Raw genomic sequence first — 57,671 nt, 5'->3', positions numbered from 1 at the left:
AAATACCGCAGAACATAGCCGAAACCGCGCGGCCACTTTCTGCCAACAACCAACCCAATGACATGCTCGCGCAGCATCCATTATGGCAACTACTGAGCCTGCAGAAGCAGCAACAGCTGTTGATCATCCAGAGTCAGCAAGCAGGGAATAACGATCCTTGGGCAGTCTCACTCACGGCCAAAAATACCGCAGATAATCAAGTCGATGATCAACAGCTTGGCATCGCCGTTTCTGTACCGCTGACCTTAGGTTCTGCCCTATCACAAACCGAATTATCCCAATGGCAACAAGCCAATACCGAGCACACGCTCAACCTCGACCGTACCTATATCGAGCTGAAAACTCAGCTTAAAAAACTAGAGCAACAGCAACAAAATCTGCTCGACCAACAAACATTGCTGACTCAAGCCTTACACCTTAGCCGCACCATCACAGAGGAGCTGGCTAAGGTCAAAGACCAAAACCAAGTTAGCTACGAAGTCTGGCTGCGCCGCTATATGGATGCCCTCGATACCGAATCCCGCTTGGCACTGAACCAAGTCGCGCAGCAACAACTGCACTCCCAACAACTGCAATCCTTAGGAATTTCATTATGATGGCCAAGTACGGCGCATGCCTTTTCTGTTTATCCGCCAGTGTTGCCACCTTAGTGCAGGCTGAATCCTTAACGATAAGTTCCCTCGGTAATTTAGACCTGAGCTACGTGCAACCACAGAAAGTCGCCAGTTATGAGGGCAGCCCGTTGCCCGCGCAGGTTGAAATCCTCCCCGGTAATGATTACTGGATCAGCACGCCGGAGAATATCCAGCAGATCACCTTTCTCGTCGGCCAAGGCCAGCTCGTCACTAAAGGCCAAGCGATTGTCAAACTGACTGGGCCAGAAGTGTTCCACTACCTCGCCCAAGTCGAAGCCGCCAGCAGCTTGTATCAACTAGCCAAAAGCCGTTATGAGCGCAATAAACCCTTATTAAACAATGGCAGTATTAGCGCAGAAAAATGGCAAGAGATCAGCCAAGACTACTTCAGCACTCACCTCGAATACGAGCACATGCAGCATTTTATGGAGATAGTCAAAAGCACAGATGCCACCACAGACTCCCTAGTGGTAGGCACGCCAGTGGCGGGGATCGTTAAACTCAACCAAGTGAATGGACCTTATATGGCGGGTTCACAGCTATTCTCACTGGTGCCCAGCGACAGCATTCGCGTCAAGGTCAGTGTGCCAATGAGTCAGTCACATTCGCTCTCGGCGGTGAATATCAATCAGTGCCATATCGCCATTGAGTCCGTGTCGGCCATCGCCGAAGGTGCTTTTGTGACCGCTTGGTCATCACCCGTACCGCAGGAGTGTAACTTACTGTTAGGACAACAAATCACTGTGATACCCGAGTATCAAAAGGCAGTGTATTTATTGCCTAAAAATAGCGTATTCAGTTGGGAGCAAGACAGCCAAGTCTTCACTAAAACCGCAGACACGCTCACCTCGATTACAATCGATATTCTTGGCTCAACCCCTGAGCAATATATCGTTGAAAGCGATCAAGAACTCAGCCAAATCCAAGTGTTATCCCAGTCAGTTGCTGCAGTCAAAGGCATAATGCTTGGCTTAGGAGGCGAATAAGATGTTGACCTCAGTCATCCGCTTTTCGCTTACGCAGCGCTTATTTGTGCTGATTGTGGCGCTGATCATCATGTTAGCGGGAGCGCGAGCCTGGTTTTCCATTCCCTTGGATGCCTTTCCCGATATTTCGCCCACCCAAGTGAAGATCATCCTCAAGGCGCCCGGCATGACGCCGGAGGAAATCGAAGCGCAAATTACCGTGCCGATTGAAACCGAACTGTTAGGTATTCCCCATCAATCGATTCTTCGCTCGACCACTAAATACGCCATCAGCGATATCACCCTCGATTTCGACGAAGGTACAGATATCTATTGGGCGCGCCAGCAGGTGAGCGAGCGCATCGCCGCCGTGTGGGACAGTTTCCCTGAAGGTGTAACGGGCGGCGTAGCGCCAATGAGTACGCCGCTCAGCGAAATCTTTATGTTTTCACTCGAAAATCCCAATCTTTCGCTGATGGAAAGACGGCAGTTGCTCGAATGGGAAATCCGTCCGCTACTACGAACCGTTGCAGGTGTCGCCGATGTGAATATCCTCGGTGGCTATGCCAAAAGCTTTAGTGTGACCCCCAAACCTGCGGCTATGGCGGCCGCAGGCGTAAGTTTTGCGGCGCTGCAACAAGCGATAGTGGAGAATAATCACAACGAAGGTGCGGGCAAGCTCACGATTGGTACAGATACCATCATAGTGCGCGCCGAAGGTCGCATCGATGACATCGACGAGCTCAAACAATTAGTGATCAAAGCCGATGATGCCAGAGTCTATCGACTGCAGGATTTAGCCGATATTCAAATTGGCCACTTAGCCCGCTATGGCGCAGTCACTAAGGACGGTAACGAAACCGCCGAAGCCTTGATCATCGCCCTGAAAGACGCCAATACCGCACAAGTAGTCAAAAACATTAAAGAAAAACTCGATCAAATCAGCCTAACCTTACCAGAAGGGAGCCAGATCAACACCTTTTACGACCGCGCGAATCTGATCAATACCGCGATTGATACTATCTCCAATGCCTTGTTCGAAGCCGTAGTGCTGGTGATCATCTTGCTGGCGCTATTTTTAGGTAACGTGCGCGCCGCATTAGTCGTGTCACTCTCGCTACCACTCGCCGCGCTGATGACGTTTTTGATGATGGATTACTTTAATCTTTCTGCGAACTTAATGAGCCTAGGCGGGCTAGTTATCGCCATCGGCATGTTAGTGGATTCATCTGTGGTCGTAGTCGAAAACATGGTGAATCTCATCGCCACTAAGCAGAGATTACCGCGGCTGCATTTGATTTTTCGCGCGACCAAGGATGTTGCCATTCCCGTGGTGTCGGGCACTGTGATCGTCATGATAGTGTTCTCACCCTTGCTGACCTTGAGCGGGCTCGAAGGCAAACTCTTTACCCCAGTTGCGGTCACTATCGTGTTTGCCATGCTGTCGGCGCTGGTGTTGTCGTTAACTGTTATTCCGGTTATCGCTTCTTATCTCGTCAACGAAAAAGCCGCCAAGGAACCTAAGGCGATTGAAAAGCTTAAACAGCTTTATCTGGCCAGCCTCAAGAGCACGTTTAGCCATCAAAAACGCTTTATGGTGATCGCCTTTAGCTTGCTTATCGTCAGCCTAGGGCTGTTCGGGTTAGTGGGAAAAACCTTTATGCCGACCTTAGATGAAGGCGACATTATCCTGCAGCTGGAGAAATCCCCGTCGATTTCACTCGAAGCTTCGATTGCCATCGACAAGCAAATTCAGCAAACCTTGCTGGCTAAAGTTCCTGAAATCAAACAAATGGTGGCGCGTACTGGCGCGGATGAAATCGGCTTAGATCCCATGGGGCTCAATGAAACCGATGTATTCTTAGAACTTCTGCCCCGCAGCGAATGGCGCTTTGCAAATAAAGAAGCGCTTATCGATGCGATCCGCACTGTGTTATTGGACTATCCCGGCGTTAATTTTAACTTCACTCAACCGATACAAATGCGCGTGTCCGAAATGCTCACCGGTAGCATTGGCGACGTGGCGATTAAGGTCTTTGGTAATGATATCGACACCTTAGGTCTGCTCACGAGCCAAATCCAACAGCTGGTTAATGCCACCAGCGGCAGCGTCGATGTGAAAATGGCGATGATCGAAGGCAGTCCTTTTATCAACCTCACCTTAGATAACGAGCTCGCCCGTGGCTTTGGCATGAGCACCATGGAGTTTGCTCGCTACCTGAAAAGTCAGCTCGAAGGCGTGATAGTGACCGAAGTGCTACAGGGTAAGAAACGAACGCCCGTGCTGATGGCTAATAATCAGAGCCACTTAAGCAGCATTAATGAGCTTAAAAATCAGTTACTGGTGATGCCAGATCACTCCTTAAAACGCCTGAGTGATGTCGCCACCTTAAGCTATAAGCAAGGCCCCATCCTTATCGAGCGTGAGCAAGGGAATCGCTTTTCAGTGATCACCACCAACGTGCAGGGTCGCGATATTGTGAGTTTTGTAGAAGAGCTCAACGCTAAAATAGCAAAGGAAATCAAACTCCCGAGCGGTTATAGCGTAAGTTTTGGTGGCGAGTTTGAAAACCAACAACGGGCCACCAGCAATTTACTACTAGTGATCCCCATTGCTATCGCACTGATCACTTTGATTTTATTCACCACATTTGGCTCACTGGCCAAAGCTGGCTTAATCCTCGCCAACGTTCCCTTCGCTATGATGGGCGGCATAGTTAGCCTGTATTTATCGGGGGAATATTTGTCCGTGCCCGCCTCAGTTGGCTTTATCGCCCTGCTCGGTGTCGCTGTACTCAATGGCGTGGTGATGGTCAGCTATTACGAACAAACCAAGCACATGTTCAGTAACCTGCGCGAACGGGTAGAACAAGGTGCGGCGCGGCGTTTACGCCCCATTTTGATGACGGCGACAACGGCCATGTTTGGTCTTATGCCGCTAGTGTTTGCCTCAGGTCCTGGGGCTGAAATTCAAAAACCTTTAGCGATTGTGGTGATTGGCGGTCTGCTCACTTCAACCATTACCACACTGTATTTACTGCCAATTCTGTATTTTTGGCTGGAGAAACGTAAATGAGCACAGAACAACTGTTAGTACTGATCGCCCAAAATGATATTAAGGACGACATAGTCGATACCTTGATAGAGCTGGAGTTTCTGTCGGGTTTTAGCCTAGGGAATATTTGTGGTTTTAGCCGTGAACACAGCCATTTTAATATCAAGGAACAAGTGGAAGGTTATCGGGAGTTTTGTAAATTCGAAATCATGCATCCCGCTGCACAACAAGCGGCGCTGCTCGCGGCACTGGCGTTAGTCTGCAAACATAATCCCTGTCGCTATTGGATTATGCCCATCTATCAAAATGGTACTCTGTCTTAATCTAGATTGATGTTGATCTCACTGAGCAAGGCATACTCACTTTGTCACTAAAGTCAGTATGCCTTTAAAATAGCTAAAGAATTGGCGTTGGGCGACGCACTAAAAAACCACTCAGGATCGATAAAATGCAGTAAGCGGTAAAGAAGTAAAAACCGTTTTCAAATTGCGCCTGTGTTTTTAGCATTTCCCCCATGCCACCTGAGGCGTTCCCCGCCATAAAGGTGATGATCAGCGCTACCACAAACACATCGGCCATCGACCACTTGGCGAGTGAGTTGACGACGGCATTAATCCTCAGTTTCAGGCCAATCGAACTCACACATTGCTGTGCCAGCATTAAGCTCAACTTCAAGGCAGGCACTATCACACTGAATAACATGACTAATCCCGCGACGAGTCCATTACCAGAGTGATAAAGCTCGGTCACTGTTCCCCAAATACTACGAGTCTTCTGCAGCACTTGGACTTCACCTTTAAGACTATTAAACCCAAGCAAGCCACTGACCATGCTTAACATACCGCGGGCACTTTCACGCCCAGAGTCCTCATCAAAGCTTTGGGCAACTTGCTCTATGCCTTGTTCCGCCAGCTTGGCCTTATCGATACTGCCGCTGATACTCAAAATTGGTTGAGTCACCCCAGGGATTAACAAAGCCAAGGATAAGATAATGATAAAAATAGGAAATAGAGATTTCATAGCACTGTTCATAGCATTGCTCGACCAGAGAAATACTTTCAGTTTACGGTTTTTAGCGCAGGCTCTGCAATCATTCACACCAGCCATCGACTCAGATGACCGGCATTTAAGGTAGGATTTGAAGATTAATAGAAAGGAGTCGGATCGATATCTAATGTACTCGGTGACACACCGCGTTCAATATAAAGTTCAGATTTTAATAAATCCACCATAGCGACATCAGTGTAACGTTTTACTTTTAAAGAATAAAAACACTTTACGATTGGATGTAGCGCATCCCTATCTTTCGAGGCCCAAACAATACCAACACGACCATCCGACAATTCAACTAAGGAACCCACAGGGTAAACACCAATACAACGAATAAACTCATAGACCAATTCTTGATCCAAATGGAATGGCGTTAGACTGAGTAAAATTTTAAAGGCCGCGGCAGGGCTCATCGCCTCTTTATAACATCGCGTTGCTGTTAAAGCATCGAAGATATCGACTATACAACTCATACGGCCATGGCGGGGGATTTCATCACCCTTCAAACCCCTTGGATAACCTCTGCCATCTAATTTTTCATGGTGCATTAAGCAGATATCTTTACTGATCTGCGACAGACCAGTAGTTTCGTTCATAATTTCAAGCGCATACACTTGATGCAGCTTCATATGTTCAAATTCTTCCGGCGTCAGTTTGCCCGGCTTGTGCAGCACTTTATTGTCGACTTTAATCTTGCCAATATCGTGCAAAATCCCGCCGACCGCCATTTCCCGTAGCATGACGCGATCTAGCTTTAAGTATTTACCAAAGGTAACCAGTAGAAAGGCGACATTCACTGAATGTTCAAGTAGATAGGCATCTTTTGAACGGAGTGCAGACATACATTTAAGCGCATCAGCATCCAACATCACTGACTCTATCATGGTATCGGCTAACGCTTCGAAGGGGGCAACTTCGATGGCTTTACCTTCGAAGGTCTCAGATAAGACTTTACGAATGAGGTCTTTCGCCTCGGTAAGCATGACTTTAGCTTGAGCTTGTTGCTTATCGCGGCTAATGAGCGCTTTTTTATTGTCAGTTTGATTATCGTTAGTGATTTTTTTCTTTAACCCACAATGTTCAGCCGAACGCTCGGCGTCTACCCAAACAAATTTAATACCGCTTTTGGCCAGTTTTAAAATCGCATCCTTGTGCTTAATTTGTCCAGCATTTGCAATAGCAAGTTGACCTTTATCATTTTTGTCTATGGCACTGACAAACATACCCAATGTCAGCTGTGACACTGGTAATTTGATAAGTTCAACTGATTCTGCCGACTCACTCATATCTACAACCCCAAGGATGATGTGCCTGAATAAAATATCAACTTAACCATACGACATTAAAGCGACTTACGCTCAAATGTTCTGTTGTTATTTTTGATTATTATAGAACAGACGTGAGGGGCATTCTAAGACGAGGATTAGAAAATCACCATAGACTTTCTTGGTAAATAAAGGGGCTTAAACAAGATACGATGAAATCAGAGCTTAAGGTGTCGATTAGACCCATTTCAATCTCTCATTATTTCAAAAAATGCCTAAGGGCTAGGCATTCAAAACCAGCGACCCTCACGCGCGAAAAGCTCACAACTACCCCACATAACGCTCAGCCATTTCAGTTGACTCTTCCACCAATAAACCATTACGTAAACTCAGTTGCCGTGACACTGCACTGTGTTCAATGCTTCTGTGAGTGCTGAGCAAAATAGCGCAACCTTGGGAGCTTAACCGCTTTAGCAAGTACCACACTTTGCCGTAGTAATGCTTATCCATCCCCGCCAATGGATCGTCCAAAAGCAGCACCTTAGGGCGTAGACAGGCGAGTGACGCTAAGGCAATCAAATGCTGTTGGCCGTAGGATAATTTGTGGGGCGACAGATGGGCTAAGCTAAATAAATCCAACTCGTCCAACATTTGCACCGCTCGCTCTTTGGGGAGTTCAAAGCGCCTAAGGCTAAACTGCATTTCGGCTAGCACGTTAGACTCGAATAATTGTCGACTCGGCCTTTGCATCAACAGTCCCAATTCAGCACCATAAATCCCCAATTTAGGCCTTCGCCCTAGCACTTTAAGAGGAAGACGCTGCCTTAAACTGTGCACGCCCGCTATAGTTTTCAATAGACTCGTTTTACCAGAGCCGTTATCGCCCACTAAGGTCACTATCTCCCCCGCTTGCAATTGGAATCCTTGTGGACACGCAAATAACGTGGGACAAGCATCGAACCCAAAATCAAAGGCTTCGGCACTGACCAAGACTTTGCCTAAATGCTCAAACTTAGCCTGATTTCGCCACGCAGGCGCTTCAATTTGCGGCGCATCGCTCACGGTATAGATGCCTTCGGACAACTTACCAGCCTCTAACTGCCAATAATGCTGAATAATCTCGGCGAATGCCGAGGCGTTATGCTCAACTAATACTAGCGCCATACCATCTTGGATAAGATTGCGAAGCACGACCAGCAGCTCACTCACACCGTGATCATCGAGTTGTGCCCAAGGTTCATCGAGCAGCAGTAAATGCGGCTCTGACACTAACTGAGCGGCGATCATTAAGCGATATTTTTGACCGAGGGAAAGCGTGCTGACTTGGGTATCGAGGCGCAGATACAAGCCCACGCGCCGTAGTGCTAATTGCACTTTAGGTAGCATTTGCTCGGCGGGAATACCGAGGTTTTCTAAGGCGAAAGCCACCTCGGCACCAACGGTTTGCCTTAGTAGCTGAGTTTGTGGGTCTTGCATTACCAGACCCGTAACCAATTGAGGATAACGCCAGATGTCACCTTCATGCGGGCGATTTAACACGCCCGCCAGTAGATTTAGCAGACTCGATTTTCCTGAGCCCGTAGGACCGCTCACGCAATGGCATTGGCCGGTACCAATCGCCAAGTTAACTTCCTGCAATACCGTCGGTAACTGGCTGCCATAGTTGAAGCTAACGCCTTCGAGATCTAAGAGTTTCATACTATATCTGCCTATAAAGATCTAACGAACAGCCTATGACAAGGCTGCACCCTAGTCGTCTTTTCATTCCCACGGCGAGTCATACGTTAATAGACATCTAACTTGTCACGTAGAAAATTTAAGATGTGCAAGCTATTGTGGACCGCGATTATTCTGTCTCAACCGAAAAACGTTTAAAAACCAACCTAGATCGACTAATTACGACAAAGGGAAAGTACATTTAACGACTAAGAGACAAAATGTCCACCGAGGGTGGCTTGCCCGACAAAAAGACCCACTCAAGTCACATTTTTTATCAGCGTAAAATGAGACTATGGCGAAAGTCACACGATAGGGCCTTACATCTTGACACACTCGACCGTGGCCTTTAATTTGAGCGAAAGATTCTTATTTACAGACTAAAATCACTACAGGTAAATGGCTTGTAAAAGAGGACATTAACCTGACTCGAATTTATTGACGCTGACAGAGTGACCTTCAGCTTTCGCCTTCATCCGTTATCTTTGGAGTTCTATTTGCCCGTTCATGCCCTGTCTGAAGACCTTAAGTCTCTCATCGACAAACTCATTCAATTAAAGCAAGTTCCACCGACGGAACCGATAGTGCAGTTGTCACTAAACACTGTCGCTATGCCTTTAATTTCATGGCTGGCATCCCAGACTCAATACCCAAGGATCTACTGGCATGGGCGCGACAGAATCGAAGAAGTCGCGGCGATAGGGGCGTGCAAAGACTTTAGATTTGAAACCGGAATCAATGATCAGCAACTGGCCATGGCCTACCAAGAGCAGCGAGCCTTATCGACGAATCAGAATATTCGCTACTATGGCGGTGTTGCCTTTGATCGCACTATAGAGTCTTGGCCTGAGTTCGGTAATAGCCGCTTTATCCTGCCGCGCATTGAATTTAGACGCAGTGGGAACAAATTTAGCCTATTAGTGAATCTTAATTTTGCTGATAATGATCACCATAGCGAGATAGATAAGGCCATCGGCGCTATCGAAGCCGTCATGCCTGCGAAGCCACTCTCGCCACCTAAAAAGATCGTTCCACTTGGGCGCAGTGACAAACCTGATTTTGAACGTTGGAAGACATTAGTCGAGCAAGTGGTGGATCCTAAGTTCAATCAAGATACCCCAAAAGTCGTGTTATCCCGCTTAACACAACTTGAAGTCAATGAACCTATCGATCCTTGGATGGTGCTGGCTTGCTGGCAGGGCCGTAATCCCAATAGTTTCCAGTTTGGCTTTCAATTTAGTCCAGATCGCACTTTTATCTCTTGCTCACCAGAGCGTTTATTCCGCCGCCGTCAGCAGGAGCTATTTACCGAGGCACTTGCTGGTACAACGGTACGCGGTCTCAATCAAGAAGAAGATGTTGCGCTGGCGAACGCTTTATTAGAAGACAACAAAAATAGCGTTGAAAACCAACTTGTTCGCAGTCACATAGTGAATATGCTCACGCCGCTGAGCAATTATGTTGGCGCCGATGAATTAGCGACTATTTTTAAGCTGAACCATATTCAACATTTACACCGTGCAATTCGAGCCGAATTGAAGCCGGGCGTGAATGATTTCCAACTTTTGCAAGCCCTGCATCCTACTCCTGCAGTTGGCGGCTTGCCGCGGTATTCAGCGCTAAACTTTATTCGTCAACGTGAAGGTTATATTCGCGGTTGGTACGCCGGTGCCTGCGGCTATTTCAATAAATATGAGAGTGAGTTTTCGGTAGCGATCCGCAGTGCGCTGATCGAACCAGGTCGGATTAATCTATTTGCGGGGGCGGGAATTATTGCAGGTTCTGAGCCTGAAGCTGAGTGGCAAGAGCTTGAAAATAAACTCGCAACCATAATGTCGATTTTATTCGAAATGTAATAAGCCTAGTAAACATTAAGACTATTCAGCGCCATCAGCCCTTCGTTTTTCAATCGTTTCAAGGTAAAGCCTGTCCTGTTCACCCGAATCGATTAAGCGCTTATGTGCAAGGTCAAAATGTTGTTTCAACATCTGGCCTTTCTCGGTGTTAGCGAAAACAAAATAGGTTTCGGCCTTGAGTACACCTTGAATAATCACAAAATTTTGTGGCGCCTTTAATTTAGGAACAAACGTAAGCAAATTAGGTTTGTAATCTAGCACGGCATCTATACGTCCAGCATTTAAGCTATTGAGCATAGTCAACATATCGCTACTTTCTTCGTAATACATAGGCACAGGTGTCAGCATATTGTATCTGTAGGCCAGCATGGCCTGAACCTTCTTGTGGGATAGGCTTTCAATACCGGTCCAGCCTGCTGCCACCTCGGGAGTAACAGCCACATCGATAGAGTCCACTTCAACCATATTCTCTGTTAATAGCCCCTTTTTAATATCACCCTTGTAAACGCTGAGCGTGATATCGGTACGATTGTGCTCAACAAGATATAAACTGCGGGCAAAAGGCATAAACTGCACATTGAGTTGCCATTCTGGCTCAGGGAAAATCCGCTGAAGTAACTCGAAGTAGTAACCCGTTTTATCACGATTGGCAAATCCCTCCCAAGTTGACGTTGCTACATCGACCACTATCGGCTGAGCGGCGGAAACAGACACAGGTAACACAGCTAAAAATAAGCAAAAAGTAGCAAAAAATCGTCTCATGGCTATCCTCCTTCGACGTATTCAAAGTGTAGAAGAGTTTTCATTCTATGTGCACATTTAAACAGCAGACTTGCATCTTAAAACTCGACCACTATAATGGCGACCCGATTTCAGCACGCTGTCACCGGCAATAAAGTCGTAAACATAATAAATTGAATATTAGCGGGTTCCCTCACCCCGCCCTACACAACTAAAAAGGCCACATATGTTAATGTTAACCACAGCGCAGCTTCGCCGCGCTTTATTCCTATTAGTAGGATTTCACATACTGATTATTTGCGTCAGCAACTACTTAGTACAATTGCCATTTCAACTGTTTGGCTACCACACAACTTGGGGAGCATTCAGCTTTCCGTTCGTGTACTTAGCCACAGATCTCACTGTCCGTATTTTTGGCCAACAAGCCGCACGCAGCATCATACTCAAAGCTATGATTCCCGCTTTGATGATTTCCTACGTGATGGGAGTGATGTTCCATCAAGGCAGCTTTCAAGGTGCTGATTCACTTGCACAGTGGAATACCTTTGTGTTCCGAATTGCCTTTGCCAGCTTCGCGGCTTATTTGATTGGTCAGTTGATGGATATTAAGGTTTTTGCCCGTATTCGAGCCAGTCGCTCTTGGTGGGTCGCCCCAGCCGCCTCAACCTTAGTCGGAAATCTGGTCGATACTTTAGTCTTTTTCAGTATCGCCTTTTACGCCTCTTCCGATAGCTTTATGGCAGCCAATTGGCCCGAAATCGCTACAGTCGATTACGGCTTTAAGCTAATCGTGAGCTTAGGCCTTTTCCTACCGGCATACGGTGTTTTGCTAAAAGTCTTACAGGACAAGATTTTGCGAGCCAATCCGCAAGAATCAATTTCCTAATTAACCCAACTGGCCAGACCTGTTATAATTTAACCAGTTAATAGCTCAGCCCTGCTCCTGTTAACGCGCGAGTGGGGCTGATTTTTTATGAGAGTAAACTATGTATTCTATTGAAATTAAAGCAGAGTCAAGTTTGACTCCCGAGTTAGCCGCTCAGCTTATCGAACTTAGCCAACAAATCCCTGAGCTCGATCACCCACTCACAAACGAAGTGTTGGACCAGCGCTTACAGGGCAAGACATGTTTGATCTTAGTCGCATATGTAGAAGGTGAATTGGCAGGGTTTAAACTGGGTTACGAGCAAGAAGAGGCTATATTTTATAGCTGGTTAGGTGGCGTTGCATCCGACTTTAGACGTTTAGGCTTAGCGCAGAGTCTACTCGAATATCAAGAAACTTGGGCACGCCGCCATGGCTATAATCATATTCAGGTGAAAACGATGAATCGTTTTCCTGCGATGCTTAATTTATTGATCAGTAATCAATATTTAATTACTGAACTAACAGCCGATCCTAAAAGCTTAGTCGATCATAAACTGTATCTGTGCAAGTCGATCTAAACCGTTAATGGATGAGGGCAAAACGATATTTGTAAAGATGTGCACTTTTTGCAATAAATAGCTTGCAAACACAATTGAGAATGATTATCGTTAACGTGCGTTCCAAAACTCATCTTTAACAACGATGACTGGTAATCGACGTTGTTATGGAGCTCCTGAGTTTGCAAGCACGACATTGCTCACACACACTCTTTGTGGCCGGACTCATCATCCGGCTTTTTTTTTGCCTAAAAATCAGTAATGCAAAGCCACATAATACAAAGCCAGCAATCGCTCGACATATTTTAATTCAAACTTAATCAGCCAAATACAACACACTGCCTATCTAACGGGATAAGACTAATCTGCAGACATATCGCTGTAGTTGCCCGCAAAGTGTAAGCCATCGTAGGGATTATTTTGCTGATCTTCCTTCGCTTCATGATACAAACCTATGGTAAATAAAGACCCTTTACCCAAAGTTGAACTCACTTCTATCGTGCCACCAATCCGCTTGATAATGCCGTAACTGAGCGAAAGACCTAAACCAGTGCCATCCTTACGTGTGGTATAAAAAGGGTCGAAAATCCGTCCAAGCTGCTCTGGCGCTATCCCTGAGCCTTCATCTTCCACTTCGATTTTGACGCCAATCGGCATATCCTGCTGCACCCAGTCATAGGTTCGCACCCAAATACGTCCTTTACCGTCCATCGCATGCGCCGCATTCACTACAAGATTAATCAAGACTTGCAACAACTGCGGACGATTAACCTGTACTGGACAACTGGCGTTTAACTCAGTGATCAACACGACTTCTTGTTTTTGAATCGAATGTCGCACCAACACCAACATTTCTTCGATAATAGGAGTCATCGGATGCATTTCTAGTGGTGCGTTGAATTCGCCTGGTCGGCTGTATTGCAACAGGCTACGGATGATAGTGCTGATCCGCCCAACCTGTTGAATGACTAGATCAATTTCTTCTTTCACTACTTCTGCATTATCGCCAAGCTCGTAGCGCAGTAATTCCATATTGCCGAGGATAACGGCCGTCGGATTATTGATTTCATGGGCGATACCTGCGGTCAATTCGCCAAGAGCTGTGAGCTTCTCGTTAGTGACGAGCTGTTGACGCGTTTCGTTTAGTAATGCCACGTTACGTTGCAGCTCTAAGGTTTTATCCTGCAGGCTACGAGTACGCTCTTCAACCTTCATTTCAAGCTGTTCTGCCGCCGCTTGAATTTGGGCATTTCGACGCTGTAGCAAGTCAAGCATACTGTCAAATTGCTCGGCTAAGTTCGATAACTCATTATCCCTATCTAATCCTAAGGCGCCGATACGAATATTGCGCCCCGACTGCACAGCTTGTACAACATGGTGAATACGTTCAATGGGCTGCAATAAACTATAAGCACCGCGATAAACCAGCAGGCCAGAGACCAACAGCACTAACATTAGAATCGTGCCTAGCTCTATGATATTGAGTAAATAATTATGGATAAATGGCGATTCAGAAAAGCCGGTATAGATCATACCGACACGTTGGCCGCGAACATCTTCCAAGGGGGCATAAGCGGAAATAAACCAATCGTTAAATACGAAAGCGCGATCGACCCACTGCTCGCCTTGAGTTAACACTTTGTCTTTCACTTCCTCCGACACTAAACTGCCAAGCGCGCGGCCCAGCGTCTCATTGCCTGTGGGATAAAAATGCAGCGGCACGTTGGTGGAAATACGGATGTTATCTAAGAAGATGGTCACAGTGCCGATGGAACGCTCGGGCAAGGTGCCTTTGTCGTATACCAGATCACGAATGTGGTCAACAATTCGAGTATCGCGATTAAACAAGATCCCACCATCGAGATACCAAGCCACTTTGCCTTCCATATCAGGGACGGGCAATAGGCTACGGCTCAATAAACCACGTTCTTCAACGGTTTTAACGGGGCTCTGCGCCCGCAAGGTTGCAACTATCGGAATGCTCGCAGTGATAGCCAATTCGGGATCGATACGTGCTAAACGCTCGGGCGGCAGCACCATCAAGCCGGAGTAAGGTAATAAACCGTCTAACTTAGGAAGGATTTGTCGTAAATCGGGGTCTGCGGCCGCTTCGGCAACACTAACTAAACGCAAATAATCGAGATTTAGCTGTTTTTTCTGTTCAAGAAGAAAAGCATCAATACTGGCTCGGTAGCTGACTTCGCCACTTAATTCTTTACCACTGAAAAGTGGCCTAAAGTCATTTTGAAAAGTCCAAGACGTCACCACACGTTCAAGTTGTTTTTCTTGGCGTACTTGCACTTGCTGCAAAGTGTTTTCGGCAACAGATAAGTCAGCTTTAACCTTCATAAACAGCTGCTTACCTGTATAACTGATGTTCCAGTAAATAGTGATAAACACTAAACTCACCAGTGTCAGTAGAATGGGCAGTAACGTCAGGATTAATATGCGATAGCGCACCTTGGCCTGCATTTGCTGCCAACTGACACCAAAAAAGTGAGTGAAGAATGACACTCTATGACTCCTGTTCGCCACTAAAATCAAACCACTCTTTATACTTGCGATCTAAGGTTTTGCGCGATACGCCTAAATCCCTCGCCGCGGCAGACTTATTGCCAGAATGTAAGTCCACAACACTGGTCACATGGTGTTTTTCCACGTCTTTCAATGGCCAATCCAATGGATAACCCGATGTGGATAAAGACTCACTCTTCAGCTGTTGCTTCCAATATTCCGCTGGCGGTTTGCCCAGCAAAATACAACGCTCAATCATGTTGCGCAGTTCACGAATGTTACCAGGCCACTCGTGTTGCTGTAGTTTCACCATATCTTCATGGCTCCATACGACTTCTCTTACCCCTAATTCAGCGGCAAGTTGGCGAGTGAAATGATGGGTTAACTCCACTACATCTTCGGGTCTATCACGTAATGGCGGGATTAAAATATCGAGCACATTCAGCCGATAATATAAGTCTCGACGGAAATTCCCTGCATCCACTTCATCAATCAGAGTACGGTTAGTGGCCGCGATCACTCGCACATCAATGTTAACTTCTTTCTCGCTGCCCACAGGACGAATCGCTTTTTGCTCTAATACTCGGAGTAAAGCCGTTTGCATTTTCAGTGGCATTTCGCCAATTTCATCGAGAAAAATCGTCCCGCCCGAGGCAAAACTGAATAAACCTTCACGATTGCCTTTCGCACCCGTAAAGGCACCGGCGGTATGGCCAAACAATTCACTTTCGAGCAGTTCAGGAGCGATAGAGCCACAGTTAACTGGGACAAAAGGTCCCTGACGTCCACTAAGCAAATGCAATTGCCGTGCGACTAATTCCTTACCCGTGCCCGACTCACCTTGGATCAAGACGACGGCATTGGTCGGCGCCACACGTTCGATGATATGTTTCACCGACTTCATGGCTTCACTGCTGCCAATAATGGTCGATGAATAACCGATTGAAACCTCACGACGCAGCATCAAGTTTTCACGTTTAAGCAAGCGACGTTCGATACAGCGATCGACCGCAGTCATCATTTGTTCGAGGTGGAAAGGTTTCATGATGAAGTCAGAAGCACCAGCGCGTAGCGCGGTAATCGCGACTTCCATGTCAGCATAGCCAGTCATAAAAATGATGTCCGAACGACGCCCCTGCTCATCCAACGCTTCATGCCATTCGATACCCGAACGACCAGGCAGACGAATGTCGACGATAAGCAAATCGAAATGGCAACGGCTACGCAGCTGCTCAGCATCTTCGATACTGCCCGCCGTTTCGACTAAGGCAAATTTCTTCGAGAGTGCCTTATTTAAAAAACTCCGCATTCCGGGTTCATCATCAACAATCAGTACCGATACAGCCGATGGAAGAGGCTTGAGGTTATTATCTATCTGGCTCATATTGTCTGCTTCTGGACATTTTGACTCATTTGCGACCAATTCTAGCACTGAAAATAGATGAATAGGTCACTATGAACCATCAGAAGTTTGTCCTGAGACAATTTGTCTGTAGAGTATTTGTTAAGCTTGCGATCAAGCTCACAAATTAGGTTAAGCTGTGAAGAAAATGACCGCATTCTCAGCTTGGCATCTAACTTGCTTTCAACCGAACGTATTACAATTTACGAGACCTTCCACTCAGTAGGCATTTGAGTTGGAATCCTATTTTCCGCCAAGGAGTACCCATGCTAAACATGAAATCTCATATGAAGTCATTACTGGGACTGGTTGTTGCAGCCAGTATGTTCACTGTTTTACCCGCTCACTCGACTGAAATTATCAAGTTAGCCACCACCACCAGCACAGAAAACTCAGGCCTATTGAAAGAACTGTTACCTAAGTTCGAAAGTGAATCAGGCTACAAGGTTCAAGTCATCGCCACAGGTACAGGTAAAGCCCTGAAACTAGGTGAGCAAGGTGATGTGGATTTAGTCATGACTCACGCGCCTAGCGCCGAAGCCAAATTCGTAGCCGATGGTTTTGGTGTTGAGCCCCGTGGCATTATGGAAAATGATTTCGTAGTACTTGGCCCTAAAAACGACCCAGCAAAAATCCGTGACAGCAAAACGGCCGAAGAAGCCTTCGTTAAAATGGCAAAATCAGGCGTACCTTTTATCTCTCGTGGTGACAACTCAGGCACTCACATCAAAGAGTTAGAAGTATGGAAAGCGGCAAATGTTACTCCTAACTTCAAAGGTTATACTTCAGTCGGTCAAGGCATGGGTAAAACCCTGCTGATGGCAAACGAAATGCAAGGTTACACTCTGTCTGACCGTGGTACTTTCGTGGCTTATAAAACTAAGCTCGATCTTGCCGTTGATTTCGATGGTGGTAAAACCTTAGCCAACCCATACCAAGTCATTCTCATCAACCCTACTAAATACCCAGATCTGAACCACAAAGGCGCTAAAGCATTCAGCGACTGGTTGATCAGCAAAGAAGGTCAAAGCATGATCAACAGCTTCAAAGTTGAAGGCGAGCAATTGTTCAAGGCAACTTATAGCGAATGAACGACGGCTGGCTAGCACTATTACAGCAGGCGTTAAGCCTGCTGTTTTCTTTAGACCCTGACGTTTGGTCCATCATTTCGATCTCGTTTTCGGTTTCTTTCGCGGCACTGCTGATCACGCTGGTTCCTTCCATGGTGCTCGGCTTTGTGTTGGCGTTTGCGCCATTTCGCGGCAAATGGATAGTCACTAACTTAGTTCAAACTCTGCAATCAATCCCGACAGTGGTTATCGGTCTACTCGTGTATTTACTGCTAACGCGCAACGGTCCTATGGGCGATCTAAAATGGTTATTTACCCAAGAAGGCATGATTCTCGGGCAAATGTTCATCTGTGCCCCCGTGCTAATTGCAATGAGCCAAGCCGCATTCACTAGCGTTGATCGCAGAGCTTGGGAAACCTCACGCACCTTAGGTGCCTCTTGGTGCCGTGCAGTGTGGACAGTATGCCGAGAACTGCGCATGCCCTTACTGCTTGCGATTGTCGCAGCGTTTAGTCGCATTCTGACCGAAGTCGGCTGCTCTATGATGGTCGGCGGCAATATTTTAAACGTGACCCGTAATATTCCTACCGCAATCGCACTTGAAACTAGCAAAGGTGACTTCGCCCAAGCTATCGCCCTCGGGCTAGTGCTGCTAATCTTGGCCTTGATCCTCAACTTTGCCTTAGGTAGTTTACGCGGCAAAGCCATGCCAAGGAGCCATTAAGCAATGACTAAGGTCAAACTGATCGCCCGTGACGTAGAAATGTCCTTTGGCGCGCGCCTGTTATTCAAAGCCGACGTATTATCGCTCTGCCAAGGAGATGTGATTTATCTGCAAGGCGACAATGGCACAGGCAAATCAACCTTGATGAAAATTCTGGCGGGCTTAATGCCACCAACCAAAGGCCATATTGAGGCTGTCGGTTTTGCCAAAAATGCTTGGTGGCGACGCAATCCATTGTTAGGTAAGGCTGTTTATCTGCACCAACATCCTTATTTGTTCGACGGCACAGTAGAATATAATCTCACCTATGGTCTGAATTTCAGCTCAGAAACAAAAGCCAAAGCGAAACAGCGGATTACTCAAGCGATTGAGATGGCGCAGCTAGGGTCGCTGCTGCACGAAAGGGCCAGTAATCTCTCTGGTGGCGAAAGACAGCGCCTCGCGATTGCGCGCGCTTGGATCCTACAACCTAAACTATTAATGCTCGATGAACCCACCTCCAATATGGACAAGGATTCCCAAGAGCTAGTATTAAAAATGATCCAACAACTCAAACACGAAGGCACAGGAATGTTACTGAGTAGCCATCAGAATTGCGCGCTAACCGCCATCTGCGAACAACAGTGGCACATAGAAGGTGAGCGCGTGATGACCTCTTATCAACAGCCTGAATCTTTGCCAGCACAGGAGCCTTTGTATGTCATCGCAAATTGATGCCGTTATTCTCGCCGGTGGTATGGCCCGTCGCATGGGTGGCGACGATAAAGGTCTCGTCGAATTAAACGGCGAAGCCATGATTAAGCACACAATAGATAGAATAAAACCTCAGGTTAAGGAGATCCTGATCAACGCAAATCGTAACCAAACACGTTATGCTGAGTTCGGTTTTAAGGTAATAAGTGACGAGCATAGTGGTTTCCTCGGACCTTTAGCGGGTATGATCACCGCTATGGGCCAAACAGATGCAGACTACTTATTAGTAGTGCCCTGCGACTGCCCACTCCTGCCACTCGACCTTGTTCCGCGTATGTTGGCAGCAATTGAAGCAGAAAAAGCCGAGATTGCTGTCGCCAGTGACGGTGAGTATGAACAACCCGTTGTTTTACTCTTAAAACCTAGCTTACGTGACTCGATGAAAGCGTTTCTTGAGGCGGGTGAGCGTAAAGTGGACTTTTGGTATATCAAACATCACTTCGTCGTAGCGTCATTCGCCGACCAGCCCAATGCTTTTGTGAATGTAAATACGCCAGAACAAAAACAACGACTAGCGATAGAAATCACCCAATAGCTAAAAAGGCTCCAATAACCCAAATTAGAGGTGCAAATGAGTAACCCCTTCGTCAATCCGCTCGCTATTCCCGTTCTCGGATTTTGTGCCTACAGTGGCACGGGGAAAACCACCTTACTCAAGCAATTGATCCCCGAATTAAATCAACGTGGCCTGCGCTTAGCCGTAATCAAACATGCCCACCATAATTTCGACGTAGATATTCCCGGCAAAGACAGTTACGAAATGCGTAAAGCGGGTGCGCGACAAATGCTGGTCGCCTCCCATGTACGCTGGGCGCTGATGACAGAAGATGCGCGCGATGGCGATCCTGAGTTAGTCCATTTACTCAAGCAAATCGAAGCCGACAAAGTCGATATCGTCCTCGTCGAAGGCTTTAAAAAGCTCGCATTACCTAAAATTGAATTGCACCGCGCCGCCCACGGCAAACCTTTTATCTACACCCAAGATGAGAATATCCTCGCCATCGCCTGTTGCGATGACACTCAGTTGCCAAACGACGCACTCCCGAATGAGCTGCGCCGTCTCGATCTCAACAATGTCAGCCAGATTGCCGATTTTGTGATGGAGTACGCCCAAAACTGGGAAGCGCCACTCCAATACCCCATTTCGGCCGTGGATACCTGCGCCATAGGCGACAACAAAAACCTTACCGTCAGCCAAGGTTTAGCGCAGATTTTATCCCATGTATCACCTGTGGCAGAGATTGAAGACATTGAGTTAGATGCCTTAGATAACCGCGTACTAGCCAGCGACAGCATTTCTCCCGTCAACGTGCCACAACAAACCAATTCGGCGATGGATGGCTACGCCTTTGTCTATCAAGACCCCATGCCTACCACCTTAAAATTGGTGGGAGAGGTTCTTGCCGGTCATCAATATTCGGCCACGCTTAAAGTCGGCGAAACCGTGCGTATCATGACGGGCGCAACAGTGCCTGCAGGTGCTGATACAGTGCAGCCCCGAGAGCTTGCCAAGGAAGTCGATGGCATTGTTAGCTTTGAAGGCCGCATTCTTTCTGGCCAACACGTTCGCCTCGCTGGAGAAGATATTGCTCAAGGCCAAGTCGCACTTACAAAAACCACTCGCCTAAGCGCCGCCGAACAAGGTTTACTGGCCTCACTCGGGCTCAATCACGTGAGTGTATATCGCCGCCCAACTGTTGCAGTATTCTCTACCGGCGATGAAGTGAGCCAGCCCGGCGAAGTGCTCAAAGCTAACTGCATTTATGACTCAAACCGCTTTACCATCAAAGCGATGGCAAAACGTCTCGGTTGTGACGTTATCGATTTAGGCATTATCGAAGATTCTGAAGCCGCCCTTGAAGCAACTCTCGCTAAAGCCGCCAACCTTGCCGATGTCGTCATTAGCTCGGGTGGTGTGTCTGTCGGCGATGCGGACTACATCAAAACCGTGCTTGCACGCCTCGGAAAAATTGATTTCTGGCGGATTAGCATGCGTCCGGGTCGGCCACTCGCCTTTGGTAAAGTGAATGACAGCTTATTCTTCGGGCTACCTGGCAACCCGGTCGCAGTCATGGTGTCTTTCCTGCAATTTGTGCAGCCCGCTTTACGAAAATTAGCAGGTGAAGTGAACTGGCAAGCGCAGCTATTCCCTGCAATAAGTGATGAAACTCTACGAAGCCGTCAAGGCCGCACCGAATTTATTCGCGGGATTTATCAGCTTGGTAAAGATGGACGCCTACACGTGAGTAGCACGGGCAACCAAGGTTCTGGGATGTTAAGTTCAATGGTTAAAGGGAATTGCCTCATCATCATAGGGGATGATGCAGAAGCCGTGAATGCAGGTGAAACTGTATTTATTCAACCCTTTGCGGATCTGCTTTAGGATCCAGTGAGTTTTTATGAGTCTAATTGTGGATTCCTTTGGCCGTAAGGTCGAATATTTACGGCTCTCGGTCACCGACCGCTGCGACTTTCGCTGTGTTTATTGCATGACGGAAGATCCCTGTTTTCTGCCAAAGGACCACGTACTCCACCTCGAAGAATTAGCTTGGATTGCCCAAGCCTTTACCGAGCTTGGTGTGACTAAAATTCGCCTGACCGGCGGTGAGCCCTTAGTTCGCACTGATTGCGACCAGCTAGTGGGTCTGCTTGGTAAACTGCCTGGGCTGACGGATTTATCCATGACAACTAATGGTTCAAGGCTGACAAAATTCGCTAAACCCATGTTTGATGCAGGATTAAAGCGCCTCAATATCAGCCTAGATACCTTAAACCCCACACTGTTTACTCAGCTAACGCGTAACGGCAAATTAGACAGAGTCATCGATGGTATTGATGCGGCTATTGCGGCGGGATTTGAACGTATCAAGATTAATGCGGTGATTTTAAAACAGCAGAACGATAATGAAGTTATTGATTTAGTTAATTTCTGCCGTGGCCGTAACTTAGACATCGCCTTTATCGAAGAAATGCCGCTTGGCGAAATGGATGAGCGGAAACGCGCCCGTCATTGCAGCAGCGATGAAGTAAAAGCCATCATCAATAGTCACTATCCGCTACAGCTTTCCAACAAACGTACCGGCGGCCCAGCACGTTATTACACTATGGCTGACAGCCCAATCCATATCGGCTTTATCTCGCCCCACAGCCACAACTTCTGCCACGAATGTAATCGCGTGCGCGTCACAGTCGAAGGCCAATTATTGCTGTGTTTAGGCAATGAACATGCCGTTGATCTCAAAAGCATAGTCCGGGAATTTCCGGCTGATATTGAAAGATTAAAAGTCGCTATTCTCGCGGGAATTAATCTCAAGCCTAAGCAACACGACTTTGGCAATAATGAGGTACAAATCCTACGCTTTATGAACGCCACTGGCGGTTAAGCATCACCACTCCATCGCTTAAGGGCTAGCATCTCAATTTGGCCGTGATAAACTCGAAGCATCACCCCATACTTAGCGTTACACATTTCTATGGCATTAACTCGTAAGCAATGGAATAACATCATCATAGTCGCCTGCGCCTTTATGGTCGCCGTGCTGACTTTTATGGATAACAAAACCAATAATGTTCCGAGTGATGCTCAGCGACTGTTTGACGATAATGCACCGCTTTCACAACTGCAACTCGACGGGTTATGGCTGCACAAGCAAGCATCACAATGGGAGTGCGACACTACAGTCCTCAACTGTGATGAGTGGGCAAAGGCGTGGCAAACCATACGGGTATCCCCCTTAACCGCCACGCCAGAAACCACAGATAATCCACAAGAATTAGTCATCCAGATTGCAGATATCCGCGATGCTCAACTGTGGACCTATTTTCCCAATGAAGGCGCCTTAAAGTCTCCCGCAGGTAATTGGTATTTAGTACCACCGAGTTTACGAGCTAAACTGCAACCGATCCTCGATGCGAAACCAGCAGCTTAATACCGCCCCATTTTACTTAAGATAAGAAAGAATCCATGCCGGAATTACCAGAAGTTGAAGTCACCCGTCAGGGTATTGCCCCCTACCTTGTCGAGCAAACCGTAGTTGATCTTGTGATCCGCAATGGCTCGTTGCGCTGGCCTGTGCCTGACATAGCCAAACAGATTATCGGCCAAGTTATACGCCAAGTGCGACGCCGTGCTAAGTATCTGTTAATCGACACTGACGCGGGCACCAGCATAGTGCATTTGGGTATGTCAGGGAGTTTACGGATTTTGCCCCACGACACGCCAGTGGAAAAGCATGACCATATCGACTTAGTGCTCGCCAACGGCCGCATTTTACGTTTTAACGATCCGAGACGATTCGGTGCTTGGCTATGGTGTGAACTCCCAGAAGAAGCGCATCCATTACTCGCCAAACTGGGGCCAGAGCCACTGACTAATGCTTTTAATGTCAAACAATTAGCAGCAGCTTTAACGGGCAAGAAAAAAGCGATCAAACTCTGCCTGATGGATAATCATATCGTAGTGGGTGTAGGCAATATTTACGCCAATGAAGCCTTGTTTGCGGCGGGCATTCATCCAGAGGCCGAAGCAGGTAAAATCGATATCGAGCGTTTGACCGTTTTAGTTGCAGAAGTGAAGCAAATCTTAGCCCACGCCATTAAACAGGGTGGCACCACGCTGAAAGACTTCACCAATGCCGATGGCAAGCCGGGCTACTTCGCCCAAAAACTGCATGTCTATGGTCGCGGCGGTGAAACCTGCACAAGCTGCGGTAACTTGCTGAGTGAAATCCGTTTAGGCCAGCGCACCACAGTATTTTGTGGCATTTGCCAAACACGCTAATATTGCGTTATTTATAAGCCAAAATGCCAAGCAAGTGCTTGGCATTTTTCGTTATTCAATCAATTATATCTGTCAAAAACGATACTCAAAACTGCTAAATAGCGTGGCATTGGTATCATTTTCTTGAACTTCAAACTCCGATCTCGATACTGTTCCACCTAAGCTCCACATACCTTTCCACACAGGCATACGGTAAGAAAGCTCCAGCATCAATAAATCTTCTTTTGGCGGTTGTGGTGCCCAAGTGTTCGCTACATTGGAGCCATCTTTATTCAGCTTCGCATAACGCAGCAACGAGGTAAAACCACGGCTGTTATTAAACTGGCCAACTAATCCAACCACAAACACTTGTGCATCACTATCATAGGTAGAACCCAAAGCACGACCATAGTAGCGAGCACCACTCAGATAGACAGGATCCTCATAGAAACAATTGGCACTATCACCATCGCATTTTACATAGGTGTCCGAATATTCCATGAACAACTTAAACTGCTTACCCGATGTGCCAAAATGGGTATCAATACCCCAAAGTGAGCCGCAGTCACTACCATTTTCACAACTATGTTCGAGATATAATCCAACGGGGATATCCTGCAAAGTATCGGCATAACGCATATCAATACTTTGAGTTCTGTGGCCTGCATCGCGGCGCTCATTCGGCGCACAATCATTTGTACCATCGATACAAACAGCATTACTCGCAACCGAATCCCACCAAGAGTCAAAGTTACAATCTTGGCCCTCACCACAAAATAAGGTCGACCAAGACAATCCCACTTCTAACTGTTTAATCGGTCTTGCACTTAAGCGCATATCCCACTCCGCCGTCTTAGGCACAGCACGATCCACTTCAGTTAAGCTAAATCCGGTTTTAAAGGTCCAAGGGCCAATCCAAGATAACCAAGGTGTTTCAAAAGCCGCGGCATTGTTACGGCTCAAGGTTAACGATGACATAGGGCGGGCGTTATTAGAACGATGTAGAGCCGAGTCAAACCCCGGTCCCCACCACTGCTCAACCGCGCCTAAGGTTGCGATCCAATTGCCAAAAATGATGGCAAAATAAGACTCATCAAGGCGGAAATTTTTATTATCTTGCGGATCATAGGTTTCTGCCACAGTCGCCTTATAAGCAACACGCGATCCTAAATACTCGTAGGAGCCCAGCACTTCACCTTTCTCGCGATAGTCAGAACCATAATGTTGAAAGCGAGCAGGATCAGATGCTGCCGATACTTTTATCCGTGCATTACCACGATTATCGACAGCATTTTGATAATAAAAATTAACCCGTGCAAAGGCTTGTACTAAAGAAGGAGAAAGCAGCTCAGGCTCAATTTTCGCTAAATCACCACCAATGCCTGACCACATCAATGGATAAGTATTCACTGGCACAGTGATAACACCCGCATCAGCAAGTGCTTGAATGTCAGCTCTAAGATATATATCAGAGGCATCGACCCAAGGTGCAGCAGCAAGCATTGAAGAAAAAAATAGGCCAGAGGCAATGCTAGTAGCAAGGATCGTGGGGGAAAAAAAAGCCTTCATAACATCCTTTTAAGTATCATCACAAGGCAACAATGCCTCAAAGTTAACACAAAACTCCTACGTAAAAACTATCTAGTTCGCAGGTAAAATCTAAGGTTTAACCAACTTAAGCTTTGCCGCCAATGCAGCCGTTACTTCAGGGTGAACAAACTGGCTCACATCGCCACCATGCAAAGCGACTTCCTTTACTAAGGTTGAAGAGATAAAAGAATTCTCCTCAGCGGGCGTTAAAAACACGCTTTCCAGATCAGGGCTCAATCTGCGATTCATATTTGCTAATTGGAATTCATATTCAAAGTCGGATACCGCGCGTAAGCCACGCACAAGTACACTGGCCTTTTGCTCCTTGGCAAAATCCACTAGCAACCCCGAAAACCCCACCACCTCGACATTATCCAAATGAGCAGTTACCCGATTGACCAATTCAACTCGCTCTTCAAGGGTGAATCTAGGCTGCTTGGAAGGATTAGCCGCAATGCCAATCACCACATGTTTAAACAGTTTAGCCGCACGCTCAATCAAGTCGGCATGACCATTGGTGATAGGATCAAATGTCCCTGGGTAAATTGCTCTAGTATGCACTTTGCTGACTCAACTCACATGGATGCCAAAAATCATTGCTCGCCAGTCTACTCGTTTTAGCCAAGCGAGTGAATAATCGCAGCAAAAACGACTTTAAATACCGATAAAAAGCTTCAAAATAAGCAAGAACGCTATTGATTAAGCCCATGTAAAGGCACGAACAGGTATAATGTTGCACGAAATTAAAACCGACCACATACAATGTTGCTCCCCTATTTAACGATATACACTGAGCAGTGTTAGGTTTAAAAACGACGTTTGAAGACACGCAGAAGAGCATATATGAAGAAAATCGCGATTTTTTGCCATAACTTTTTCTCCAACGGCACAGTGAAAGTCGCCTTGTCGCAGGCAGAAGTGTTACAGGAAGCAGGACAAGATGTGCATTTATTTGTGTTTCACAGGGAAGGCGATTTTATACCTCCGCAAAATGTGACCATTCATTATCTGTTTGAAGCGGGTCAAAAACCTTCGCTACAGGAGCAGATACAACAACTCAAAGCTAAAGTGAGCGCCGCCGAAAAAACGGGCAAGTTTTCACTCTTTCTAAGTAATTCAACTGACTGCGATGTTGTTGTTTCCGGCTGTCATTTCGATCCTTGCTACTACTTCTGTCATTGTGCGTTAAAACAAGAGTTATTGATGGAGTTAAAACGCGGTCCAGTACACTTCTGGCGCAGATGGAAAAAAGCCAAGGCCCTGATCGGCAAAAAAATCATCACAGTCTCAAATGGTATTGCCGACGAACTCAGAACCACTTCTTGGTTAAAACCCCAGAGCGTGCAAACCATCTACAACCCTTTTCGCTTAGAAGAAATAAAAATTAAGACTCAAGAAGTCATCGCCGAAATTCCCAATGAGCCTTATATGATCCATGTGGGTAGAGTCACTCGTCAAAAGCGCCATGACATTCTCTTCAAAGCATTGAGGGATATGCCGACAGCACCTAAACTCGTGCTTCTCTGTAATCGACCAAATAAAGCGCGTAAATTAGCCAAAAAATACGGTGTTGAGCACCGAATTATCACGCCCGGTTTTCAACATAATCCCTATGCTTGGATTGCCAACGCAGAATTAATGCTACTGAGCTCAGATTTTGAAGGCTTACCAACGGTAGTCATTGAGTCATTGGCCTGTGGCACCCCCGTCGTAAGCACTGACTGCCCTCACGGCCCGAATGAAATCCTTACCGGACATTTAGCTAAATATTTGGTTCCCGTTCGCCAACCTGCATTGTTGGCACAAAAGGCTCTGGAATGTCTGGCATCGCCTCCATCGCTTGAAGACCTTGCTATTCTTAAAGCCGTAGATAGTCAAAATATTGCAAAGCAATATTTGAACTTAGCCGAATAAATATCTTTATACGGTAAAAAGTAGAAACTCTATTGAATATAAGTAGAGTTTCTACTTAACCTCCAACACCTGTTACACTCTGATACAGTATGACAGCTCATTTGAATTAGCCCCTGAAAACACAATGCATTAACAAATGCATCAAACAAAGAGTGATAACACACAGAAATACAATACATTTAGCCTGTATAATTACTATTATTGAACATCGATAAAACAGTTTATTATAAGGTTAACCATTCTGTATTTATGAATAAATAAATTCATTGATAGTCTATTTGAAAAATATCAAAATACTTCCCATCAAATAATTCTGCCTAAGTAGAATTAGCAATAAATGATTTTTTGGGGTAGTAATGAGTAAGCTTAAAGTGGCTTTATTAGTTGATGAGTACTTTGGTGGTACAGGCACAGTGTATGGTGGATACGGTTTTCTAGCACGCCACTTAATCGCCAAACACTTACCCAACGAAAATATTGAAGTAGAAGTGCTCATTAAGAAAGACTGCAGCAAACAAAGATTAATACCTCGTCGTTATATGATCGATGGTATTAAAGTTTATCGCTTAGCTGCTAAGTTTATGGATTTCCTTAACATTAGGTTTCTGAAAAAGAAGAATTACGATATATTTCTGTCAATAGAAATGACAACCCACTCATATCGCATTCTAAAAACCATCCCCAATATTGATAAAAAACTCCTATTTTGGGTTCAAGATCCAAGACCTGATTATGAATGGGATGAAATTAATACCGTAAAACTTTTCCCTGAGAAAAGTTATTGGGACAGTAATATTTATCAGTTTGTTCATGACCTTTGGGCGGCAGGGAAAGTCTCATTTATTTCTCAGGCACGCTTTTTAGATCGTAAAGCCAGGGACCTCTACAATCTCGACAACAAGACAGAAATCAAATATTTACCCAATCCTATCGAGATCGATCATAATTTCGATGTAGAAGCACACCCGAAGAAAAATCACATTATCTTTCTGGGACGAATTGAGTCAGTCAAACGTGGTTGGTTATTTTGCGAGATAGCTAAACTGATGCCTGAATATGAATTTTTCATGCTAGGTCAGTCATTTAGGCAGTCAAAGAAAAATCAGTCCATCATGAATGACTACCTAAATATTCCCAACCTACATTTTGTAGGGCATGTAGAAGGCGATCGAAAAAACCAGCTAATCAAAGATGCTAAAATTTTAGTCAACACTTCAATTCACGAAGCTCTACCTATTTCTTTCTTAGAAGCGTTATCTTATGGCACCCTTCTCGTCAGTTGCCGTGACCCCGACGAGCTGACGAGTCAATTTGGCGTATTTACAGGTACAGTGCTCGGAGATGGTTTTGATAAAGTCGATTTATTTGTCAATGGTATACGCCATCTGATGGAAAACGAACAACTAAGACAAGAACTCGCGGTTAAGGCAGTTAACTACATCAAAGCCAACCACAGTATTGAAGATTTCCAGAAAAATATGCAAGAAATCATCTTTAAACTGGTTGAAGAAACGAAACTGCAAGGCTAACAAAATGGGCCGATATTGAAATATCGGCCCATAAGTAACGACAACTAGCTAAAACAACTTCCAATAACCTAGCTTGCGCCGCATCTTAAAATGGCGCAACAAGTTCAATGGTTTAGGTTTTAGCCAATCAGTGCCTTTATCAATCAAAGCATCTGTTGCGGCTAAAACTCGCTGGCTAGATTGACCATCGCCCGTAGGGTGAATTTGATTGCAATAATCATGGATGTGCGCCATCAAATCATCAGGACGACTCAGTGCTCGCGTTAATGCAGATTCAATATCCTCAACCCGACTGATATCGATTAAATGATCTTTCGGTGACTGATTTTTAAAGGTCACCACTGGTTTTCGCTGCATTAAAAACATCAACAGAATCGATGAAGTGTCACACAACATCACATCCCCCGCCTGCAGCAAAGGGATCACATTATCAGTTTCAACAAACTGTAAATTCTCGTTTTCTAAAGCCTTGTACTGCTCAACAATCTTAGGATTCATCTTTGGATGAAATTGCACTAACCAGCGCCATTGGCTCTTTTGCGACAGGGCTTTAATCTGCTCAAATACTACAGGTGCGCAGGTCAAACTTGGGGAAAATGTTGAGCAAAAGAGTACTACTGGCCTTGGGTCATCAGCTTTGATATAGGGATTATCTTTATTCTCAAGAAATAGGGGGTCGAGCGCAGGCCATCCCGTTTCAACTACAGTAAAAGTACCAAACTTTTTCTCTAGTTTCAGAAAGGGCAGAGTCGTCGCAGGGCCTTGGGTACAATACAAATCAAAACAATCTCTGATTTCGAAGTGATCTTCTCGGCCCTTATGATTCATTTTACCCGCATTAAATCCATGGAATACGCCCACTTTAACCCCAGGAATAAAATGAGGGACAACGTTCCCAGGGACGAATACCGCATCTGGTTTCCACGCTTTCACAGCATCAATGCTCTGCAAGCGCAGTTCATCGGTTTTTAAAAACTTAGGATTGACCTCATTTCCCTCTAAGAACCAGCTAACCTCATCACCTCTTTCCAAAATGACTTGTTGAAGTGGCCTTAACATCGCATAGGAATAGTTTTGCGCTATGTAAAATAAATAACGTCTTTTGGCTTGTTTGGCTTCTTCCACAAGCATGCTCCTAAAACACAAACGGATAAATTATTTTGCCAACGCTAAATATTGTTCGGCAATTAAGGTCGCATCGACTTTGGCCAAAATCTCAACCTGCTCGAGGGATGGCGGCAAGCTAACAACCTCGTCTATAATTTTAGCTAACGCTTTGGGATCACGACGCGGCACGAGATAAGGCACTAAATTACCCGTTAAAATCTCACTGGGTCCATGTGGGCAATCAGTGCTCACAACAGGAGTCCCACAAGCTAAAGATTCAATCAAGACTGTCGGTAAACCTTCAAAATCAGAGCTGAGCACTAATGCCTTAGCCTGCTTAATCCATGGAAAAGGATTACTTTGAAAACCGGGAATAATTAATCGCTTTTCAATACCAAACTTTTTCGCTGCTTTTATCGCTTTTTTGTGGTTATGGCACAAGAGCACGACAGGAAGTTGATTTTGCGTGAGCTTGAGGGCTTCAAACAACACATCATGGCGCTTTTGCTTAGCAAAACGACCGACATGAATAAGATAATCTCCCTGAGGGATTTGCGGATTATCTTGCTGTGATTGAGATGTGATTTCGTTAAATTCAAATGGATTATAGATAGTTTGCATAGATGCTGGATGCAAACGACCTTTATCTTTAATCTCCTTTGCTATGCCATTTGAGACAGTAATCAAATGCTGGCCATTGAGCGCTTTTTTGGATTTTAGCTTCTTGAAATAAGCAAACGGTCCCAGTTTAAATTGGCGGCTCAACTCTTCTTCTACAGAAGAATGGACTATGACATAAAGCGGTGAAACACCAGTTTTGGTCATCATTAAATTGGTTTTATCTAAATTTGATAAAAACAAATCAAACTTGCCCACTTGAGATTCAATTTCCGCGATTTTTGCGCTGAGTTTGTTAACCGAAGCATTCAATCGCCCAAAATGGTCGAAATCTTTATCCTTAGGGGCAAAACATTGATGAATGGGTAAGTCATCTGGGATTTCATAATAGCGATTATCTTCCATAACTAAAAAATGCGGCTCATGCCCTAAGCGAATAAATTGCTTGGCTAAGGTAATCATGACCTTTTCGGCTCCGCCACCCGCTAAACTGTCAATGGCAATGGCTATCCGCATGATTTATCTCCTAAACGATATTCTGAATACAAACCGCTAACGCAGCGATACATCAAGAGTGCTGAACAAGAATGCTGATACTAACAAGCCTTAACTGAGTGTCTGCTGAACCACCAGATCAAACTTCTCAATCACAGCTTCAACACTGATCAAAGACATCAAATGCTCGCCTTTGGCGCGAGTTCCCCACTTAATTTGTCCACTATGTTGCGATCTCATGGCCTTATCATAGGCACTCACCACATATTGCTGCGATAGGTAAGGACCTGTGCGCCCAGGATTGGAATGGGCATATAAACCGATCACCGGAGTACCTTGGGTCACCGCCATATGCGCAGGGCCAGTATCCGGAGCTAACACTAAGCTTGCGCGTTTTAGCAGGGCCAATAATTGCGTCAGACTGGTTTTGCCCACTAAATTATCGATTTTAGAGGGACAAGCCTGCAAAATTTGCTCTGCTAAATCCTTCTCAAGTTGAGTTGGGCCACCGCAAAGCATGACTCTAAATCCTTTCGCAATCGCATGGCTCGCAACGGCGGCATAGCGCTCTGGTAACCAGTTACGTTCAGCCTTACTGGCTGCAGCGCAAATGATAAAGACTTTTTCATTGTCTTTAATCTGCGTCTGGGCAAATTCAGTATCCGCAATTGGCACAGGAATATGCCATTGAGGAGTGAGATCGTTAACGCCAATCACCTTAGCGAATCCCATAAATCCTTCGAGCACATGGGGATTTGCCAAGGGCTCCACCCTGTGATTTGTCACTAGCCACTGACCTTCTTTAGCGCGGGCACCATCAAAGCCTATGCGCACCTTTGCCGAAATGGCTAATGAAGCCAAGGTTGCACGTAGCGCAACTTGCATATGCAGCAGCACGTCAAAACGTCGGCCTTTTAAGGCCTTACGCAAATTAAAATAACTGCGCCATCCTTGAGATTTATCGAAAATAACAAACTCAATGCCGGGTAAATGCTTCAACAATTGATATTCGAGTTTACCGATCACCCATGTGATTTTGAGCTCGGGATATTGTCGCTGAATCGCCTGCACCATAGCCACGGCATGACAGACGTCACCGATAGCGGATAAGCGAAGCAAACAAAGAGAATTCATGGTATTGGGATTTAAACTCATTGGGATTGAAGCTAAAAGCTCTTAAGGTTATTTGGCGCAAGCTAAGGATCTTAATGTAGAATGGCCCTAGGTGCCACGCTTAAGTCAACAAATCTCCGATGAATGCTCAGATACAGCTCATAAAAACCGCCCAAGGTCACATGGCAGTTTGCCAAGATACGCCAACAGATATCGATCCCGCGTGGTTCTCGGTGGATTTTTGGCGGGCTAAAAATGCTGTCGTAGGTTCATCCAAAGGCCGCTACACCACTTGGTTTGTGGCATTTGAGCACAGTCATTGGGTATTGCGTCATTATTGGCGTGGCGGCTTAATGGAGAAATTCAGCAAAGATGCTTACGTTTATACTGGCCTCGAAAATACCCGCGCCATGGGTGAGTTACGCTTATTAGACATTTTGTATCGCGAAGATTTTGCTGTACCTAAACCGATTGCCGCCAACATAGTGCGCGATGGATTATTTTACCGCGCCGATATCATTATCGAACGGGTCGAAGGCGCCGAAGATTTAGTCGCTAAACTCGGCAAAGGGGTCATGAGCACTGAGCAATGGCAAGCATTGGGAGCAACTATCGCCCAATTCCACCAGCGTGGTGTGTACCACGCCGACCTTAATGCCAAGAATATTCTGTTCCAGCCCGCGCAAACTGAACCCTTAACGCCAGAACGGTTTTATCTTATCGATTTCGACCGCGGCGAGTTAAAAACACCGAGCCCGCAATGGCAGCAATCGAATCTAGATAGACTTTTACGTTCCTTCAATAAAGAACAAGGCAAGTTACCAAACCTTGCCTTCACCGCTGATAACTGGTCATCACTGATGCAGGGCTATCAAGCGGCGATGCAAAGCGCCTGAACCACTAAAAAAATTATCCAGTTGAATTAAGCGGTTATTAAAGATTGCGCGAGAAGAAATTGTCGTTGCAAGGCACCACGATTAGCCTCAACCACAGCCAATCCCGCGTTCACCGCCTGCAGGCGTAACTCAGGTTTAGCAAAATACTCAATCAAGTTAGCGGCAAGTTCATCCGCCGAAGCGACAACCCTTAACCCACCAGCATCCGCCAACATCTGCGTAATTTGGGCAAAGTCCCAATGGTTCGGCCCCACCATAACAGGCACGCCCATAGCAACAGGCTCCAAGGGATTATGGCCACCATTATTGATCAGCGTGCCACCGACAAAGGCCTGATCCGCCGCGCCATAAAAGGTCAGAAGTTCACCCATGGTATCGCCTACCAGCACTTGAGTCGTGGCCGTCACATTTTTATTGTCACTACGACGAGCCCATTCAAAACCTTGGCCCGCGACAACATCGGCGACGGCATTAAACTGCTCTGGATGACGCGGCGCTATGATCAGCAAGGCATCGGGCCACTGAGCCAATAATTGTCTATGGGCTATGAGCATGGCGGCAAATTCCCCAGGATGCACACTACCCGCCACCCAAATAGGCGAAACTTCTCGTCCCCAAGCCTGACGCAGCTGCTTGGCATGGGCCAAACGTTCTGGCGTAATACTGAGATCAAACTTCAAGCTACCGCATACTGTCACTCTGTCCTGCGATACACCTAACTCGATAAAACGCTGGGCTTCCACTTGAGTCTGCACCGCAATAACATCGAGTCGTTGCAACATAGGCCGACTGAGTTTAGAACGCTTAGCATATTGCGCCGCCGACTTGGCCGATAGACGAGCATTGGCCAACATCAAGCGCACACCTCGCTTGGCTGCTAAGGCAACTAAGTTAGGCCACAGCTCGGTTTCCATAATGATGCAGGATTTAGGTGACACTTGGCGCAAGAAACGCCCCACACACCAAGGTAAGTCAAAGGGCAAATAGCAATGCTGCACTGAGTCACCGAGGGCTTTTTTCACTTCGGCGGAGCCCGTTGGGCTAGTTGTAGTAACCGTCATACTCAGCTCGGGATGGGATTGCTGAATCAAGCGGATCAATGGGATTGCTGCGAGCGTTTCGCCCATAGACACAGAATGGATCAATAAATCTGTCGATTTGAGTCGAGTTAAGCCAAAACGCTCCCCCCACCGCCCACGGTAATCCGGACTCTTGATGGCTCGAAAGGCTAAATACCCTATCAGCAAGGGGGATAATAAATATAAGATCGCGGAATAAAGAAAACGATTCATTAAAAACATACTTATGGGTTTTGCCTGATGAATGGCGGCAATGTTAGCATAATAGCCATCGTATTGAATTTTTGTTCGTTCAGCGAAAATACGAGGATGTATAGAAACTTAAATTAGGGATAATTTACCAGCAGTTTGGCGGTCGTTGGTTAGCTTTCTTTGATCTATGATGTAGCGTTCACTAGCAATTTGGATAACTTATGAAAACCCGCGACAAAATAATCTATGCCAGCTTAGAACTATTCAATGAGCACGGTGAAAGAAGCATCACGACTAATCATATTGCCGCTCATTTAAATATGAGTCCCGGGAATCTTTATTATCACTTCCGCAATAAAGAAGACATTATCCGCTCTATTTTCAGCTTGTATGAAAACCACCTCGAATCCGGTTTTCAACCCTATGAAGATAGGCAAGTCGACGTCGAACTGTTAATTGGCTACTTCGATGCCATGTTTTACACCCTTTGGCAGTTCCGTTTCATGTATGCCAATCTCGCCGATATTCTCGCCCGTGATGAAGAGTTGAAACAGCGTTATCTACACGCCCAACAACAGGTATTAACGCGCTCGAGCCATGTACTGCATAAACTCAAACAAGATGGTTTTTTAAGTGTCGATACCGACAAAATCACCCAACTGGCGGATACCATTAAGATGATCGTCAGCTTTTGGATTGGCTACCAACTCACTCAGTCCAGCACGTCGACCATCACTAAAGCCACTCTCTATGAAGGCGTGTTAAGGGTGTTGATGATTTTCAAAGCCTATGCAACCCCGACTTCCGTTGCGACTTTTACTCGCCTAGAGCAACATTACCACGCGCTAGCGAGTCAAGAATCCCTATAACATCATCCCAAACGCCTATGTTGGGAACTCGCATTCGGAACTAAACTCAAAGCAATTATAGTACTGAGTGCGAACCCGTTTTCGCTCTACAACGCTTAAAAGAATACTCAGTCAAACAGTGGCAAACTTATGTTGCACATTAGTTTTTATAATGTAAAAACCACTTTAGCCCTAAACTAGTTTATCTTGCGAACCTGCATGAAAAAAAGGCTGTAGGCCGATTAGGTTTAGAGTTAGAATGCCGCCACTCCCAAAATCAGAATAAAGTTAACTAAGGAGATATCAGGTGGCCTCTACCTCATTCTACGCACAGATTAATCAACAGCTTGCAGACATCAAAGCCGAAGGCTTATATAAAAGCGAGCGTGTTATTGCCTCACCACAACAGACTGCCATTCAAGTTAATCACCAAGAAGTTGTTAACTTTTGTGCTAACAATTACTTAGGCCTAGCCAATCATCCCGAACTGATTAAAGCCGCCCAACAGGGTTTAGACAGCCACGGCTTTGGTATGGCATCAGTACGTTTTATTTGCGGTACCCAAGACATACATAAAAAGCTAGAAGCTAGCCTGAGCGAATTCCTCGGCACTGAAGACACCATTCTGTACTCTTCTTGTTTCGATGCAAACGCTGGTCTGTTCGAAACCTTGTTAGATGCAGAAGACGCCATCATCTCCGATGCGCTCAACCATGCTTCTATCATCGACGGTGTACGTTTATGTAAAGCGAAGCGTTTCCGTTATGCCAACAACGACATGGCCGATTTAGAAACTCAGCTGATCGCCGCGAAAGAAGCTGGCGCACGTAACATCTTGATCGCCACCGACGGCGTATTCTCGATGGACGGCGTGATTGCTAACCTGCAAGGCGTATGTGATTTAGCCGATAAATACGGCGCACTAGTGATGGTCGATGACTCTCACGCGGTAGGTTTTATCGGCGCAAACGGCCGTGGCACCCACGAATATTGCAATGTGATGGACAGAGTCGACATCATCACAGGCACCTTAGGCAAAGCCTTAGGCGGCGCATCGGGCGGTTTCACTTCGGGTAAAAAAGAAGTCATCGACTGGTTACGCCAGCGTTCACGTCCTTACCTGTTCTCTAACTCATTAGCACCATCAATCGTGACGGCATCTATCCATGTGTTAGAAATGCTCAAATCAGGCCAAGCCCTGCGCGAAGCCGTATGGGAAAACAGCCGTTATTTCCGTGAGCAAATGTCAGCAGCTGGCTTTACCTTAGGCGGCGCAGACCACGCGATTATCCCAGTGATGATTGGTGATGCTAAACTGGCGGGCGACTTTGCTAACCGCTTATTAGCAGAACATATTTATGTTATTGGCTTCTCGTTCCCTGTGGTTCCTAAGGGACAAGCCCGTATCCGTACGCAAATGTCAGCGGCACATACTCGTGAGCAACTCGACAAAGCGATCACCGCCTTTACCCGTATTGCCAAAGAAATGGGCATTATTTAGGACTTAAGACAATGAAAGCACTAAGCAAGTTAAAAGCCGAAAAAGGTATTTGGTTAGTCGATGCGCCTAAGCCAGTGATGGGCCACAACGATCTGCTGATCAAAATTAAAAAAACGGCGATTTGTGGCACCGACATGCACATCTACAACTGGGACGAATGGTCACAAAAAACCATTCCAGTCCCTATGGTTGTTGGTCATGAATATGTAGGTGAAGTGGTTGATATCGGCCAAGAAGTTCGTGGTTTTAAGATTGGAGACCGCGTGTCTGGCGAAGGTCATATTACCTGTGGCCACTGCCGTAACTGCCGCGCAGGCCGCACCCATTTATGCCGTAACACCTCTGGCGTGGGTGTCAATCGTGAAGGTTCATTTGCAGAATACTTAGTTATCCCCGCCTTTAACGCCTTTAAAATCCCTGATGATATCAGCGATGATTTAGCCTCAATCTTTGACCCGTTTGGTAACGCTGTGCACACAGCATTATCCTTCGATTTAGTCGGTGAAGACGTGTTGATCACCGGCGCAGGTCCCATCGGCATAATGGCGGCCGCAGTATGTCGTCACGTAGGTGCTCGCCATGTGGTGATCACCGACGTCAACGAATACCGCTTAGAACTGGCCCGTAAAATGGGCGCCACGCGCGCTGTGAACGTGTCAAAAGAAAACCTAAAAGACGTGATGAAAGAACTGGGCATGACCGAAGGTTTCGACGTTGGATTAGAAATGTCTGGCGTACCATCGGCCTTCCACGCCATGTTAGATACCATGAACCACGGCGGCAAAGTCGCTATGCTCGGTATTCCAAGTGGTGAAATGGCCATCGACTGGAGCAAAGTGATCTTCAAAGGTTTGGTCATTAAAGGCATCTACGGCCGTGAAATGTTCGAAACTTGGTACAAGATGGCCAGTCTTATCCAATCAGGCTTAGATATTTCACCTATCATCACTCACCACTTCAAGATTGATGATTTCCAACAAGGTTTCGACGCTATGGGCTCGGGCCAATCGGGTAAAGTGATCCTCAGCTGGGATTAATCCTGCAGAGCATTACCTAGATAGGGGCTGTACACTCGCAGCCCCTTGTTGCACACTTATCCCATCTTGATTTCCATCTCTTAGCTTTGTCAGGTTTTATTATGTCTTCCTTTAAACACTTAAGCGTTAATCAATTGCTGCAAATGACCGAAGCACAGCCAGTGCAAATCGTCGATATCCGCGATGGCAATAGCTTCACCAACGGCCATATTGCAGGTGCAACTAACCTGAATAACGAAAACCTAGCGCAATTTATTAGCCAAGCCGATATGGATAGCCCACTCGTGGTGGTTTGTTACCACGGCATGAGCAGCCAAAATGCGGCGCAATATTTATGCGAACAAGGTTTTGATGACGTTTACAGCCTAGACGGCGGCTATAGCGCCTGGCATGAGGCGAATGCATGATAGAAATTGGCAGACTCCCCAACAGCAGAGCCGCGCAGGCATTTGTCGATTACCTCAAAGGGGAAGACATTGACTGCCAAATTGAGCCGCTGGTTCAGGGTGTTGCCATTCTGGTTATCCATGACAAAGATGTAGAGCAAGCACGCAAAGAGTTTGCCCACTTTATTGCTCACCCTTACGACAATAAATATCTGCAAGCCTCGTGGGAACACGGCGATACCCAAACCAAACTCGATTATGGTGCCCCTTCGCTGCAGTTGTTCACCCAATTCATTACCGGCGCAGGCCCAGTCACGTTGATCGTTTTTGCGGTTTGCGTACTCATTTTTGCGGCGATGAACTTAGGATTCGCCAACCAAACCTACGAAGCACTGTCCTATTTTGGGGCAGTACCTCATTCAGAGTTCAGCCAATTCTGGCGTGTTTTTACCCCGAGCCTGCTGCATTTTTCCGCCATGCACGTCATCTTTAACTTACTGTGGTGGTGGTATTTAGGTGGCAAAATCGAAACCCGTATCGGCACGGCTCCCCTGCTGATTTTACTGTTAGTGGCGGGCACACTGCCAAACGTCATCCAATACTATATCAGTGGACCTAACTTCGGCGGCTTGTCCGGCGTAGTGTACGCCGTCGTCGGTTACACTTGGATCATGGGTATACGTAAACCCGCAGTTGGAATAGATTTCCCACCATCATATATGGGCTTTATGATGATATGGTTGGCATTGGGATTCACAGACATTCTAGGGGTTTCGGTTGCTAATGGTGCCCACATTGGCGGCTTACTCATAGGTTTAGCCCAAGGTTTATTTGATAGCCGCAAATCCTCGAGCTCAATCTAATATTGTGAACCAAGATAAATCCTGAAATTTATCTTGGTTCAATGACTCGCTTCACTCCTCTACAAACCGCTCAAACTAACTCTGATCAGTCATTTCTAGTAGCTTAACGACTAGCTTCTCGATGCCTGAATGCGCCTCAGCAATATTACCAGCCAACATATAAGCGGGAGTGCTGACAATGCGATTCGCTTCATCCACGACTATCTCATGTACTGTCGCAACTTGATGCTCACCGCCCATCAAATTAAACGCTGCGACAGTATCGCTATCATTACCAATAGTGCCTTTTACACCGTGGGGATATAAACGCGGGATCATCATAGGAGCAATACAGATAAAACCAACGGGCTTTTTCGCCAAAATGAACTCATTGATAAAATCAGTCACCAGCGGTTCCACTTCACACTCACTGCCATTCGTCGCAAAGTTACACAGATTTTTCGCCGCACCAAAACCACCGGGAATGATCAAGGCATCAAATTCGGCGATATCTAATTCTGTGGTCGCTTTGACTTCGCCACGGGCGATACGTGCCGACTCCACCAGCACGTTACGACTTGCAGCAGCATCGACCTCACCAGTGAGATGATCTACTACATGCATCTGTTTGATATCTGGTGCAAAACACTGGTAGAGAGCCCCTGATCGGGATAAGCATAAAAGCGTTAAAACCGATTCATGTATCTCAGTTCCATCGAAAACACCACATCCACTCAGTAACACTGCGACTTTTTTCATTAAAAATATCCTTCTTATGTCATTAAGTTTTAACAAACCATAAACAAACTAGTTGATCTGATTAAAAATCGTGCTAACTTAATTCGTCGAATCTGACGAGTGCCGAAAATTAAGCCAATCCTTAGATGTATTTTACGGAGTCAATAAAAAATCCACAAATTGGGAAGATTTTTTAAGAAACAGTATTGAACTCACACAAATCTTTTATAAACATAAAAAACAACAACTTAAAAAAATCGCACTAAGCCGTAATCATCGCCATTATTCTCAGTTGACTTTTTCACTCACAGACTTATCCACAGGCTGGGAGTCATTTTGCCATGGCTGAAATAGTGCTTCTGTGGCATGCTTAGCGCCATCTAAGTCATCGATAAACGAAAAATACCTATGCCAACCGTCGCTAAAAACCCACTTGTGCTTGTGGATGGATCTTCTTATTTGTATCGCGCTTATTATGCGCCTCCTCACCTGACAAACTCAAAGGGCGAAGCAACGGGTGCCGTTTATGGCGTAGTGAATATGTTGCGCAGCTTGTTGACCCGTTATCAACCAAGCCATATCGCAGTCGTGTTCGATGCCAAGGGAAAAACCTTCCGCAATGACATGTACAGCGAATACAAAGCACAGCGCCCACCTATGCCTGATGATCTACGTTCGCAAATCGAACCCTTGCATCGCATTATTCGCGCACTAGGTTTACCACTGATTTCGATTTCCGGCGTCGAAGCCGATGACGTGATCGGTACTATTGCCCGCCAAGCCAGCTTAGAAAACCGTGCCGTGCTTATCAGCACAGGCGATAAAGACATGGCCCAGTTAGTGGATGAGAACGTTACGCTCATCAACACCATGACAGACACCATAATGGGCCCAGATGAAGTCGTCACCAAATTTGGTGTCGGTCCAGACCGTATCATAGATTTACTCGCGCTGATGGGCGACAAGGCCGACAACATTCCAGGCTTACCCGGCGTAGGTGAGAAAACGGCGCTCGCTATGCTCACGGGAGCCGGCAGTGTGAGTAACTTATTAGCGGAACCCGAAAAAGTCGCCGAGCTCGGCTTTAGAGGTTCTAAAACCATGGCGGCAAAAATCATTGAAAATGCCGACATGCTCAAGCTTTCTTACGAACTCGCCACCATCAAAACCGATGTCGAACTTGAGCAAGATTGGCACGAACTCACTCTCATGCCAGCAGACAAAGATGAACTGATCAAATGCTACGGCGAGATGGAGTTTAAACGTTGGTTAGCTGAAGTCTTAGATAATAAAATGACGGCAAATACCTCAATTGATGCGGCATCCACAGAAACGCAAGAAGACTCATCTCCAGTCGAAGCGATTGAAACACAGTACGACTGCATTCTCACCGAAGCCGAATTAGACACTTGGATTGCTAAGCTTAAACAAGCCGACTTAATGGCAGTCGATACTGAGACCACCAGCTTAGATTACATGGTGGCCGAATTAGTCGGGATTTCCTTCGCCGTTGAGACAGGAAAAGCCGCTTATCTTCCTTTGACCCACGATTACGTTGGTGCACCGACTCAAATCGATAAAACGGTCGCGTTAGAAAAACTGCGTCCGCTGCTTGAGGATCCAAAGATCAAGAAAGTCGGTCAAAATCTTAAGTACGACATCAGTATCTTAGCCAATGCAGGGATCAAACTACAGGGCGTCGCTTTCGACACTATGCTCGAATCCTATGTTTTCAACTCAGTGGCTTCGCGCCATGATATGGATGGTTTAGCGCTCAAGTACTTAGGCCATAAGAATATCAGCTTTGAAGAAATCGCCGGTAAAGGTGCAAAACAGCTGACCTTCAACCAAATTCCACTGGAAACGGCTGCGCCTTATGCGGCCGAAGATGCCGACATCACACTGCGTTTACACCAACATTTATGGCCAAGACTCGAGAAAGAAGCCGAACTTGCCGCCATGTTTACCGGAGTCGAATTACCGCTAATCCAAGTATTGTCGGACATTGAACGTCAAGGGGTATTAATCGACAGTATGTTACTTGGCCAACAGAGCGATGAACTGGCGCGTAAAATCGATACCTTAGAAGAAAAAGCCTACGACATTGCTGGTGAAAAATTCAATCTTGGTTCACCTAAGCAGCTGCAAGTCTTGTTTTATGAAAAGCTAGGTTATCCGATCACCAAAAAGACCCCAAAGGGTGCGCCATCGACCGCGGAAGAAGTATTAGTCGAATTAGCCTTAGATTTCCCACTGCCAAAGGTGATCCTCGAGCATCGAAGCCTATCTAAGTTAAAGAGCACTTACACCGATAAGCTGCCACTGATGGTCAACGCCAAAACGGGTCGCGTACACACTAGCTATCATCAAGCTAATGCGGCAACAGGTCGCTTATCGTCAAGCGAACCTAACCTGCAAAATATTCCGATTCGCACCGAAGAAGGTCGCCGTATTCGCCAAGCCTTTATCGCCCCTGCAGGCCGTAAAATTTTGGCCGCAGACTACTCGCAAATCGAACTACGGATCATGGCCCATTTATCCCAAGATGCAGGCTTACTCAAAGCCTTCGCCGAGGGCAAAGACATTCATAGAGCCACTGCTGCAGAAGTATTTGGTACCGACTTTGATGAAGTCACCACAGAACAACGCCGCCGTGCCAAAGCGGTTAACTTCGGCTTAATTTATGGCATGTCAGCCTTTGGTTTGGCGCGTCAGCTTGATATCCCACGCCATGAAGCACAAACCTATATCGATACCTACTTTGCCCGTTATCCTGGCGTATTACGTTATATGGAAGAAACGCGCGCGGGTGCTGCTGACTTAGGTTATGTGTCGACTCTGTTTGGTCGTCGCCTCTACTTGCCCGAAATCCGTGATCGTAATGCGATGCGCCGCCAAGGTGCTGAACGTGCTGCGATTAACGCGCCAATGCAAGGTACGGCTGCCGACATCATCAAAAAGGCCATGATCAATATTGCGCAGTGGATCAAGACAGAAACCCAAGGCGAAATCACTATGATCATGCAGGTTCACGATGAATTAGTGTTTGAAGTCGATGCGGATAAAGCAGAGGCACTTAAAAAGACAATCTGCACCTTGATGGCGCAAGCAGCTAATCTCGATGTTGAACTGCTTGCCGAAGCAGGCATTGGTGATAACTGGGATGAAGCCCACTAATCTCAGTAATATCCAGAACAGCACTATCAATATGATTTAAATGAAAATAAAGCTAATCTGACTTCAATATTTTGAGCTCAGATTAGCTCTCTCCCGTCTTAATCATCTTTAAGCACATCAATACTGAATCCCTTTTATTACTGTGCGCAAATTATCCTTTCACAATACAAATCAGACCATTAAGTTAAGAAAAACTGCATCGGCAGCACAATGTATGACTCTCAACGAAGTAATCTCGATTCCGCACGTATTAGACCATCAAGTTCGGCGCAACTTAACTGGCGACATAATGTATGACTCACAGCCAAACAATCTGTATTCCGAACACGCGAGTTCGTTAAGCGCTGCGCAACCAAACATTCCTTACCCCACAAACACTAGAGCATTAAGTACGATGCAACTTCATCGGTAGCAACATGCATAACTCACTACCAAACAATCTTTACCTGATTCATTTAGCAGTAGAGCTCATCGATACACTGCCGCAGCAGATGGAGACTCAAGGGTGTGATTACACGAATCGAAACGGTGTTAAAGCCAGCTATATATACTCAAAAGTGTCATAACGGTTGTTCTCTCACGCGTACACTAAAACATTAAGCCGGATTTAGAGTAAAAACATTAAATCTCAAATATTGATCTCTTTTGTATATAAATTTCGGATTACCCCGCTAAATCAGCCGATTAAGCATTTTTAATGAAATTTTAAGATCAATTTAAGATGCTTTTTCACTCACAACCTGAGATCAAGCGCACATAATTACCTCTTTTTTGAAAAAACTGTTTTCCATTTAAAGATAAATGGAGTAATATTCTCTGCGTAGGGTACAGAGGTTAAGATGTTCTATCTTTCAGACCTTTATTTCACTTATAGTGATGAGCCAAATTCTGGCGCCTCAGCAACTTGTTTGCTGAGGCTTTTTTTTGCTCTTTTTTCAGACTTTAGGTAAATTTTAGAGTATTTACTTTAATAAAAAGTAAATTGGCTGTATGCTAGTTTCATTGAGAACCATTGAAGCTAATTTGGTGGTGCTTGAGTCTTGTTGAATTTAGCTTCTCCCCAAAAGAGCTAATATTTTTGGCCGGTGACACTGTCATCGGCTATTTTTTTGCCTGAAATTGACGAAAAGTTAATAGGGATAAAAGCTTAACAAGAGGGAAAGATAAGGAAAAATTACAGGAAAAAACAGAGGGGCGGCATACACAGTCAAACTCGACCATGTATGCCAAAACAGGCAATATTATTCGGCGTTGTTCGCCGCATCTAACTCATCAGTCAACCATTGCGGATGACACCATTCATTTAGAATAGCCAACACTTTAGGCTTACCGGTTCCTTTAAGCGATGAGAAAGGCTCAACTTGTACCCAGTCACCAAACTCACTCAACGCCAGACGCACTTCATTTACCGTTTTCATCTTAGCGCTTTGAGCTAATTTGTCTGACTTGGTCAGCAAAGCTAACACTGGGATTTCACTGGCAACCGCCCACTCGATCATCTGCATATCGAGATCTTTTAGTGGATGACGTATATCCATCAAGACAACCACGCCACTTAAACAAGCGCGTTTTTGCAAATATTCACCTAATGCCTGCTGCCATTTATTTTTCAACGCAAGCGGGACTTGTGCAAAACCATAGCCAGGTAAGTCAACTAAACGACGCAGAGCATCTAACTCAAATACGTTAATTAATTGAGTTCGACCTGGGGTTTTACTGGTTCTTGCTAAACTTTTTTGCTCAGTTAATGCATTGAGTGCACTAGACTTTCCAGCATTAGAGCGGCCAGCAAATGCAATCTCAACTCCAACATCGCCGGGCAGATATTGATCCAAATGTGCAATGTCAGGTGCACTGATTAAAAACTTTGCCCTACGAAAATCTATACGAGATTCAGTCACTATTTACTCCGAAATTTTTCTACGCAATACCATAATTTATGAAGAATTACTTACTTTTCCACGTTTTCGTGTAAAATATTACTCCGATCACATTAATCATATTTTACCACGCTTGCGGGTCACCCTAGTAAGCTCAGGATAATAATCTTAACCAGAAGTTGGAACGCCATGAAAAAGCTAGCTCTTGCGCTGTCTGTTGTAATTGCCGCCATATCTTCACCTGCGATTGCTGAAGGTAATGCTGAAGCGGGAAAAACGAAAATCATTGTCTGTTCGGCCTGTCACGGTATGGACGGTAACAGTATGATCGATATGTACCCCAAAATTGCGGGCCAACACGCCACTTACCTCCAAAAGCAACTACATGATTTCCGTAGCGCAGCACAAACTGGCGGTAAAGATGGTCGTATGGATCCTATCATGAGTGGCATGGCAATGCCTCTAAGCGATCAGGATATTCTCGACATTAGCGCATATTTTTCTAGCCAAGCAATCCAAGTGGCTGAAGCAAAAGATGTTCCTGAGTTAGGCGCTAAACTTTACAAGGGTGGTGATGTTTCTCGTGGCATTACCGCTTGTATGGCATGTCATGGCCCAGATGGTAAAGGCGCTGAGCTTGCAGGTTTTCCAACGCTGGCAGGCCAACACGCAAACTACATCAAGATCCAGCTGACAAAATTCCGTGAAGCGGGCCGCCATAATGACTTGAATGGCATGATGCAAGATGTGGCTAAAAAACTAAATGATAGCGATATCGACGCGCTATCAAAGTATCTTTCTAGCCTGAAGTAATCTTCGCGAGTGAAAAGAAGGGTGTATTGTCACCCTTTTTTTACACCCCAAAGTTGACGTGGACGTAAACTGCAAAGATTCGTGCTTGACATAGATCACAGATTTCGGTTTAATAAGCCCCGTACCGAGATAAACCCATCTGTTTGTACAAAAAGATTAATAATAACTTACAGGTTTCGGTATAATTAACGTTCAAGATATAAGAATAAAGATACTCAATAACAATAATATACTTAAGACCACTCTCTAATAATAACAAGAGTCGTGATTTCCACTTGAAATCCAGGTCAGCACAATTTTGTAAGGGATGGCCGATAACGCCAATTTGCTTCTAGCAAAACACCTTACACTCAGGGTAACTTGCCCCATCAGGACATAGTTTACATGATGTAAACTGTAGCAAAGGAAGCGATAAGCTTAGGATGCACTGGCTGGATGCTTGTTATCACAGGAAGGTACTTAAGTAACATGGATGGTTAACTCGACGTCAATGATGACGATGCTTTAAAAGATGTGTCGCGAGACCATCTACGGAAACTGTAGTCAGGATGGCGACAGAAAAAATAAAGTGTCTGGAAGACCGTTAACAAAAATAATGCAGGGAAAGCAGTAAAAAAAAGAAGGATACCGACCGGGAAAGTCGCATAGCAAGTATGGATACTTGGAATCAGGATAAGGTGCTAAAGCACCCTTTGTAAGGCGGCAGTTAAACTGCCGCCTTTTTTCTTTTGTAACACCCCATTAGTGTCTAAAATGTGCACTCAACCAATATAATTGGTACAATCAAAGCCTTAATAACCACTTCAGCAGACTCAATGCCCAGATGCCCTCTTTGTCATAACAGTCAGACACGACTCCTTCATCAAGATAAAAAGCGGAGTTTTTATGTTTGCAAGACATGTGAGTTAACCTTTGCGGATGCGAATAGCCATTTACCCCCCGCGGCAGAGAAGCAAAGATACGGTCGTTCCCGCATAGCGTCGAAGCAAAAACAGTTATCGCAATTTATTTTGCCGCTGTTAGCGCAATTAGAGCAGCGACAAGCGGGCTGTTTATTAGGATTGAATTTTGGCCGCATACTCGATGATGAGAGCCTGACGACCATAGAAAATGCGGGCCACAAGTTAAATCAATATGATCCCTTTTTTGCCCCTAATCATGACGTGTTAAAGCTAGAGTATGATTTTATCTGCTGTTATCGGGTGTTTGAGCATTTTCAAAACCCTATAAAAGAGTGGACTTTGCTCTCTCGGCTACTGCATTCTGGTGGTTGGTTAGCGATAAGCACACCATTACTGACTGGATTAGATGGTTTTGCTAAGTGGCATTATAAGAACAACCTCACCCATGTGAGCTTTTATCAGCGACAAACCTTCGAGTACCTCGCAAACAATAGCGATTTTGATCTATTATTTGCCGCAAAGGACCTCGTTTTGATGCAAAAAACATCATAATCTGGTATAACACTCGGCCTAATTTCGCACCTTGTAGACAAGCTCACCCTTAGTCTGCAAGGCCATACGTTGTAAATAATTGAGAAGACCATGTCTCGTAGCAAGAAAACACGCAAGGGCGGCGAGAACAGCCCTAAGTTACAGCCAAGAGTGAAGAAGCAAGATCGCGCTGTAGCGACTGGCAAACGTAAAGATTCTGGCAATAAATCAGGTAGTCGTCATAACGAAAGCTTAATTTTAGCGCAAGCGCCGCAACAGCAGGCCGCTAAGAAAAAAGACCCGCGTCATGGCAGTAAAAAGCCTGTGGCTTTAGCGATTCCTGCGGCAGTGGTAACAGATAAAGCCGCTCAGCCAAAAGTGAAACAAGCTAAGCTGACTGACGAGCAAAAACTGCTGAAATTGGAAGAAGATCCAAGACTAAATCAGCTGTTAGATATGCTTGAAGAAGGCCGCGACCTCAACGAGGTTGACCAAAAGTGGTTAGATCAACAGCTAAATAAGATTGAAGCTCTGATGATTAAACTGGGCATTAGTGACGATATGGATGATGACACACCTTCATCACCTGCTAAGTCTTTGTCTGACGATGAGTTGTTCGACAAGTTCGAATCAGGCGCTGACTTACTAAAAGATTATCAAGACAAGTTCTAACCTCTCAGTGCTAAGGCATAGGGAACTCAGTTTTTAGCTGTGGCTCCTTATGCCATTCATATAAGGAGTCTCTGTGTCTACGACTATCATTATTCTCGGTTTTATCATCAAAGTAGCGCTAAGTAGCTACGCCACCTTCTTAATCCTAAAACTCAAGCAGCAAAAAAAGCGTCAGCAGGCTGAACAAGCCGAGCGTGAAGTCACGGCGAATGCAAAACGCGCCCAAGTTTTAGATGATATCCGCTATATCGCCACCGCTATGATTGAAGACCGCTGTGAGATCTCTGAAGGCGTGGTCAGGATTGGGCGATTATTTGAAATCCTGTCATTAAGTGAGCGTGTGGCTCCCGATTACCCTTCATTATTCAAACACTTTGAGTTAATTAAAAATCATCCCATCATGGATGCTCGTCAAGCCTTGCCTAAGCAAGAAAGAATGAAGTTAGACTTGATCAGAATGAAGTCCGAAGCCGCATTAGAGCAAGGCATTAGTGATGATGCGAAAAAACTGTCGGATTACCAAGCCAAAGCGATGCATTAAACCAGCCCATTGCTATACCTCAAGACCACTTATATTGTGGTTTTGAGGTTATCTCGATAAAACCCGCACCAATCTTACCCTCCTTACTCCCGTGAGCCTGCGCACAAAACCGCCAAATATCGACAGACAAGCGTACTTTTTTGATAGATATTGCGTAACTTCTAAAATGACAGACGTCATTTTTACAACCTAGATCAAGTTTATTTACTTAAGAACCTTGCATACTTCGCTTGTTGCTAATTTACCCACGGAGGACACGCCTTGAAGCAGCCCACTCAGATTAGCTGGGATCAGTCGATGATCGAAAAATATAACTACAGCGGTCCCCGTTATACCTCTTACCCAACGGCATTAGAGTTCGATGACACATTCACCGAACAAAACCTGCTGACGGCCATTGAAAATAGCAAAAGCGATAAACTGTCGCTGTATATTCATATCCCGTTCTGCGCCAAGCTTTGTTATTACTGCGGCTGTAATAAAGTCATCACCCGCCACCAACACAAAGCCGATCAGTACATTGAATATTTGAGCCAAGAAATTATCAAACGTGCGCCCCTGTTCAAACATTACAGTGTGACCCAAATGCATTGGGGCGGCGGTACACCCACGTTCTTAAATCCAGAGCAGATTCTTAAACTTACGTCATTGATTAAAGCTAACTTTAACTTTGCGGAAGAAGGCGAGTACTCAATTGAAGTCGATCCTCGCGAGATAGAGCTGTCAATGCTCGACACGTTGAAAGAAGCGGGCTTTAACCGTATCTCCATCGGCGTACAAGATTTCAATAAAGAAGTGCAAATTGCCGTTAATCGCGAACAAGATGAGCAATTTATCTTCGACTTAATGGCTAAAGCGAAAGCCATGGGTTTTGTGTCGACCAACATAGATTTAATCTATGGTTTGCCACACCAAACGCCAGAAACTTTTGCCGTCACTATGCAGCGCGTTTTAGATTTATCGCCTGACCGTCTGTCGGTATTTAACTATGCTCACTTACCTGCGCGCTTTGCCGCTCAACGTAAGATCAAAGACGAGCATTTACCTTCGCCAAAACAAAAACTCGAAATGCTGCACCAAACTATTGAGACCTTAACTGGCGCTGGCTACCAATATATCGGTATGGACCACTTTGCTAAACCCGATGACGAGTTAGCCAAGTTGCAGCGCGAAGGCAGACTGCACCGCAACTTCCAAGGTTATACCACCCAAGAAGAATGCGATTTGTTAGGTCTTGGCGTATCATCCATCAGTCAGATTGGCGACTGCTATGCGCAAAACCAGAAAGATATCCGCCCTTACTATGAGGCCATAGATAAGGAAGGCCATGCTTTGTGGAAAGGTTGCAGCCTAAACCGTGATGATGAAATCCGCCGCGTCGTGATTAAACAGCTGATTTGCCACTTCGAACTGGATATGGCGAAAATTGATGAGAAACTGGGGATTAACTTCGAAACCTATTTCGCAGAAGATCTTAAGTTAATGCAGACATTTATCGATGATAAGTTAGTTGAAATCGTCGACAGACAGATCACTATCAGCCCTACTGGCCGTTTATTGATCCGCAATATCTGTATGTGCTTCGATCTTTACTATCGTCAAAAAGCGCGTCAGCAACAGTTCTCACGCGTGATCTAAAACGCTTATTGCTGCACTCGCAAACGCTCACAAAAAATCCGACTCTAGAGTCGGATTTTTTATTTATAGCTATTTTTATTAATGACTCAGAGCTTATACCAATCGTATTAAATATCTGTTCATTCAGCGGGAGTTCAACGCGCTTTAGACAAGGCGAAGGCTTGAAGGCATAGTGGTGCTCTGTCGAAAGCCTTAAACGCAGTATAAAGCGCGTTGAAACCCGACCCTTGGGAGCCACACAGGCATCCCACTCCCGTGTTGCATTGACTAAAAAGGGAATAACCATTTCTGCGTCAATGCGCCTCGGATTGAAATGCCTGTGAGGCTCTGAACTGATTAGATATTTAAATGTGATTGGTATTACTTATACCTTAGCGACATAGAGTGCTTTGCGCTCACTGTCCGATAAAAATGCCATTTCAACGCCGTTACGTTGCACCTGCGCTAACTCAGCATCGGTTAACTTGAGTTCAGATTTGGCGATACGATACTCATGATTAATATCGATAGCGCTCACACCGGGATCATCGGTATTTAGGCTTATCAACACGCCTGCATCCATAAAGGTTCTGAATGGATGCTCAGCGTAAGAAGCCACAGTAGAAGTATGCAAGTTACTGGTTGGGCAAGATTCGATGCCAATACGGTGCTTAGCAAGATATTCCATCAGCTTAGGATCGTGAATCGCGTTCACCCCATGACCAATTCGAGTTGCGCCAAGTTCTTGAATCGCTTGCCACATACTTTGTGAACCCGCAGCTTCACCGGCGTGAGCCGTAATCGCAAGGCCAGCATCACGAACACGTTTAAAGTGATCGTTAAATAACTCGCCAGGGAAGCCTAATTCATCACCGGCTAAGTCCATAGCCACGAGATGTTGTTTATGGGCGAGTAAGCCTTCAAGTTCTTGAGTACAAGCAGCTTGACCAAATGAACGTGACATAATGCCAATCAAATTGATCTTCACGTTATAGTCTTTTAAGCCCGCTTTAACGCCGTCAACTACCGCCTCAACTACGCCTTCAATCGGTAACTTATGGTTCATCGCCATATAGTAAGGACTAAAACGTAACTCAGCGTAATCTAAGCCAGATAACGCCGCATCGGCAACGTTTTCATAGGCGACGCGTTTAACCGCATCCAAATCTGCGAGTACAGCAACCATCCAATCGAGCTTCTTTAAGAAGGCGACTAAGCTAGTTTCTTTCCCCTGAATTTGCACAAAAGGTGCGAGTGTCTCTAAAGAATCGGCAGGTAGCGCAATGCCGTGTTGGTGTCCTAGTTCCCAAATGGTATTTACCCGCACATTACCGTCTAGGTGACGATGCAGATCCACCAATGGAATGGATGTATCAATCATATTTAACCCCTATTTGAACTACCCAGCCAATGCTTTTGTTATTTGGTCGCGGGCGGACACTAAGTTTAACACGCATTTTCGGGGGCATTTATGCGCCAAACGCATTTAAATTCACATTCAGTCACAATTCTGCTTAATATCCATACAAGGAACGGCCGCATTCATCAGGCATAATGACTTCAATAACAAAGAAAATATCAGAGATCTAACATGCATAAACTCTTAACCCCCAGTTTATTGATATGCGCATTAGGCGCCTGCAGTGCCACTCAAACCACAAAAAATATTCAAACCCCATCGGCACAGACAATATCAGCAGCACAGTCGCAAGTTGAGCCAATCGCTCCCGCGCTGCAAGCGATTATCGACCCAAGCTGGCAATTACAGCTCAGTGCGAGTCCTGAAATGGCTTACAGCATGGGCGATGCCAGTGCAGCAGGAAAATTAGCGGATCTCTCGCCAGCCGCGCTCGCTAAGCTTAATCAAGGTCAAATCGCAGTACTAGCGCAGCTCAAAGTACTCGACCGCAGCAGTTTGAGTAAAGAAGATAAGATTAACGCTCAAATACTGGAAGATCAGATCCAAAACGATGTCGACCTATATCGTTTCAAGGATTATTACCTGCCCATTACGGCGGAAAGCGGCTTCCACGCTTATATCACGTCAATCGCACAGGGAAGATTCAGCACCCTTGAGGATTACCGCAACTATATTGCCAAACTCAATACTCTCCCTACCTATTTCGCCCAGCAAACCCACTGGCTAAAACAAGGATTAGCCGAGGGAATAACGCCGCCAAAAGTAACACTCAATGGCTTTGAAGACAGTATCAGTGCTTATATCGTCCCTGTTGAAAAGAGCAGTTATTTCAAACCTTTTACTCAATATCCCAGCTATTTCACTGAGGCACAAAAAACTCAGCTGACCCAAGAAGGCCGCGCTTTAGTTGAGCAAAAAGTTCTACCTCTGTACCAAAACTTTTATGATTTCATGACTAAAGAGTACATTCCCAATGCACGGGAAAATATCGCGGCCAGTAGTTTACCTAACGGCGCAGAATTTTATGAGAATAGGGTACGTTATTATACGACCTTGAATATGACGTCGACGCAAGTGCATGAACTGGGCTTAAAAGAAGTACAACGTATCCGCCAAGAAATGGAACAAATCATCGCGTCAGTAGGTTTTAAAGGCAGCTTTGCCGACTTCTTACATTTCCTGCGGACCGATCCCCAGTTCTACACCACCAGTGCCGAGCAGTTACTCAAAGAAGCGGCATTTATTGCCAAAAAAGCCGATGCCATGCTACCTAAGTACTTCGGCAAACTCCCACGCCAACCCTATGGTATAGCGCCAGTGCCCGCCGAAATTGCACCGAAATACACCACTGGGCGATATTCAGGATCGAACAGCGATGATGAACCCGGTTACTACTGGGTCAACACTTATGCATTGGATAAGCGCCCACTCTACGAGCTAGAAGCCTTAACCTTGCACGAAGCCGTACCTGGTCATCATCTGCAAATATCACTCAACTCTGAGCTAACCTCACTCCCAGATTTCCGTCGTTATGGCTATATATCTGCCTTTGGTGAAGGATGGGGGTTATATTGCGAATATTTAGGTTTAGAAGCTGGTTTCTACCAAGATCCATATAGTAACTTTGGGCGCTTAACCTATGAAATGTGGCGCGCGGCCCGTTTAGTCGTAGATACTGGCATGCACGCCCAAGGATGGAGTCGTCAACAAGCCATCGACTTTATGGCCAGCAATACCGCACTATCACTGCACAATGTCACTACCGAAATTGACCGCTATATTTCGTGGCCAGGACAAGCCTTGTCCTACAAGATTGGTGAGTTAACAATCAAACGATTACGTGCCAAGTCAGAACAGGAACTCGGCGACAAATTTGATATTCGTGCATTCCACGATGCTGTGCTCGAAAATGGCTCTGTACCTATGTCGATCCTCGAACAGCAAATCAATGATTTTATTGAAGCGAAAAAGGCGACACGCTAAGTTAATGAAATTCATGGGAGTCGGTATTTTCAGACTCCCATGGTTGTCTGTTACACTCTAACAAACCATTCAAGCCAAATGATTTGCGACTGAGTATGAGCCAAGCCAAAGCGACATTTTCGACTGAACACGATTTAAATACCTCAGAGCAGCAAGCCTTCTGGCAAAGCGTTGTTCAAGACACGCTAGCCTCTGCCGACGGCGTCACGCTGGCCTATATGATGGTCAAACATCCCCAAGCGCATACCGCAATCGTTCTCAGCAGTGGCCGAGTCGAGTCCTATTTAAAGTATCAAGAATTGGTCTTCGACTTATACCAACAAGGTTACTCTGTTTATGCCATAGATCACCGTGGCCAAGGGCTGTCAGATCGTATGACAATCAATCCACACATGGGCCATGTGCGAAGATTCAATGATTATATTGATGATTTTGCACTATTTATGCAGAAGATAGTGTTACCACAAAACGACAAACAACTCATGCTACTTGGCCATTCAATGGGTGGCGCGATTGGCACTTTGTATCTCAAACAGCATCCCGATATTTTTACCGCCGCGGCATTTTCAGCGCCCATGTATGGCATTAAATTACCTATGCCAAAAGCGTTCGTACGCTGGTTAGCCAGTAAACTCGATACCACACTCAATGGTGGCGAGCCTAATTATGTACTTGCAGGACAAAACTATAAACCTGTTCCATTCAAAGGGAATGAGCTAACTCACAGCCAAAGCCGATACCAAGCCTACCGAGAATTGTATGATGCTGCTCCTAAGTTACAACTCGGTTCACCCACTAACCGTTGGTTGACTGAATCTTTAGATGCGGCAGATACTTGCGTACTGGCAACGGCACAAATTCGCACTCCGATACTGATACTGCAAGCGAGTGAAGATAAGATTGTTGATAATGCGGCCCAGAATCTCGCCGTGAGTACCCATTGCCAATTGAAAGTAATCGCTGGGGCCGCCCATGAGATTTTTATGGAAAAAGACGCCTGCCGAAACCAAGCCTTAAACTATGCTCTCGACTTCTTTAAACGCTACGCAATAAAGGACGAGGACAAACAAGCTGGATAAAGTCCGCTTGGTTTAAGGCTCGACTGAATAAATAGCCCTGATAGCCATCACAGCCAAGTTCAACAAAAGCTTGATATTGTTGGGATGATTCGACACCTTTGGCGACAACGCTCAAATTGAATTGCCGCGCAGAGGTAATCAGTACATTCACTTTTGTTGGCATTGTGGTTAATGAATAGATACAACTCATATCCAATTTAACCGCAACTAATGGCTGATTAGCTAAGCAGCTCAAGGCACTCAAACCCGAACCGAAATGATCGAGGATGATGCCTACACCTGCTTCAACTAACTTAGAGACACGCTCATCGACAAACTGTGGTTGCATTAACAATGCGGCCTCATTGAGCTCAATACCCAGTTGATTAGCCACAATACCATGCTCCTTAACTAACCCAACGAATGCATCAACAAAATCAGCCTGACCAAATGAGAATGCACTGATATTGAGAGTCAAAGGAGGCAAACTCCTTCCTTGAGCCCGCGATTTCTGAATAAACAGACACACCCGCTTAGCCACCCAAAGATCAAGCTCAGCAATAATTCCCCCTTGTTCTGCTAATGCCACAAATTCAGCTGGCGGAATAAACTCTCCATCAGCACGATACCAACGCGTGAGCACTTCAGCCGAGACAAGTTCACTGGTCGCATTGATCACAGGCTGGAACATTAACGTTAAGCTATCTTGTTGTAATGCGGTTTGTAATTCCTGTTGCAACAGCTCATCACGGCTCTGGCGAAAGTCCATTTCAGCATGGTAAAAAGCGCACCCAGCTTGACCTGCTTGCTTAGCGCTTAACGTTGCCAACTCGGCACGACGCATCACTAAAGCAGGATCTAAGGTTTCTATACTATCGAGTAAACAGATCCCCACACACGCGCTCAGCTCAAAGTGATGATGACCGTAATGGAATGGTCGAGCAATCACTTGCCTTAACTCACTCGCAAGGGCTAAAGCACGACGAGCAGCGACTGACGCATCTGCCGCTAAATCTTTAGCAAGCAAAACGAAATTACCAGACTCTAATCGGCCGACCGTTATATTTTCAGTGAAATAACTCGATAAACGGGCCGCGATTTGCGTTAACAAGCGCTCTAATTCATGGGAATTTAAAGTGGCGACCAATCCTAAGCGATCCACCTCAACGAGCAGCAATGCTCCCCATTGCCCCGAACTATTACCTTGGGTTAAAAATTGCGATAAACGCCCCATAAAGACATCGGGCAACATCTTGCGACCGACAACAGATTGATCCACAAGCTCAGTAATTGCAGCATGGTTCTTCGCGCTTTCTGACACATCCATATGAATGCCTATCATGCGAGTCGGGCGCCCTTGGGGATCCCAATCAACTAACATACCTCGGTCTAACACCCACACATAATGGCCATCTCTATGCCGTAAACGGTGAACACTTTCAAATTCTTTACTCTTTCCGCTAACGTATTCCTGTAAAGCATCTAACACAATCTGCTTATCTTCGGGATGTAACCGCGTCTCCCATGTCTGGAATACTCCAGCCAATTCATCAGGCGCATAACCAATCATCTCTTTCCAGCGATCAGAAAGAAAAACCTCCCCAGTACTAATATCCCAATCCCAAATACCGTTACGCGAACCTTCCACAGCAAATAACCAACGCAATTCACTGTCATTCAGCTGTTTAACTGCCCGACTTAAACGCTCATGTGCCTGCTGCAAACTGGCTTGCAAAGATAAAACTTCAGATGAACTCCAAGGTATCGATGTCGAAAAGGAAGAAGTGCCTACCTGCTTAGCTGCCTCGCTCAACATTTGGAATGGGCGGATCAACAGGAAATATAAAATAAAGGTAAAGCCAATCAGCAATAATCCGCCAAGGCCCCAAACCCGCATAAAACGTTGCTGTAACTTAGCAGAAGCTTCGGCCACTAAAGGGGCTAAATCGGCTTCAAGATAAATCAAATCAACAGCCCCACCATACTGGGGAAGAACGGGATAATATGCTTGAATAGTTAAACGGTCGAGATTAACGAGGATCTGCGGAAGAAAAGCTTGAACCACAGAGCGGTGAAGGTCTGCATCATAACCATCGATGACTTGAGTCGCATTGCTATCACGCCACACAGTATGATTAGCAAAACGAATACGGCTTTCAGCATCAACCAAGATATACACCATAGTGCCCATATCCAGCGCAGCTAAGGAAACTTCCTGCTCAATCCGCTCCACATCCTGTAAAGCTTGCGCCGATTGAACCACATTCTGCATGCGGAACAACTGTTGCTTTATCAAAACCGACTGTCGCTGCGCAAGTTCAGCCCTAACTTGATCACTTTCGAACAGGTACTCGCCTATGACCAACACTAAATATAGGGTCAGCATACAAAGAGGAAGCAATACCGCGAGCGAAAGCTTACGAAGCATAGGCAACAGATGGCCGTTAACAAAAAAATTAATATTTTTGTATGCTAACGGGAAACTAACCACTAAGCAAAAGGACTTATCAAACTAAGCGAGATCTTCATGTAAATAATCAACTTAGAGTATAAAAGTCTGAAATAAAGGAAGGAAAAAACGTAAAGAACTAGCAGAAGAACCAAAACTAAAATGAATAGAACAATACTCGATAGCATTGGTCTTTAAATGACAATTTCTACAAATTACAGACGCAAAAAAGCCAGCTTATTCAGCTGGCTTGGTTACATCTCAATGAGATAATTAGGCGCTTGGCGATGACCTACTCTCACATGGGGAGACCCCACACTACCATCGGCGCGTTTGCGTTTCACTTCTGAGTTCGGGATGGGATCAGGTGGTTCCACAAGGCTATTGTCACCAAGCAAATTCTGTTTATTACCGTGTCCATCTCTGGCTCACGCTAATAATAATTCGGAAAGCTGATTTGCTTTGTTTGAGTTCAACAAGTACAAGGATGTACTTGATGTCATAAATGCAGGAGCATTTTATGACCACTTCATCAAGTGTCGATATTCTGTCTAAGGCTTCTTTGTAAAACCCATCTGGGTTGTATGGTTAAGCCTCTCGAGTCATTAGTACATGTTAGCTCAACGCCTCACAACGCTTACACACCATGCCTATCAACGTCCTAGTCTCGAACGGCTCTTTAGAGGAATTAAATTCCTAGGGATGACTCATCTTAGGGCTCGCTTCCCGCTTAGATGCTTTCAGCGGTTATCGATTCCGAACGTAGCTACCGGGCAATGCCATTGGCATGACAACCCGAACACCAGCGGTTCG

At 45.6% G+C, this 57,671-nt stretch carries 47 protein-coding genes and 2 rRNA genes (1 of these 49 running past the window's edge); 31 read left to right on the top strand and 18 right to left on the bottom strand.

Annotation, left to right across the window (positions count from 1 at the left end; translation table 11 throughout):
- The 4 genes in view from L5M11_RS16285 to L5M11_RS16270 are tightly spaced (at most 1 nt apart) and all read left to right on the top strand, a layout consistent with a single transcriptional unit that may run on beyond the window.
- Positions 1 to 596, top strand: partial view of a metal transporter gene (locus L5M11_RS16285; RefSeq protein WP_263192740.1) — the 3' end only. Its footprint begins 628 nt before the window's first position; the window shows 596 of its 1,224 coding nt (coding positions 629-1,224); its start codon lies off the left edge, out of view; its stop codon occupies positions 594 to 596.
- Positions 593 to 1,621 carry a membrane fusion-like protein gene (locus L5M11_RS16280; RefSeq protein WP_263185070.1) on the top strand — a complete coding sequence of 343 codons (1,029 nt, stop codon included), beginning with the start codon at positions 593 to 595 and terminating at the stop codon, positions 1,619 to 1,621. Before L5M11_RS16285 ends, L5M11_RS16280 begins: the two co-directional genes overlap by 4 nt.
- A 1-nt stretch (position 1,622) precedes the next feature.
- Positions 1,623 to 4,676, top strand: coding sequence for an efflux RND transporter permease subunit (locus L5M11_RS16275; protein WP_263148641.1), 3,054 nt, complete (start codon positions 1,623 to 1,625; stop codon positions 4,674 to 4,676).
- Positions 4,673 to 4,978: a DUF3240 family protein gene (locus tag L5M11_RS16270; RefSeq protein ID WP_006079422.1), complete on the top strand. Its 306-nt coding sequence runs from the start codon at positions 4,673 to 4,675 to the stop codon at positions 4,976 to 4,978. The genes L5M11_RS16275 and L5M11_RS16270 overlap by 4 nt, the downstream gene beginning before the upstream one ends.
- Positions 4,979 to 5,051: 73 nt before the next feature.
- Here the strand turns inward: L5M11_RS16270 and L5M11_RS16265 are convergent, their stop codons facing one another.
- The 3 genes from L5M11_RS16265 to L5M11_RS16255 form a co-directional block, all read right to left on the bottom strand.
- Positions 5,052 to 5,687 carry a paraquat-inducible protein A gene (locus L5M11_RS16265; RefSeq protein WP_212599564.1) on the bottom strand — a complete coding sequence of 212 codons (636 nt, stop codon included), beginning with the start codon at positions 5,685 to 5,687 and terminating at the stop codon, positions 5,052 to 5,054.
- A 113-nt stretch (positions 5,688 to 5,800) separates the two neighbouring features.
- Positions 5,801 to 6,991: an HD-GYP domain-containing protein gene (locus tag L5M11_RS16260; protein ID WP_263162609.1), complete on the bottom strand. Its 1,191-nt coding sequence runs from the start codon at positions 6,989 to 6,991 to the stop codon at positions 5,801 to 5,803.
- 306 nt (positions 6,992 to 7,297) lie between these two features.
- Positions 7,298 to 8,668 (bottom strand): ATP-binding cassette domain-containing protein, encoded by a 1,371-nt coding sequence (locus L5M11_RS16255; protein ID WP_263182216.1) that lies wholly within the window; start codon positions 8,666 to 8,668, stop codon positions 7,298 to 7,300.
- A gap of 515 nt (positions 8,669 to 9,183) precedes the next feature.
- Here L5M11_RS16255 and L5M11_RS16250 point away from each other — a divergent pair.
- The gene (locus L5M11_RS16250; RefSeq protein ID WP_131524435.1) at positions 9,184 to 10,542 is read left to right on the top strand and encodes an isochorismate synthase MenF; all 1,359 of its coding nucleotides are present in this window, start codon (positions 9,184 to 9,186) and stop codon (positions 10,540 to 10,542) included.
- Between the two features lie 21 nt (positions 10,543 to 10,563).
- On the opposite strand, the gene L5M11_RS16245 is transcribed toward L5M11_RS16250, so the two are convergent.
- Complete coding sequence (locus tag L5M11_RS16245) at positions 10,564 to 11,304, bottom strand: substrate-binding periplasmic protein (protein ID WP_173497812.1); 741 nt, start codon at positions 11,302 to 11,304, stop codon at positions 10,564 to 10,566.
- A 205-nt stretch (positions 11,305 to 11,509) separates the two neighbouring features.
- Here L5M11_RS16245 and L5M11_RS16240 point away from each other — a divergent pair, with 205 nt between their 5' ends.
- On the top strand, positions 11,510 to 12,169 hold the full coding sequence (locus L5M11_RS16240) for a 7-cyano-7-deazaguanine/7-aminomethyl-7-deazaguanine transporter (RefSeq protein WP_105250735.1): 660 nt from the start codon (positions 11,510 to 11,512) through the stop codon (positions 12,167 to 12,169).
- 100 nt (positions 12,170 to 12,269) lie between these two features.
- Positions 12,270 to 12,728 (top strand): GNAT family N-acetyltransferase, encoded by a 459-nt coding sequence (locus tag L5M11_RS16235; RefSeq protein ID WP_263192738.1) that lies wholly within the window; start codon positions 12,270 to 12,272, stop codon positions 12,726 to 12,728.
- 339 nt (positions 12,729 to 13,067) lie between these two features.
- On the opposite strand, the gene L5M11_RS16230 is transcribed toward L5M11_RS16235, so the two are convergent.
- Together L5M11_RS16230 and L5M11_RS16225 are read right to left on the bottom strand one after the other, a co-directional pair.
- Positions 13,068 to 15,221: a cache domain-containing protein gene (locus L5M11_RS16230; protein ID WP_105250737.1), complete on the bottom strand. Its 2,154-nt coding sequence runs from the start codon at positions 15,219 to 15,221 to the stop codon at positions 13,068 to 13,070.
- A gap of 1 nt (position 15,222) precedes the next feature.
- Positions 15,223 to 16,605 (bottom strand): sigma-54-dependent transcriptional regulator, encoded by a 1,383-nt coding sequence (locus L5M11_RS16225; RefSeq protein WP_105250738.1) that lies wholly within the window; start codon positions 16,603 to 16,605, stop codon positions 15,223 to 15,225.
- Positions 16,606 to 16,889: 284 nt separating this feature from the next.
- Here L5M11_RS16225 and L5M11_RS16220 point away from each other — a divergent pair, with 284 nt between their 5' ends.
- From L5M11_RS16220 to mutM, 8 genes are all read left to right on the top strand, one after another.
- Positions 16,890 to 17,714 carry a substrate-binding domain-containing protein gene (locus L5M11_RS16220; protein ID WP_212599451.1) on the top strand — a complete coding sequence of 275 codons (825 nt, stop codon included), beginning with the start codon at positions 16,890 to 16,892 and terminating at the stop codon, positions 17,712 to 17,714.
- Positions 17,711 to 18,418: an ABC transporter permease gene (locus tag L5M11_RS16215; protein WP_131524429.1), complete on the top strand. Its 708-nt coding sequence runs from the start codon at positions 17,711 to 17,713 to the stop codon at positions 18,416 to 18,418. Before L5M11_RS16220 ends, L5M11_RS16215 begins: the two co-directional genes overlap by 4 nt.
- A 3-nt stretch (positions 18,419 to 18,421) precedes the next feature.
- Complete coding sequence (locus L5M11_RS16210; protein WP_173248426.1) at positions 18,422 to 19,132, top strand: ATP-binding cassette domain-containing protein; 711 nt, start codon at positions 18,422 to 18,424, stop codon at positions 19,130 to 19,132.
- On the top strand, positions 19,116 to 19,706 hold the full coding sequence (mobA, locus tag L5M11_RS16205) for a molybdenum cofactor guanylyltransferase MobA (protein ID WP_113940167.1): 591 nt from the start codon (positions 19,116 to 19,118) through the stop codon (positions 19,704 to 19,706). Before L5M11_RS16210 ends, mobA begins: the two co-directional genes overlap by 17 nt.
- A gap of 36 nt (positions 19,707 to 19,742) precedes the next feature.
- The gene (locus L5M11_RS16200) at positions 19,743 to 21,554 is read left to right on the top strand and encodes a bifunctional molybdopterin-guanine dinucleotide biosynthesis adaptor protein MobB/molybdopterin molybdotransferase MoeA (RefSeq protein WP_263192737.1); all 1,812 of its coding nucleotides are present in this window, start codon (positions 19,743 to 19,745) and stop codon (positions 21,552 to 21,554) included.
- A gap of 16 nt (positions 21,555 to 21,570) precedes the next feature.
- Positions 21,571 to 22,554 (top strand): GTP 3',8-cyclase MoaA, encoded by a 984-nt coding sequence (gene moaA / locus L5M11_RS16195; RefSeq protein ID WP_263192735.1) that lies wholly within the window; start codon positions 21,571 to 21,573, stop codon positions 22,552 to 22,554.
- Between the two features lie 90 nt (positions 22,555 to 22,644).
- Positions 22,645 to 23,100, top strand: coding sequence for a hypothetical protein (locus tag L5M11_RS16190; protein WP_263192734.1), 456 nt, complete (start codon positions 22,645 to 22,647; stop codon positions 23,098 to 23,100).
- A gap of 35 nt (positions 23,101 to 23,135) precedes the next feature.
- Positions 23,136 to 23,951 (top strand): bifunctional DNA-formamidopyrimidine glycosylase/DNA-(apurinic or apyrimidinic site) lyase, encoded by an 816-nt coding sequence (gene mutM, locus L5M11_RS16185; RefSeq protein WP_263192732.1) that lies wholly within the window; start codon positions 23,136 to 23,138, stop codon positions 23,949 to 23,951.
- Between the two features lie 72 nt (positions 23,952 to 24,023).
- Here mutM and L5M11_RS16180 read toward each other — a convergent pair whose 3' ends face one another.
- Positions 24,024 to 25,499, bottom strand: coding sequence for a capsule assembly Wzi family protein (locus L5M11_RS16180; RefSeq protein WP_263192730.1), 1,476 nt, complete (start codon positions 25,497 to 25,499; stop codon positions 24,024 to 24,026).
- Between the two features lie 90 nt (positions 25,500 to 25,589).
- Complete coding sequence (coaD, locus tag L5M11_RS16175; protein ID WP_105250747.1) at positions 25,590 to 26,081, bottom strand: pantetheine-phosphate adenylyltransferase; 492 nt, start codon at positions 26,079 to 26,081, stop codon at positions 25,590 to 25,592.
- A gap of 282 nt (positions 26,082 to 26,363) precedes the next feature.
- Between coaD and L5M11_RS16170 the strand changes: the two genes are divergently transcribed.
- Positions 26,364 to 27,434 carry a glycosyltransferase gene (locus L5M11_RS16170; RefSeq protein ID WP_263186444.1) on the top strand — a complete coding sequence of 357 codons (1,071 nt, stop codon included), beginning with the start codon at positions 26,364 to 26,366 and terminating at the stop codon, positions 27,432 to 27,434.
- A 356-nt stretch (positions 27,435 to 27,790) separates the two neighbouring features.
- On the top strand, positions 27,791 to 28,963 hold the full coding sequence (locus L5M11_RS16165) for a glycosyltransferase family 4 protein (protein WP_263192728.1): 1,173 nt from the start codon (positions 27,791 to 27,793) through the stop codon (positions 28,961 to 28,963).
- 48 nt (positions 28,964 to 29,011) lie between these two features.
- On the opposite strand, the gene L5M11_RS16160 is transcribed toward L5M11_RS16165, so the two are convergent.
- The 3 genes from L5M11_RS16160 to L5M11_RS16150 all read right to left on the bottom strand — a co-directional run bounded on the left by L5M11_RS16160 (position 29,012) and on the right by L5M11_RS16150 (position 32,338).
- A complete protein-coding gene (locus L5M11_RS16160) occupies positions 29,012 to 30,094 on the bottom strand; it encodes a CDP-glycerol glycerophosphotransferase family protein (protein WP_411569085.1) in 1,083 nt (360 codons plus the stop codon).
- A gap of 24 nt (positions 30,095 to 30,118) precedes the next feature.
- Complete coding sequence (locus tag L5M11_RS16155; RefSeq protein WP_263192724.1) at positions 30,119 to 31,204, bottom strand: glycosyltransferase; 1,086 nt, start codon at positions 31,202 to 31,204, stop codon at positions 30,119 to 30,121.
- Positions 31,205 to 31,294: 90 nt separating this feature from the next.
- Positions 31,295 to 32,338, bottom strand: a complete 1,044-nt coding sequence (locus L5M11_RS16150; protein ID WP_263186448.1) for a glycosyltransferase family 9 protein — start codon at positions 32,336 to 32,338, stop codon at positions 31,295 to 31,297.
- A 98-nt stretch (positions 32,339 to 32,436) separates the two neighbouring features.
- Between L5M11_RS16150 and L5M11_RS16145 the strand changes: the two genes are divergently transcribed.
- On the top strand, positions 32,437 to 33,192 hold the full coding sequence (locus L5M11_RS16145) for a 3-deoxy-D-manno-octulosonic acid kinase (protein WP_168826112.1): 756 nt from the start codon (positions 32,437 to 32,439) through the stop codon (positions 33,190 to 33,192).
- A gap of 26 nt (positions 33,193 to 33,218) precedes the next feature.
- Here L5M11_RS16145 and waaA read toward each other — a convergent pair whose 3' ends face one another.
- Positions 33,219 to 34,484, bottom strand: a complete 1,266-nt coding sequence (waaA, locus tag L5M11_RS16140) for a lipid IV(A) 3-deoxy-D-manno-octulosonic acid transferase (protein WP_263186449.1) — start codon at positions 34,482 to 34,484, stop codon at positions 33,219 to 33,221.
- Between the two features lie 200 nt (positions 34,485 to 34,684).
- Here waaA and L5M11_RS16135 point away from each other — a divergent pair, with 200 nt between their 5' ends.
- The 5 genes from L5M11_RS16135 to glpG all read left to right on the top strand — a co-directional run bounded on the left by L5M11_RS16135 (position 34,685) and on the right by glpG (position 39,098).
- Entirely contained in the window at positions 34,685 to 35,332 is a 648-nt protein-coding gene (locus L5M11_RS16135; protein ID WP_263186450.1) for a TetR/AcrR family transcriptional regulator, read from the top strand.
- Positions 35,333 to 35,618: 286 nt separating this feature from the next.
- Complete coding sequence (locus L5M11_RS16130; RefSeq protein ID WP_105250756.1) at positions 35,619 to 36,812, top strand: glycine C-acetyltransferase; 1,194 nt, start codon at positions 35,619 to 35,621, stop codon at positions 36,810 to 36,812.
- Between the two features lie 11 nt (positions 36,813 to 36,823).
- Positions 36,824 to 37,849: an L-threonine 3-dehydrogenase gene (gene tdh, locus L5M11_RS16125; protein WP_012090660.1), complete on the top strand. Its 1,026-nt coding sequence runs from the start codon at positions 36,824 to 36,826 to the stop codon at positions 37,847 to 37,849.
- Positions 37,850 to 37,950: 101 nt separating this feature from the next.
- The gene (gene glpE / locus L5M11_RS16120) at positions 37,951 to 38,256 is read left to right on the top strand and encodes a thiosulfate sulfurtransferase GlpE (RefSeq protein ID WP_006084745.1); all 306 of its coding nucleotides are present in this window, start codon (positions 37,951 to 37,953) and stop codon (positions 38,254 to 38,256) included.
- Complete coding sequence (glpG, locus tag L5M11_RS16115; RefSeq protein WP_263186451.1) at positions 38,253 to 39,098, top strand: rhomboid family intramembrane serine protease GlpG; 846 nt, start codon at positions 38,253 to 38,255, stop codon at positions 39,096 to 39,098. Before glpE ends, glpG begins: the two co-directional genes overlap by 4 nt.
- A 75-nt stretch (positions 39,099 to 39,173) precedes the next feature.
- Here the strand turns inward: glpG and elbB are convergent, their stop codons facing one another.
- A complete protein-coding gene (gene elbB / locus L5M11_RS16110; RefSeq protein WP_263192723.1) occupies positions 39,174 to 39,836 on the bottom strand; it encodes an isoprenoid biosynthesis glyoxalase ElbB in 663 nt (220 codons plus the stop codon).
- Between the two features lie 387 nt (positions 39,837 to 40,223).
- On the opposite strand from elbB, the gene polA reads away from it, so the two are divergent.
- Positions 40,224 to 42,992, top strand: coding sequence for a DNA polymerase I (polA, locus tag L5M11_RS16105; RefSeq protein WP_263192722.1), 2,769 nt, complete (start codon positions 40,224 to 40,226; stop codon positions 42,990 to 42,992).
- Between the two features lie 1,241 nt (positions 42,993 to 44,233).
- Here polA and yihA read toward each other — a convergent pair.
- Positions 44,234 to 44,893, bottom strand: coding sequence for a ribosome biogenesis GTP-binding protein YihA/YsxC (yihA, locus tag L5M11_RS16100; protein ID WP_263192721.1), 660 nt, complete (start codon positions 44,891 to 44,893; stop codon positions 44,234 to 44,236).
- A gap of 168 nt (positions 44,894 to 45,061) precedes the next feature.
- On the opposite strand from yihA, the gene L5M11_RS16095 reads away from it, so the two are divergent.
- The 5 genes from L5M11_RS16095 (at position 45,062) to hemN (ending at position 49,969) form a co-directional block, all read left to right on the top strand.
- On the top strand, positions 45,062 to 45,685 hold the full coding sequence (locus L5M11_RS16095; protein WP_105250761.1) for a c-type cytochrome: 624 nt from the start codon (positions 45,062 to 45,064) through the stop codon (positions 45,683 to 45,685).
- An 815-nt stretch (positions 45,686 to 46,500) separates the two neighbouring features.
- Positions 46,501 to 47,139, top strand: a complete 639-nt coding sequence (locus L5M11_RS16090) for a class I SAM-dependent methyltransferase (protein WP_263192718.1) — start codon at positions 46,501 to 46,503, stop codon at positions 47,137 to 47,139.
- Positions 47,140 to 47,229: 90 nt separating this feature from the next.
- Entirely contained in the window at positions 47,230 to 47,790 is a 561-nt protein-coding gene (gene yihI / locus L5M11_RS16085; RefSeq protein ID WP_105250763.1) for a Der GTPase-activating protein YihI, read from the top strand.
- 73 nt (positions 47,791 to 47,863) lie between these two features.
- Positions 47,864 to 48,331: a DUF2489 domain-containing protein gene (locus L5M11_RS16080; RefSeq protein ID WP_263192716.1), complete on the top strand. Its 468-nt coding sequence runs from the start codon at positions 47,864 to 47,866 to the stop codon at positions 48,329 to 48,331.
- 261 nt (positions 48,332 to 48,592) lie between these two features.
- Positions 48,593 to 49,969, top strand: a complete 1,377-nt coding sequence (hemN, locus tag L5M11_RS16075) for an oxygen-independent coproporphyrinogen III oxidase (RefSeq protein ID WP_006084752.1) — start codon at positions 48,593 to 48,595, stop codon at positions 49,967 to 49,969.
- Between the two features lie 364 nt (positions 49,970 to 50,333).
- Here the strand turns inward: hemN and add are convergent, their stop codons facing one another.
- Positions 50,334 to 51,329 carry an adenosine deaminase gene (gene add, locus L5M11_RS16070; protein ID WP_263192714.1) on the bottom strand — a complete coding sequence of 332 codons (996 nt, stop codon included), beginning with the start codon at positions 51,327 to 51,329 and terminating at the stop codon, positions 50,334 to 50,336.
- 210 nt (positions 51,330 to 51,539) lie between these two features.
- Here add and L5M11_RS16065 point away from each other — a divergent pair, with 210 nt between their 5' ends.
- Positions 51,540 to 53,351 carry a DUF885 domain-containing protein gene (locus tag L5M11_RS16065; protein ID WP_263192713.1) on the top strand — a complete coding sequence of 604 codons (1,812 nt, stop codon included), beginning with the start codon at positions 51,540 to 51,542 and terminating at the stop codon, positions 53,349 to 53,351.
- A 95-nt stretch (positions 53,352 to 53,446) separates the two neighbouring features.
- Positions 53,447 to 54,430 carry an alpha/beta fold hydrolase gene (locus L5M11_RS16060; RefSeq protein ID WP_198573810.1) on the top strand — a complete coding sequence of 328 codons (984 nt, stop codon included), beginning with the start codon at positions 53,447 to 53,449 and terminating at the stop codon, positions 54,428 to 54,430.
- On the opposite strand, the gene L5M11_RS16055 is transcribed toward L5M11_RS16060, so the two are convergent.
- The 3 genes from L5M11_RS16055 to L5M11_RS16045 form a co-directional block, all read right to left on the bottom strand.
- Positions 54,387 to 56,837, bottom strand: coding sequence for a GGDEF domain-containing phosphodiesterase (locus L5M11_RS16055; RefSeq protein WP_263192711.1), 2,451 nt, complete (start codon positions 56,835 to 56,837; stop codon positions 54,387 to 54,389). The two genes, L5M11_RS16060 and L5M11_RS16055, sit on opposite strands and share 44 nt — an antisense overlap.
- A gap of 300 nt (positions 56,838 to 57,137) precedes the next feature.
- A 5S ribosomal RNA gene (rrf, locus tag L5M11_RS16050) occupies positions 57,138 to 57,253 on the bottom strand.
- 189 nt (positions 57,254 to 57,442) lie between these two features.
- Positions 57,443 to 57,671: ribosomal RNA gene (locus L5M11_RS16045) — 23S ribosomal RNA — on the bottom strand; the annotation flags it as partial.

The sequence above is a fragment of the Shewanella sp. SM87 genome (genome assembly GCF_025653705.1).
In the GTDB taxonomy this organism is placed as follows: domain Bacteria; phylum Pseudomonadota; class Gammaproteobacteria; order Enterobacterales; family Shewanellaceae; genus Shewanella; species Shewanella oncorhynchi.
Note: the sequence above shows the minus strand (reverse complement) of the source record. Positions and strands in the feature narration are given on the sequence as shown.

Coding starts and splice junctions, on each gene's coding strand:
- L5M11_RS16280 (WP_263185070.1), top strand. CDS start 593: ATGATGGCCAAGTACGGCGCATGCCTTTTCTGTTTATCCGCCAGTGTT.
- L5M11_RS16275 (WP_263148641.1), top strand. CDS start 1,623: ATGTTGACCTCAGTCATCCGCTTTTCGCTTACGCAGCGCTTATTTGTG.
- L5M11_RS16270 (WP_006079422.1), top strand. CDS start 4,673: ATGAGCACAGAACAACTGTTAGTACTGATCGCCCAAAATGATATTAAG.
- L5M11_RS16265 (WP_212599564.1), bottom strand. CDS start 5,687: ATGAACAGTGCTATGAAATCTCTATTTCCTATTTTTATCATTATCTTA.
- L5M11_RS16260 (WP_263162609.1), bottom strand. CDS start 6,991: ATGAGTGAGTCGGCAGAATCAGTTGAACTTATCAAATTACCAGTGTCA.
- L5M11_RS16255 (WP_263182216.1), bottom strand. CDS start 8,668: ATGAAACTCTTAGATCTCGAAGGCGTTAGCTTCAACTATGGCAGCCAG.
- L5M11_RS16245 (WP_173497812.1), bottom strand. CDS start 11,304: ATGAGACGATTTTTTGCTACTTTTTGCTTATTTTTAGCTGTGTTACCT.
- L5M11_RS16240 (WP_105250735.1), top strand. CDS start 11,510: ATGTTAATGTTAACCACAGCGCAGCTTCGCCGCGCTTTATTCCTATTA.
- L5M11_RS16235 (WP_263192738.1), top strand. CDS start 12,270: ATGTATTCTATTGAAATTAAAGCAGAGTCAAGTTTGACTCCCGAGTTA.
- L5M11_RS16225 (WP_105250738.1), bottom strand. CDS start 16,605: ATGAGCCAGATAGATAATAACCTCAAGCCTCTTCCATCGGCTGTATCG.
- L5M11_RS16220 (WP_212599451.1), top strand. CDS start 16,890: ATGCTAAACATGAAATCTCATATGAAGTCATTACTGGGACTGGTTGTT.
- L5M11_RS16215 (WP_131524429.1), top strand. CDS start 17,711: ATGAACGACGGCTGGCTAGCACTATTACAGCAGGCGTTAAGCCTGCTG.
- L5M11_RS16210 (WP_173248426.1), top strand. CDS start 18,422: ATGACTAAGGTCAAACTGATCGCCCGTGACGTAGAAATGTCCTTTGGC.
- mobA (WP_113940167.1), top strand. CDS start 19,116: ATGTCATCGCAAATTGATGCCGTTATTCTCGCCGGTGGTATGGCCCGT.
- L5M11_RS16200 (WP_263192737.1), top strand. CDS start 19,743: ATGAGTAACCCCTTCGTCAATCCGCTCGCTATTCCCGTTCTCGGATTT.
- moaA (WP_263192735.1), top strand. CDS start 21,571: ATGAGTCTAATTGTGGATTCCTTTGGCCGTAAGGTCGAATATTTACGG.
- L5M11_RS16190 (WP_263192734.1), top strand. CDS start 22,645: ATGGCATTAACTCGTAAGCAATGGAATAACATCATCATAGTCGCCTGC.
- mutM (WP_263192732.1), top strand. CDS start 23,136: ATGCCGGAATTACCAGAAGTTGAAGTCACCCGTCAGGGTATTGCCCCC.
- L5M11_RS16180 (WP_263192730.1), bottom strand. CDS start 25,499: ATGAAGGCTTTTTTTTCCCCCACGATCCTTGCTACTAGCATTGCCTCT.
- L5M11_RS16170 (WP_263186444.1), top strand. CDS start 26,364: ATGAAGAAAATCGCGATTTTTTGCCATAACTTTTTCTCCAACGGCACA.
- L5M11_RS16165 (WP_263192728.1), top strand. CDS start 27,791: ATGAGTAAGCTTAAAGTGGCTTTATTAGTTGATGAGTACTTTGGTGGT.
- L5M11_RS16160 (WP_411569085.1), bottom strand. CDS start 30,094: ATGCTTGTGGAAGAAGCCAAACAAGCCAAAAGACGTTATTTATTTTAC.
- L5M11_RS16155 (WP_263192724.1), bottom strand. CDS start 31,204: ATGCGGATAGCCATTGCCATTGACAGTTTAGCGGGTGGCGGAGCCGAA.
- L5M11_RS16150 (WP_263186448.1), bottom strand. CDS start 32,338: ATGAGTTTAAATCCCAATACCATGAATTCTCTTTGTTTGCTTCGCTTA.
- L5M11_RS16145 (WP_168826112.1), top strand. CDS start 32,437: ATGAATGCTCAGATACAGCTCATAAAAACCGCCCAAGGTCACATGGCA.
- waaA (WP_263186449.1), bottom strand. CDS start 34,484: ATGAATCGTTTTCTTTATTCCGCGATCTTATATTTATTATCCCCCTTG.
- L5M11_RS16135 (WP_263186450.1), top strand. CDS start 34,685: ATGAAAACCCGCGACAAAATAATCTATGCCAGCTTAGAACTATTCAAT.
- tdh (WP_012090660.1), top strand. CDS start 36,824: ATGAAAGCACTAAGCAAGTTAAAAGCCGAAAAAGGTATTTGGTTAGTC.
- glpE (WP_006084745.1), top strand. CDS start 37,951: ATGTCTTCCTTTAAACACTTAAGCGTTAATCAATTGCTGCAAATGACC.
- glpG (WP_263186451.1), top strand. CDS start 38,253: ATGATAGAAATTGGCAGACTCCCCAACAGCAGAGCCGCGCAGGCATTT.
- elbB (WP_263192723.1), bottom strand. CDS start 39,836: ATGAAAAAAGTCGCAGTGTTACTGAGTGGATGTGGTGTTTTCGATGGA.
- polA (WP_263192722.1), top strand. CDS start 40,224: ATGCCAACCGTCGCTAAAAACCCACTTGTGCTTGTGGATGGATCTTCT.
- L5M11_RS16095 (WP_105250761.1), top strand. CDS start 45,062: ATGAAAAAGCTAGCTCTTGCGCTGTCTGTTGTAATTGCCGCCATATCT.
- L5M11_RS16090 (WP_263192718.1), top strand. CDS start 46,501: ATGCCCAGATGCCCTCTTTGTCATAACAGTCAGACACGACTCCTTCAT.
- yihI (WP_105250763.1), top strand. CDS start 47,230: ATGTCTCGTAGCAAGAAAACACGCAAGGGCGGCGAGAACAGCCCTAAG.
- add (WP_263192714.1), bottom strand. CDS start 51,329: ATGATTGATACATCCATTCCATTGGTGGATCTGCATCGTCACCTAGAC.
- L5M11_RS16065 (WP_263192713.1), top strand. CDS start 51,540: ATGCATAAACTCTTAACCCCCAGTTTATTGATATGCGCATTAGGCGCC.
- L5M11_RS16060 (WP_198573810.1), top strand. CDS start 53,447: ATGAGCCAAGCCAAAGCGACATTTTCGACTGAACACGATTTAAATACC.
- L5M11_RS16055 (WP_263192711.1), bottom strand. CDS start 56,837: ATGCTTCGTAAGCTTTCGCTCGCGGTATTGCTTCCTCTTTGTATGCTG.